This is a genomic window from Streptomyces sp. NPDC107528, assembly GCF_055639295.1.
The window spans coordinates 242,723-297,288 of the sequence record NZ_JBVKAV010000010.1; the positions used below are offsets into that span (position 1 = coordinate 242,723).

Here is a 54,566-nt window from a genome sequence, read left to right on the forward strand (position 1 = left end):
CTGGCCGCATCTGGACCGCCTGCCCGACGGCGGATTCGTCGTCGCTGCGTCTCGCGCCCGTCGGTACGAGGACGGGAACCAGGTCCAGCTCTTCGACGGACTCGGCCAGGAGACCTCGTCCTTCTCCGTCGGAGACGCCATCGAGCACCTGCTCGTGGACGAGGCCGGCCTCATCTGGGTCGGGCACTTCGACGAGAACCCGTCCGGAATCCGCCGCTGGAGCACCACAGGCCACCCCATGTGGGCGTCGGACAGTGCCGACATCCCCGGTCTCTTCGACTGCTACGCCCTGAACGTGTCGGGCACCACCGCCTGGGCCTGCACCTACACGGACTTCCCGCTCGCTGAGATACGCCCCAACCGACGCGAACAGCCCGTGAGGGTCTGGACGAACCAGATACGGGGCGCCAAGGCAGTGGCTGTCCACGGAGATCAGGTGGCCTTCTACGGCGGCTACGGCGAGGAGCAGGACCGACTCGCTCACGGCAAGCTCACCGAATCATCGGTCGAGCCAACGGACGTCGGCCTGCTCACCCTTCCTGATGGCACCGCCCCGGGCCGCCGACGGGTCGTCGGCCGAGGAAGCAGGATCTACGTCCAGGCCGAGCCGTTCACCACGTGGGGCATGCTCGATCTCAGCAGCTGATACCCGGCGCTGGCGGGGCGCATCAGCGAGGGGCAGATGGTCTTCGACCGGTTGATCGAAATCTCCGATGCGCAGGCGCCCGGCGCTCCTGTGCTGCGCTGAGTCCTCGACGCCGCAGCGGGGCCACGGCCGAGGCACCGTTCCGCTGGTCGACACGAGCAGGCGGGTCAGCTCGCGCTCGGCGTTACCGTCGGGCCGAATCTGTGCATCGGAGTTGTCCATCCGGGCCAGGTACAGCGCTCAGTCCACCTCGGTTCCTTGCAGCGAGGGGCCGCACCCCGCGTGTTCGAACTCTAGTTCGCTAACGTGAGGGTGGAGGAGGTGGGTGTGTCATGGGATCGACTCACAGGACGTGCGAGGCATCGACGGTGATGCATGTGCGCTGCCCGGACCGTCTTCCGGAGGAGGCCTACCGGAAGGTCCTGGAGCAGCTCGCGGAGCTGTCCCCAGTCGTGCAGGCCCTGCCGCCGTCCGCGGCCCTGGTGGAGCTGAGGGGCGCACTGCCGTACTACGGCGTGGATGCCCGCCGCCTGGACGAGGTCCTGCGTGTGCGCGCCCTGTCTCGCCTCGGTGTCGACGTACGGGTGGGGATCGGGCCGTCCATCACGGTCGCGGCCACCGCCTCCGCTCAAGTCCCGCCGCCCGGAGGAGTCCTGGCCGTTCCATCCGGAGAGGTCGGCGCCTGGATGAACCCGCTGCCGGTCGACGCCCTGCACGGCATCGGTCCTCGCCAGGCCGCGGTGCTGCGCGACTACGGCATCCACTGCGTGGGCCTGCTGGCTGCCGTCCCGGCCGCTACGGTGCAGCGCCTGCTGGGCGGCCGCGCCGGCCGTACCGCCGCCGACCGGGCTCGCGGCATCGACCCGCGCCCCGTGGTCCCCCGCGACCTTCCCGCCTCCGCAACCGTCGCCTGCCGCTTCGCCCGCCACACCCTGGACGGCGCCGCCGTCCGATCCGCTCTGCTGGACCTGGTCGTCCAGCTCGGGCACCTGCTGCGCCGGCGCCGTCAGGCAGCCCGCGCGCTGACTTTGACTCTGCGCTTCGCCGGCGGCACCTCGTGGGACGCCACCCGCCGGCTGCCGGAGCCGTCCGCACACGACGACGACCTGCGCACGCTCGCCTACCAGCTCATGGACGCCGCCGGCCTCCAGCGCGCCCGCCTGATCGGCCTCACCCTCAAAGGCGGAGACCTCATCGACGCGGACCAGGTCGCCCAGCAGATCAGCCTGGAGGGCGCCCGCGAGGACCGCCTTGTCGCCGAAGCGGACGTCGACCGCATCCGCGCCAAGTTCGGCCCCGCCACGATCGGTCCCGCCGCTACCTTCCGCCGGGCCTCGTGACCCGCCCCACCCGCGGAGGTGAGCCGTGATCTGGACCCGCCCGGACTGAGCCCTGGCGCGGCGCAGCGGCTGCCGCACTGGCCCTACCTCCAGGCCGTCGACGAAGCCCTCACGCGGCGGGGCATCCCGCCGGGCACCGTCCGCGCCGACCGCACCTACCCCCGGTGGGGCGACACGATGTACATCGTGCTCGTGTGGGACATCAGCCGCACCGCCAGCGCGGCCGGTCTCCGGCTCGACTGGAGGGAAGGGACCGGATGGGCCTATGCCCCGCTTGGTGTCGGCCCGTCCATCACGACCCCAACCAGACCGCTCGCCGCGCTGCACCGGATCTTCGCAGCGCCGGACGACGTTGCCCAGGTGGCGGAACACCTCGTGCGCGGCTGGCGTACGCCCGTCGACGACTACGGTGCGGAGTGGGACCAAGCGGAACGAGTGCGGGACACCATCGAGAGTTTCCGCGCCGCTTTGAGGGAGCCAGGCGGGTTTTGGGCGGGCGCCGGCTGAACGGACCCCAGCTCCCCGCGGCATCGCTATGCGGCCGGCCCGCTGCTGCCGTTCTTCTTGAGTGCGTGCTTGAGCTTGCTGCGGGCGTCCGGACGGTCCGGCCCGGCCACCTCACCCCAGAAGGAGTGCGTCACGACCGCCGTCACCAGCTCCCGTTCCCTCTCCGCAGCGCGGCAACGTCCCGCCGCTCCTGCTCCGTCCAGCCTGGCGAGGCGGGAGGCACCGGGGAGGTGGCGAGCCAGTAGCCCTCGGGACGCTGCCAGGCCTCCATCGGTTCGACGGAGTACGGCAGCCGCTCGTAGAGGCTGGTGAGGTCGGCCCGCACCTGGCTGAGGTCATGCTGCGCTGTGAGGAGATCGTCGGGCTAGTCGCACGTTGCCACGGCCCAACAGTAGTTCGATACGGCGGCCGCGCCGCCGACCGACGGCTCAGGCCTGGTCGGGCGGCGTCTCCTGCCAGTACCAGCCGTGCGCGGCCATGCACTCCTTCGTCCACTCCATCAGCAAGTGGGCGCCTTCCTGGACGCGGCTCGTGTCATGGCCGCAGTTGTTCGCGAACCACTGGACGAGAAGGCCGGCCGCCGGGCGGTCGACGACGCCGGTGTCGCAGACCGGGCACAGCTCCAGATGGATGGGACGGCCGTGTTCGTCGTCCTGCGGCGCCACACCGCTCATGATGAGATCGCCCCGGCAGCGTGAACACTGCGGCAGTCGGTCGGAGAACCTGAGCAGTTCCATGGCCAGCCCCCCTTGCTCTGGACGTGGCCCTCCACCCAAACCCCGCTGACCTGCGCCGTCAACTGAGACGGTCGGCGATAGTTGGCAGATGGTCGCCGGTAGTTGGCGTATGACGCTCTGTGCGTCACGGAAGCGGAACTGGAAACTACGCTGGCGTCCCTTCCGTCGGTCCAAGGAGCGGTGTGCCGCCGTCCTTCGTGTACCGGATTACCAAGTACGACCCCGCCGACCGCGACGAGCATGGCCACTACATCGGCGTCGAGGACCCAGTCAGCGACCACGGACCTGTCGAAGCGGCGTATCTGGCGGCGATCGTCGCCTTTGCGGAGGCCTCGGACATCGACCGGTTGGAGATCCGCGAACCTGCGGTCACCGGCTTTGTTCACTTCGGAGTGGAGCCGCCGGTTGAGGGGCACGGCCTCGGCGGGCTTTTCCCGCCCGACCTCACTGGCTACCACGACGGGGCCGAGGTCTCTCTTCCGGTCGCCCTGGAGCTGGTCCGGGCCATGCTCCGCGACCAGGGCGCCTGGTGCCGACTGGAGGCGGGGGACGTGTTCACTGTGCATGTCGGGTGGGACCAGTATGTGTACGTGGGCAGCGATCGGCCCTGCGCGGACGCCGTGGCCCGTACACGGGAACTCGGCCTCTTCCCGGAACCGCTGACGGTCTCGCCCTATGCGGCTGAGATCGACGAAGCGGAAGTTACCGAGCCAGCCGACGAGGACTTCTGGACGCGCGTGCGCACCGTGCTCGCCTCACGGCAGACGTTGCTTCTCGAGGAGACCTACGTCCGCAACGGCGCACGCGGGCACCGCCTCACACAGGAGAATCTCGACACAGTGCGCGCCGGTCTCGGCCCGCGCGCCCTGCTGACCGTCTGGCCTGACCTGACCCCGGACGTCGGCGCGGTCCTGGCCGCGCTGCCCGAGGAAGGATCCGTGGAGTTTGTCTGGAGGCGCAAGACGGGATGATCAGCCACGCGATCGTCGACGACACCGAGTACCAGGAACTCGCCACCCAAGTGGCCGATGCGCGAGCAGCCTGCGCCTTGCCATTGTCCCTCGACGAACGCCACCCGGCTGCTCTGTGCTGTCCTGCCGGACAGTGACGGCGTGCTGCGCGCCCGATGGTGACCCGGTTCGCGCTCAGTCAAAGGCAGACGCGAGGAGCTCCCCGGCCGAGGTGGTTCCGGCGCCTGTCGCTAGATGAATGAGTCCAAAGGGCTCGTAGCCGTAGACCGCTGGCGAACGGTGGCCCATGTCGCTGCCATTGCTGCCCAGCGAGTGCAAGGCGGGCCGGTCGTCCTGGCGGTCAGCGGAAACAACGTGACGCGTGCTCAGCAATTCGGAGGCTCTCTCGGACCGGGGCCCAGCTGGGGAATAGCCTTGAGTCTCCAGTGACTGGAGACAGCAGAGTTGGGGACATGGACGTTACGACCCTCTACTCGATCGGGGAGCTTTCCCGGCGGACCGGCTTGTCCGTGAGGACCATCCGGTTCTACTCCGATGCGGGGGTGGTAGCGCCGACTACCCGAAGTCCCGCCGGTTATCGGCTCTACGACCTCGACGCACTGCTTCGTCTGGAACTTCTGCGCACACTGCGCGAGCTGGGCATGGACCTGGCCACGATTCAACGGGTACTGGACCGCGAGCTCTCGGTGGCGGATGTCGCCGCGGCGCACGCCGACGCCATGGACGTCCAGATCCGGGTGCTGCAACTGCGTCGGAGTGTTCTGCGAGTCGTGGCCGGACGCGGGTCCGATCCCGAGGAGATCAAGCGCATGCACAGGCTCACGCAGTTGTCCGGCGAGGAACGCCGACGTTTGATAGACGATTTCATGGTTGGCACCTTCGGCACAGTGGATGCCGACCCGGCTGCGGTGGCAATGGTTAGCGCTGCCACTCCCGCCCTTCCCGATGATCCGTCCAGTGAGCAGGTCGCCGCGTGGGTGGAGCTCGCTGAGCTGGTCGGCGACGAGGGCTTCCGGGCCCGGATGCGCCGGATGGCCATGTGGCAGGCCGCCGGGCGCCCGCTCGACATCGAGAGCGAAGCGGGCGAGGAACTGATGAAGCTCACCTGTCAGAAGGTGGCCGAGGCCATGGAGTCGGGCATCGACCCGGCTCAGCAACAGGGGCACACTCGTCATCGACGACCTTGTGCACCGCTTCGCCGAGGTGTTCGCACGCACCCCTGACACGGATTCCGGGACTGGATGGCCCAGCAGTTCGAAGAGGCACACGATCCCACGGTGGACCGGTACTGGCGGCTGGTATGGATCGTCAACGGCTGGCAGGTAGTACCGAACCTGATTCCGGTGTACCCCTGGCTCATCCAGGCCCTGCGAAAAGACCGCGACGCATAGTCACCGCAGTGGAGACCGCCCTCGATCCCTGAATGAGTCCACGGGGTGGCCTGCGCACATGGCGCGGGGGCGTCCAAGGTCGGTGTGTGATCACAGACTTGGACACCCTCGCCACGGCACTGTACGCCAGGATCGACGACGCGTTGAAGGCTTCGCCGCATCTGGCACCGTGGCGTCCGGCTGTCGGAATCCCGCCCACGCTCAGTGACGCCGAACTGGTCACTGTCGCGGTGATGTCGGCGCTGCTCGGCTACACCTCGGAGCGGCGGTGGCTGCGGCGCGCCAGCCGGGACTTCCGGCACCTCTTCCCGTACCTGCCTCAGCAGTCCGGCTACAACAAGCGGCTCCGCAACGCATCCGAGCTGGTCACGCATTTGATCAGGATGCTGGCGCAGGACACCTCACTCTGGAGTGACGACGTGTGGGTGGTCGACTCCACCGCGGTCGGATGCGGCTGCTCCCGGGAGACGGCCAAACACTCGGACCTGGCCGGATGGGCCGAGTACGGCTACTGCGCGTCGCGCTCTCGGTACTTCTGGGGCCTGCGCCTGCACCTGGTGTGCACGCTCGGCGGCCTGCCGGTGCTGTTCGCGCTGACCGGAGCCAAAGCCGACGAACGCGAGACGCTGCGCGACATGCTCGACACCGCGCCGGACGTGGTCGCCTGTCACCCGGGCCAGACGATCATCGGGGACAAGAATTACTACGGCCGCGAGTTCGAACACGACCTGACCGAGCGTCGCCTGGTATTGCCGCGACCAGCCCGCAAGGGCGAGCCCGAGCGGGTCGGAGCACACCTGTTCAATGGATGCAGGCTGTCCGTCGGGCTCGGCCGCTGAGGGCTGGTCGTTTCCGGCGGGGAGCTGCCGGCTGTCCATGGCCTACGGATTTCTGATCGGCCCCGAGGGTGCGTTCGGGATCGACGCCTATTGCTGGACGCCCCTGCATGCCAGCACAGACGGATGGGTGGAGTCCTTGGCACTCGCCGCCCATGCCGCTCGGTGGGCCAAGACCGTCACGAGGGTCAAGGGCAAGGCCGTCGAGTCATTGGACCTCGGGGGCTACGAGCTGGTGCCCGAAGTGCAGGGTGTGACAGACACCTGGTGGCGAGGCAAGGACTCGCTCATCGCTCTATACCGAGGCGAGGCCATCGGTCTTGACGCACCTCGATGCCTCGAAGCTCACGTTTATGAAGGCCTCGATGAGTGGGGACTTCACGGCGGCTGACCGCCGACGCTGCAGGATCTGAGCACCTATCTGGCCGGACGGGCCAGCTATCGCGCTCAGTCGCAGTAGTCAGTTTGCGTCGCTTTCGATCATATGCGGAGATCCATGTTCTGCCGGGATGCTGTGGTGGTCTGCTTGACTTCGTGGATACGCAGCCAGTGGCCGTGGTGCGGTCCGATACGTGCGGGCTGGACGATCTCTTCGTTCCGTACGGGATCGAGGAGGCGGTACGGGATCTGCTGACGCTGGGGGAATCCTGGCCCCGGCGCTGGGCGACGACGTGGCGGTTTGCCGGGGGCGAGGTGGTCTGGCCGGTTCGGGATGTGGCTGGGGCGCCGGTGTCTCCTCGGAACCGGTACGACGGTTCACCTGGCGGGCCCGGCAGCGGCACCGGCCGGGAATGCAGTTCATGGTCTCGACAGGCCGGCATCACGGGTTCGAGTCGCTGGAGGAACAGCGGCTGCTGCTCGCGCTGGACTTCGTGCGGGTGACGGAGGTGTTGCCGCAGCCGTTTCGGCTGGTGTTCGAGCACTCTGCGGGACGCGCCGAGCACACGCCAGACTTTCTGGCCGTCATGCCCGACGGTGGCCGGTGGCTGTTCGATGTCCGGCCGCGCCGGCTCATCGAGCACGCGGACGCGGTCAAGTTCGCCGCAACGGCGGAGGTGGCGGCTGCCTGCGGCTGGCGCTACTCGGTGGTGGCGGGTTGGCGGCCGCACGTGATGGGGGTGCTGGATGCGATCTCGGCTCAGCGCCGGGACCGGGACGATCCCCTTGCGCTGCAGGCTCAGCTGCTGCGGGCAGTGGAAGACCGGTCGGTGCCCTTCGGCGACCTGGTCGCGGCGACGGCTTTGCCGGTCGTGTCTCGCGCGCATGCCCTGCACCTGATCTGGCACCGGCGGCTCGGGGCCGACCTGGGCGAGCCCCTGCGGGACGCCTCCGAGGTCTGGCCGGGCGAGGGAGTCCAACGGTGACCGGAGGAGGGCTTCTCGGCGTCTGCTGGATCGTCGAGGCGGTCCTGCCTCAGACCGGTCAGGTCAGGCTGCGGGACCAGGACGGGGAAAGTCGGGAGCGCTCGATCCGGTGGCTGATGCACCACCCGGATGCCCGGCCCGCACAGGTCTCCAAGGCGAGAAGTCCGGACCCTACCGGGCAGCCGGCGGAGGCGGCCGACCTGTCCGCGGACCAGCTGGCGCGAGCCCGGCTGCGGGCGGAGCACGTGCTGGAGGCGGAGACCGGTTACCGGCTGGGCGATGCATCGAGGGCGTTGCCGGGCGAGCCGCGGCCGGCCTACGACCCGTTGACGACGACGGTGACCGAGCGACGGCGGGCGAAGGCCGCGGAGTTGCAGGCACTGGACAGGGACGAGGCCGCGCGGCTGGGCCTAGCCCGCATGAGCGTCCGCACGCTGGAGCGGCTGGCGGCCACGGGTCTCAACGAGATGGTGATGGCTTGCGCTGACGGCCGCTGGACACGCCGCAGCGGAGGACACCCAAGCATCACGGAGGAGATCCGGGAGGCGATTTTCGCGGTCAGGCGGGAGTGCGTGCAGCGTTCGCGGATCAGCATGCGAGCCCGGCATCGTCTGCTCCACCAGTACATCCGCGAGACATTTCCCAAGTTCCCGCCCGAGGAGATCCCCGGCCGCACGACACTAACCACGGTCTGGAGGGAGTGGTTCGGCCCGGACGGAGCCCGGCAGCGATACGTCCGCTCGGCAGAGGCGGCCAAGGACGCGTCCCAGCGAGTGGTGGTGCACCGGCCCGGTCAGGTCGTCGCTCTGGACTCGACTCCGCTGCCGGTGAAGGTCCGCGAAGCGGTCTTCGGTGATCCGGTCTCGGTGATGCTCACCCTCGCGCTGGATCTCTACACGCACTCGATCGTCGCGTTCCGGCTGACCCTGGTCTCGGACACCTCAGTGGACATCGCGATGCTGCTGCGGGACGTGATGATGCCGCTGCCCATGCGGGAGGGCTGGGGCGAGGAGATGGAGTGGCCCTACCCCGGGGTTCCGGCCGCGGTGGTCGCCCAGTTCGCCGGCCACAAGGTGGCGGCTCTGCCGTTCTTCGCGCCGGAGACGGTGACCACCGACCACGGCGGCCCCTACAAGAACCACCACGTCGTGGAGGCTGAGCGGACGCTGGGCTGCAACATCCTGTTCGCCCGCGCTCTGCGGCCGACCGACAAGTTCGCGGTCGAGCGGTGCTTCTCGGCGGTGAAGTCTCTGCTGCTGGAACACCTGCTGGGCTTCACCGGAACGGATGTCGCCGACCGCGGCGCCGACCCGGAGGCCGATGCGGTGCTGTCGCTGGCCCAGATGGAGAGCTTGATCGCGGCCTGGGTCGTCCGCGTCTGGCAGAACCGGATCCTAGGCGAGTACGCGCCGGCCTGGGGCCCGGGTGAGGACCACAGCCCCAACACGCTGTTCGCCGCGGCGATGCAGCAGGGCGGGTTCGCGCTGCAGATCCCGAAGCCCGAGCTCTACTACCGCCTGCTCAAGGCCCACCACGTGATGATCCACCCCGGCCGGGGAGTGAAGATCGGCGGGCTTTGATATCACGACCCGGTGCTGGACGAGGACCGCTTCCGGCAGCCGTCCGCTCGAGGCGGGCGTCACAAGGGCAAGTGGGTCGTCCGCTCCGACCGGCGCGACCGACGAACGGTCTTCCTCCAGGACCCGGCCGCCCACGACCTTTGGCACCCCCTGCGCTGGACCGGGCTTCCGCCTGAAGGCGAGGTGCCGGCCTTCTCCGACAAGACTGCCGAGGCCCTGCTCGGCGAGGTCCGCCGACGCAGGCTGGCTCCCCGCACGGACGCCGGCCTGCTGCCTGTCCTGCTCGAGTTGTTGGGGTCGGCCATCCCGGTTGCGCAGTGGCCGACGCAGATGACCAAGCGTGAGCGCCGGACTCACTCGCGCCGGACCGCCCAGGGCCAGGCCGCCGCTGCCGACCGGGGGCCGACGGAGCTGCCTGCGCAAGAGACGACGCGCCTGCCCGAACAGGCCCGCACCGTCACCGAGGCTGTCGATGCCGACCGGCGCCGTCGTCGTGAGGTAGTGGTCCGGGCAGAGTCCGCCGACCCAGTGCCGCCGCGGCTGGGTGCGTCGTTGCGCAACCGGCGCATGTTCCTGCTGCCTGCCGACGAGGACGAGGTCGCACAGCCGAAGGAGAACGCGTGATGGAGGACCTCGATCCTGCTGTCCGGGCCAAGATGTTCGCCGCCAAGCAGCCACGTCGGAACACCTACGCCGGCTGGCAGCACTACCGCAGGACCCGCGATCTGTTCGTGCCCGCGCCGAAGCTCTCCTTCGCCCAGTGGCGGGCCCTGAGTCCGCACCGCCGGTCGCTGCACGACATGCACCGCTCGGCGACGCATGTGAATCTGCCGCTGCAGGAAATACCGATGTCGTTGAAGGAGTCGAAGCTGGTCAACCGCCGTCTGCGTAACAACGCGCTGAAGAAAAGGGCCTCGACCTGGCCAGGGGTGATGGTGATGCCGATCTCGAATTTTGGCTGTGGCGGATATTTCGTGATGGCGACGTTGGAGCCGGTGGATGTTGGAATCCTCATGGCCGCGTAGGGTCGGCCGGATGGATGACAGGTTCGACGTGGCTGAGGCACTGGCCGGGGGTTGCCCAGACCGAGCGGGGGCGTGGGAGTTCATCAGAGAGTTCGCAGCAGCCTGGGCCACCCCTTTGACCTCGTCTGATGGGTTCGCCGCCGGCGAGGTGCAGCAGGCGGAGGAAAGGCTGGAGCTGGATCTGCCGGTTGCTCTGGCGGAGGCTTACAAGTTGTTCGGCCGACGCAGGGATCTCGTTGCGTGGCAGGATCCCCTCCTTGAGCCCGATGAGCTCCTTCTCGATCCTTCTGGTCATCTCCTGCTCTTCCGCAGCGAAAACCAGGGCGGTGCAGGCTGGGGGGTGCGCCTGACCGACCTGTCACAGGATGACCCGCCTGTAGCTCTGTTCTCCGATCACCTGCCGGAGCTCACGACGTGCCCGTTTTTGGACCGTGTCTCGCTGGCTTGCGTGGAGATGGTTCTGAGCGAGGCCGTTATGGCCAGGTCCGGTGGGACACAAGGGCGTGCGTGTCGAGCATCGAGCGAGGTGGTCGCCTTCGTGGAGGCCGAGTTCGCGCCGGTTCCACTGCCGCCCCACCCTGCATGGTTCGAACCGACGGGATTGCCCGTGCGGTGGTTCTCCTCGCCTGGCCTGCTGCTCCGGCTTGAACCCGGACTCGTGGGCCTCGACCTGGTCGTGATCGGAAGGACTGAGGCAGACCTTCAGCACGCTATCGACATGCTCCCAGGTGAATGGCCCGCCCCGCGTCCGCTGACGGCGCCCACCGACGGTCACGACATCGAACTCCCCTTCTGAAACTTCATGGCGGCTGAGCCAGGACAAGGATCCTCAAGAGACCGAACGAAGCGCGTCCGTATGACCGGCGCTTGATCAGCTTGATTCTTGTGACCTGCCCCTCGACCGCCCCTGAGCTCCAGTTCAGAGTGAGGCCGTTCACGACGGCCGCCCAGTCGTTTTGGAGGAAGGCTGCGAAGCCCTGGACCGGCTGCGGTCCTTCCTCCAGCGCGCGTGTCATCCAGTGGGTGAGGTCGTGTCCTCGGCGTTCGCGGGCGATGACGCTGAACTCGTGGGCGAGGTCGCGGGCGATGGCCAGGTCCGGGCAGGCATCCAGGATTCGGTTGAGCTGCTTGCTCTGGCTGTCGGTGAGGGAGTCGGGGCGACGCATGATCCAGGTGGTGATGCGGCGGGGGCTGGGTATCGGCTGGTGTGGTTCGGGGGCGGCGGTGCCGGCGCGGAGGGTCGCGATGTACTTGGTGACCACGACGCGGCTGCCCCGGTAGCCGCGTTCGCTGATCTCGCGGAAGAGGCTGGCGGCGTTGGTCGCGCCTTCGCGGAAGCGTTGTTGCAGGTAGGGCTTGAACTGGTTGATGTGGCCGTTGGGGCGCCGTTCGCGTGCAGAAGCAAGGATCTGGTCGAGGTCGGTGGTCAGGTAGTGGCGGATGGTCTTTCGGTCCCGGCCCAGATGACGGGCGATGGCGCTGATCGTCCAGCCCCGTTCGCGCAGGCGGTGGATGTCGGAGTGCCACTGACGGACTCGGGCCAAGAGCTGGTTGTCAGGCGGGTCGTCGGGTTCCGGCGGCCCGATCAGCGCCGCCAAGGCCACGGAGGATGGCGGCGCCTGGCGCGGATCGAGATCGTCGGCTTCGGCGTCTTTACGCAGGCAGGCACGATGTTGGTGGGCGGTTTTCTCGACAGCGCGGGCCAGTGAGTGAAGCAGATGCCAGTGGTCTGCGACCTGGATCGCGTCGGGAGCGGCGCGGGCGGCGGCTTGGCTGAAGGTGCTGCACCGGTCTCGGCAGATGACCTTGATGCCAGGGTGTGCGGCGAGCCAAGCGGCCACCGTGTCCGCGGTGCGGTCGGGCAGGAGGTCGATGGGCCGTCTGGTTTCGACATCGATGAGCACGGTGCCGTAGGTAGCGCCCCTGCGGAACGCGAACTCGTCGATCCCCAGGACCGTGACCTGGCCCGACGGCGGGTCCGGGAGCCGTCGGACCTCCCGAACGATCACGTCTCGGCTCGCTCGCACCGGGACGTAGCTGGCGAGTCGGGAGCCGGCCCGGCCGCCCACGGCCAGCCCGATCGCCTGCACCATCCGGGAGGCCGCCAGCGTGCGGCGCCGGTAGGGCGTGGTCAAGGACGGGACCTGCTCCGCCATGGTCCGACGGGAGCACATGTCGTTGTCGCAGAAGAACCGGCGGATCTTCAGGCGCAGCAGCATCCGTCGCCCGCCCAGTGGACGATCGGCCAGTCGCCGCATGTACGTGCTGTGCACGCGCGCCGCCAACATGCCGCACGACGGACACGTGACCGTCTGCTGCCGGGCATGCAAGTCGATCCACACCACACCCCCGACGACTTCCACCCCATCGACGGCCAACCCCTCGACATCAGGCCACACCAGATCCCAGAAACGTTCGTCCCCCACGTACACCATGCTGGACAACGGACATCACGGGATGTGGCGGATGTTTAGGACTGTCCATCACGAAATATCCGCCACAGCCAGATTCAAAGAGCGCCATCAATTCAGGGCAAGACCGAGACCGTCTGCGAAGTCGCCGCCGCCTTCGAGGACGACTGGCTGGCCATGCACAACTACCTCAACCCCACCGCCATCGAGGGAACCCTGGATCTGCACGCTCCGGTGGTCTACATCCAAACGCCGGTCACCGCGAAGCCGAAGAGCACGTGCCAGACGATCCTGAACTTCTTCGACGCACCCACCAAGGGGATGACGCTGCCCCAGCTGATCAACCAGGTCGCATGTTCCCTTGACGATCACGGCGTCAAGGCCCTGATCCTGGACGACGTCACCCGCCTCCGCATGCACCGGGCCGACGACCAGGACACCCTCGATCTGATCCGGGCCTTCATGAGCATAAACGTCACACTCATCCTGGTCGGCGCCGACATCCCCGGCTCAGGTCTCCTGCGCGAGGCGAAGCGCGACGTCCAAAGCGGCCAGTGGCGTTTCCCGCCGACCGACCACACCCGCGTCCACGGTCTGGAAGTCACCCAGACCGAACGTCGCTTCGACCTCGTCGAACTCGACCACTTCCGCTACACCACCCCCGACGACATCACGGCCTTCCACCACCATCTGCGCGGCATCCAGAAGAACTTGCGGCTGCTGGAGGCACCAGCGGACATGCTCACTGCGGGCACGATGCCCGAGTACCTCTTCCGCCGCACCGACGGCGTCATCGGCCTGCTCGAACGGCTCATCGAGGACGGCTGCCAAGAAGCGATGGGCAGCGGCAAAGAACTGCTCGACGAGAACCTGCTCGACGAGATCATCATCAGCCTCGACGATCCCAGCCGCGACCCCCGCGCTGGTGAAGTCCCACCGGTCCCGCAGGCCACTCCGGCGGACAGGCCACAGAAGACCGGCGGCAAGGGCAGGGGCCGCGGCAGGAACACCGTCTTCGACGACCGCGGCCCGAGCGCCGCACCGGCTGCCGGCTGAAACCGTGGATCAGCCCGTTGCACTGCCCCGCAGTCTGCGTCCCCTTCCCAGCGAAAGCCTGCCTGGCCTCCTCCTCAGACTCGGCCACCGGCTGGATCAAGCTCCCGGCGAGATCGCCGTCCGCACTGGCCTGGCCATCAAGGCCGCTGCCCCGATGGTCGGTCCCCTGCTGATGCTCCAGCCCGAGGAAGTCACGTCGTTCGTCTTCGCCACCCGGTTGACGAACGCCGCCGCCAACCGCCTCACCCTGCGTTCGTTCGCCGACCGAAGCCCTGCCGTCGCCGACGCCCTCACCCGCCCAGGCCGGCCGTCGCTGTTTCGCCGCCGAGGGTTCTTTCCTCCCTGGATTCTGGGAGCGAGCACTCGCTACTGCCCCACCTGCCTCGCCGGCGACGAGACCGAGATTCAACGGCGGCACGGAGGCCCCTGGAAGATTGAATGGCGCCTGGCGACCGTTTTCGCCTGTCTCGACCACGGCATGTTCCTGCGCGAGCTATGCCAGGCCTGCCAGCAGCCCGCCCACAGCGGCTACCGCGGCAACAAACAGAAGCTCGTGCCCGCCAGCTCCGCGACCGGACTGCACCCCGCCCAATGCCGAAACACCGCCTCCGGCCTGCCGGGCGCCCCACTCTGCACCACCCGGCTCGACGGCCCCCACGAGACCTACCAGCCCGCCCTCACCCCCGACATCGCCAGACTCCAGCGCTGGATCCTCAACCTCCTCGATGCCGCCCAACCCCCAACCCCGGCTCTCACCGCCCTCACCGATCTGCAGACGATCTCCGCCGTCGTCTGCGCGACCTGGCCCGCAGCAGCCACGGTCACCCCCGAGAGGAATCTGGCCCACGCAACAAAAGCAGACCCCCGCAGCGAGCCTGACCGCGACCGCGAAGAGCTATCGCTGGGCAACTAAGCCTCCGTCCTTCGCCGCCACTGCTGGCCTTCTGGACATCGCCGCGCGGCTGATCGCCCTGCCCCTGGAAGCGCGACATCACGCCATCACCGCGCTGCTGGAGCGAGCACCGGTCCCGGCCACGGCCGGCTGGGGCAAGACCTGGGCCAGGCACAGCACCTCCGGCTCAGCTGCCCTCCAGGCCCACATCCAAGACGGCTTCGCACGACGCCTGTCGCCGAGCGGAGCCCTGCGTCGCAGCAGGGACGCCCCCATCCGTCCGATCCACCCCCGCGGCTACCTTCCCGAACACATTCCGCAGTGGCTCCCGAACGACTGGTTCGCGTTCCTGACCGAGGACACACGGCGCCATTCGATGGGAGTGAGCCGCAGCTTCCGACGCTTCTGCGCACTCCAGCTCGTCCAGATCACCACGGGCATGCCGCGACACCAGGCCGCCCGGTTCCTCGGCATCCCGGACGCCTGGCACCAGAACCAACCACTGGAACTCCCGGACCGGAGGCACGTCTTTCACCGTCTGACACCGTGGCTTGACCACGCGTTCGAAGACCTCACACGACACATCTCGCGCCTGCCGCACCCCACCGACTACCGCAAACGCAGGCAGACCTTCGCCGATTGGACACTGCGCCCCGAGGAATGGGGCATGATCCGCGAGGGCCTCCCACGCACCACAAGGCGCCCTGATGAACAGCTCCGCAGCTGCTCATCCGCCTTCATCTGGACGCTCGTGACCGGTAGCGAATGGCGTCTGGCTCCCAACCTCCGGACCGAAGACCCAAACCGCGAACAGGCGATCACCACACACAGCCCCCAGTACTGGATCATGCAGCAGCTCAGAGGCCCGACGATGCCCTTCTACAAGCTGCTCAGAGAATCCCTCAAGCGATACGCCGGCCAGTTGGCGGAAGCCGACAGCGCCAACCTGTGTCCCTCAGTGACAGGAACGGCGCTGGGCTCGCCAACTATCGTCGACCAAACTCGCCAACTGCGTTCGACCACCCACGCGTCACCTGCGGGATTCCTCCGGCCGTCCGCCAACTATCAGCAGCCGTCACATCAACCCTCCCGCAACGGCGGACCGACGCCGGGACGCCGGAATCTGTCCACAGGGGACTGGCCTGACCCTGGTCCGTATAGATGATCAGAAGACCAACCCGGCGCCGGCCCTGCTCCGGCGCAAGCTCTTCGAGGGCCTCGGACGGGCCGAACGGGCCTTGCTCACCCGTCCCGCGCCGAAACCCCCGCGAGCCCAGATGAAATTCCTTCTCACGCGCGCGAAGGGCTCCACGGCGGCCGTAGCCGAGCGCCTGGGCGTCACCCGGCGCACCGTGGAGCGCTACCGCTCAGGCGCCGTCAAGAGGCCGCAGAAGCGCCTCCAAGCGGCTTTGATGGAGAAGACCGAGGCGCAGTGGCAACCGCAGGTCAGGTCGCAGGCGAGGCAGCGCGCGGCCACGTCTGGAGGGTCGTCATCTCCTGCCGGGCCTTCTTCGGATTCGGCCCGGCGGGCAGCTCGGATGCGGGCCGGATGAGGGACGTCATGACCGCCGTCTCGCCCGCATACGCCGACCGGATCCTGGCCGCGCGAGAGAGCGGAGCGACGGACGATGACGTGCACGAGCTGGTTGCGGAGGCCATCGCCGACGCCCATTTTCGCATGGAAGGCGGCGGGCGCGCGGGCCTGCACGTCGAATTCAAGGACATAGAACGGCTCGATATCTCGTTTTAGCCCCACGAATTCACGGCTGCTATAAGCCTGTCTACGGCTGCCGCGCCCACCCTGCGGCAGCCGGATTCCCCGTCACATGCTCTCGCCGGTGAGTCGGCGGGCCATGAGGTCGGTCACGGCGAGGTGAATCATGGCTTCGGAGCGGGCCGGGAGGGTTTCGTAGTCGCGGGCCAGGCGGCGGTGGAGCATCAGCCAGCCGTAGGCCCGCTCGACCGTCCACCGCTTCGGGATCGGGATGAAGCCCCTGGTCCCAGGGGTGCGTTGGTCATGGATCCTCATTGCGTGGACAGGGTCTGTCAAACGAACGTCTTTCAGTCCCCGGCGGGCCCGCGTGCTCCAGCCGATGTGCCCACAGAGCCCCTGGTGGGCGGTCTGCTTCAGGACGGGCGTTCGGTGGTGAGGGTGATGCGGCCGTCTGTCCAGGCGGGTAGGCGCCGGGCGAGTTTCTTCAGTGACGGGCCCCGTACGTGGTGCAGATGTACCACGAGTCTCGTGCCGAACAGCGTCTGGAAGTGGGCTCCGAGGCCCCGTCCAGTGCCGGTGAACATTTCGTCGGCCGGGACGTCCGGCTGTGGTGGTTCGTTGATCCGGTACACGCACAGGGCCTGTCGGTCCGGGACCGGTCCGGGGAGAACGGCGACCGCTCGGACCGCCGGCCAGCCCAGTTTGATCACGGGGACGTATCCGAATGCCTGGTGGTACGCGACTCCTTCGGGATGGAAACGGACAGCCGGGTCGTCGGGGCGGGCCGGTGTGGGCCCGCCCGTGTACGCGCGGATCGTGGTCAGCAGCGTGCTTCCGGGCCGGTAGAAGAGTGACTGCCGGTAGAGCTCTCGGTAGTGCGATGACTCGTGACCCACCTCGCGACTCCTTCACAGGCTCGTTCGTATGGCTGATAGTCGCATGAGCTGGTCGCTTGGGGTGCGGTGGAACGGGCCGCTTGTGATCGTTGGAGACGGTTCTCTTGGTCGAAAACCCATCAGGCCAACTGCCCAGCCGACGCGGGAGATTGGAAAGGGCACACTGTGCCGACGAATGAGAGGCTCGTGTGAGCACCCCCGCCCGCCGCCTCCGCGCCCCGCGAGCCGGTCGACCAGGCGAAGGTCGGCCGCCGCTCGGTCCGCCGACGCGCCCGCGGCATGGCCCACCCGGAGGCGGCGGCCGCCCTCGAGGAAGCCGAGCTGCAGCAGCACCTGGACCGCGACCGCGAGGACCTGGCCGGCGATGAGCGCAGCCCGGCCGAAGTCGCGGAGTGGACGCGCATCGTGCAGCTGCTCGCCACCACCGGCGGCGCCTACGACCCGGACTCCGACGCCGTGGTCCAGGACGAACTCGCCGCCGACGTCGAACGCGAACGCGAGAAGCAGCTGGAGGACGACAAGCGCCGCCAGGAGGAAGACGCCGAAGCCGCCCGCCGCGCCGCCCTGCTGGACTCCCTCAGCGAGGACGAGCAGGCCGCCGTCAACCGGCTGCCCGACTCCGCCCCCGCGGCCGCGGGGGCGGAGTCGGGCACACACTGCTCGCCCGCGCGTACAAAAGCGGCGCAGCCCAGCACGAGGGGACCGCATTCGAGGCCCGTCCTCAAGCCGGCAGGTAGCGATCCACGTCGAGTTCGGCGCGCAGATGGGAGATCAGCTCTTCACGCGCGCTCTTTTCAGCATCGATAAGACGCTGGTGCACGGGGTCCGAGCTCGTCTCCGGAACGAGGATCCTGTCGAAGGACTGCTCGAAGTGACCGCCCTCGATCGTTGCCGCGTGGAGGACCAGCGCTGCGTCCGTGGCCTTCTTCCAAAGATCACGGGTCTCCGGCGACGCGAACAACGCAACGCGGGCGTTCAGCTGCGTGCGCAACTCGTAGTCCTCCGCAGTCTGCGGTCCGTACCCGACAAGGAACTCGTCGGAATCGGCGGCGAAGGACACGCGACCGCCCAGGTGGGTCAGCAAGTCGAGGTAGAGGCCGGACCGACGATCCCAAAGATCCTTGGCGCGGGCTTCCGCACGTTGGTTCCGCGCCTGCAACCAGACGGCACCGAAACTGCCCGCAAGGGTAAGTCCGCCACCCAACAGGACTCCCAGCAACTGATCCACACTCGCTTTTCTCGCAGCCGTCGGCCGACCCGAAGCCGCTGTCGACCTCGCTGCGTTCCTCACCCGCGCGCCGTGGAGGATCAGAACTGATCTGGCAGAAATGTCAGTGGGCTCTGCAATGGTGCCGGTGTGAATACTGCCTCTCAAGCAGCCATCCTGTGGCTGATGCCGGTCTTGGTTTTAGCGTCTGCGGCGACCGGGTGGGTGCTGGCGACAAGACGGCACGGACGACGGCCTGCCTCCACCACTCCGTGCCAGCGGGTCTGCTGCTCTCCGGCCCGTGTCGATGGACTCGACCATCGTGAGTTCGAGTACCTCATCCGCGATCTCATGATCCGTGACGGCGCGGACGAGGTGAGGAGGGTGGGTGGAGCGGGTGACAACGGAGCCGACGTCGTGGCAGTTGACCCAGCTGGCCAGCGCTGGATTATTCAGTGCAAGCACCGCAAGCAAGGGATCGCAGGGGCCCCGTAGGCGTCCGCGAGTTCCAGATTCTCAACGGTACGGGACGCCCTGTGCACAAAGGTGATGTAGTCGTCTTGGTCACCAACGGTGCGGTCACGAGGACGGCACGCAGTTTCGCCCAGGACCAGAACCTCCACGTCATCGACCGCCACTTGCTGGAAGACTGGGTGCGAATGGCGCGTCCTGTATGGGATCTACTCGGAATCACACGTCGAGCCTGCACAACTAGGGGTTGCCTGGTCGATCATGTGACTGTCGCCTGGTCGGATCGTTGGCTTGTGTATGGGGCGGGGTGAACGCGGTGATCTGTCGGACGCGGAGTGGGCGCGGCTACAGCCGTTCCTGCCGGTGAGCAACGGTCGGTGCGGGCGGTGGCGTGATCACCGGCAGGTGATCGACGGGATTCTGCACCGGGTTCGGACGGGGGTTCACTGGCGCGATCTGCCGGAGCGGTTCGGGCCGTGGAAGACGGTCTACGAGGGCCATCGGCTGTGGTCGGCGGACGGCACCTGGGAACGGCTGCTGCAGCAAGTCCAGGCCGCGGCCGACGCGGCGGACGAGATCGACTGGGACATCTCGGTGGACTCCACCATCGTGCGCGCCCACCAGCACGCGGCTGGCGCCCGCATCGACCCGCCGCCGGCCCTTGCTGGATCAAAGGGGGACGAGCTGGTCGAACACCAGGACGAAACTCCATGGCAGAGCCTCGTCGGCCGGCTGGTGAAGGTGGTGCGGGAGGCGAGGGCCTGGGCCGCTCGCGCGGCGGCTTCACCAGCAAGATCCACCTGAGCGCGGATGGGCACTGCCGCCCGCTGTCCCTGATCGTCACTCCGGGGCAGCGGGCTGACTGTACTCAGTTCGTTCCGGTGTTGGAGAGGATCCGGGTCCCCCGGCTCGGGTTGGGCAGGCCTCGCAAGAAGCCCGACAGTGTCGCGGCCGACAAGACACCCCATGCAGCTATGGGGTCAAGCAGCTGTTGCGAGTGATGGCGGTGCCGGCCGGGCGAAGGCGATCCCTTCGTCGAACTTCTGGCGAGTGGTCAGGCAGTGATGGAGCTGGCCTATTAGGCGGATGAACAGATTGCGGAGTGCAGCGTGGTAGCGGTCGTTGGCTTGTCGTCGGCGGTTGTAGTGAGAATGGGCCCCGAGTGAAGCGGTGAGTGCGGCGAACGCCCAGTGCCGGCCGGCCGCGGCCAGGCGGCTGTTCTTGATCCGGCGGTGGCTGACGCGACGGCTCTTGCCCGATTCCCTCGTCACGGGGGCGCTTCCGGCGTAGGCCTTGAGATCTCGGGCCGTGTCGAACCGGGTGCGGTCGTCACCGACTCCGCGAGTATCCGAGCACCGGTGAGCACGGCAAGTCCGGGGAAGCTCGTGATGATCTCCGCATCGGGGTGCTGCACAAAGAGTTCCTCGGTGTCGTGCGCTAGCTCGTCACATGCCCGGCAGGCCGTCTCGAGCTGGGCCAGCAGTGCGCGTGTTTTGGTGGCCCATCGCCTTCTCGACCAGGGCTGGTTGGCGAAGCCGGGGCTGGTGGAGCACTTCGAGGAGCCGGTCGGTCTCGGCCTCGATCCGGCGCTGGCGGCCGGCCCGTGTGACGGCGGCTCTGAGCCTGCTTCGGGTGAGCCGAGCAGCCTCGGCCGGAGTGGGCGCGATCGCCAGGATCGTGCGGGCTTCACGCGCCAGCAGCCGTTCCCGCTTGTCGGCGAACGCCTCAAGGATCGCCGGGTAGTACTCACGCAGGTGCGACCGGAGCCGGTTGTGGGCCCGGGTCCGGTCCCAGACCGCGTCCTGCTGGGCCCTGGCGAGGACTGCAATCGCCCTGGCCAGGTCAGAGTCGTCCGGCAACGGCCGATGCAGCTCGGCGTCGGTCCGCAAGATGTTCGCCAGGACAACGGCGTCCTGATGGTCGGACTTCTTGCCGGAGACCACGTGCCGGTCGCGGTAGCGTGCGACAGCCATCGGGTTGATCGCATACACCCGGCGGCCAGAGGCCCGCAGACAGGCCACGAGATGTCTCGATTGCTATCGGGATCGGATCGTCCGGATTGTCGCCGTGCTCGGCGAGCAACCGAAGCAGTTCCTGGAAGCCCGCTGCGTCGTCGTCGATCCTGAGCTTGCCGAGCAGCCGAGCGTCCCGGTCGACCAAAGCAACGTCGTGGTGATCCTCTGCCCAGTCGATTCCGCAGGTCACGTCCAACGCGCGCTCCTTTCGGGCTTTCCCTGTCCGTCGGTGTCAGGCCGCGGCAGGACCACCCGGCGACCTAATAGAAGCGCTCGCGGGCGCACCACCCCATCAGCCGTCCGTGGCCCCAGCAGTGTCCAGGGTCCTCGCTCTCGTGAAGAGCTCCACGGCTCCGGCTGATCGGGAGGTGTTCCTGGGAACGGCTCGAACCACGGCACGCTATGGCGACCGAGCTCGAATCGGCAGAGGCCGTGCACGCGTCCCTCTTGTCGAAGCACTCCCAGGCGCTGCATACAGCCCAGACGTCTCGCGCGGCCCCTGCCAGGACTGACAACTGCCAATCCACAGTGCCTATTAGGCCTACAGCAACGGTCCCTGCCGTCAGTATTTGCGGCGCCGCAGCATCCGGCACACGATCCCGGAGAAGGCCGACAGTCAGACCGCCCGCCTGCGCAGGGGATCGCGTGGCGGACGGCCACCAGGCTTTGACAAGGGCCGGTACAAGAAGCGCAACACCGTCGAGAGGACCATCAACAAGCTGAAGAACTCCCGTGCCGTCGCGACCCGTTACGAGAAGCGCGGGTACGTCTTCCTCGGCACCGTCACCGCAGTCACCCTGGTCATCTGGCTCCGCACATGACCACGTGCCACGACGTCAACTCACCGAGGCGCCCGGCGCCAACGCCAGGCCCGCTGCCGCGAGGAAGTCCTCAAGGCCGCTGACACCGCTACTGGTGCCGTCGTCCCATTCGATCAGGAGCCCCGAGCGGCCCTCGTTCCACGACTCCGGACTGTCATCGAACCCAGGGTCGGGATGCCACTCGACGCAGCCCTCGCCATGCCGGTATCGGAGATACAAGTACTGGCCATCTGCCGTCCAGGCATCCCACTGCGACGGGCAGGCAGAACACGTCTGCACAACCCGCACCAGCTTTCGGCCCTCGTCTGTATCCATCCGAGGATGGTCACGCACCAGCGGACCCTTGGCAATCGGCTTCAGGCTGCCGGCACAGGCGCCTCAAGTAGCGGCCAGCCGCACACCGTCAATGATCGGCCGGACAGCTCCTAGTAGGACTTGTCCGGCCGATCATGCGAGTGCGCTTGTCCTGGTCGTTGATGTGAACATGGGGCGGGGCGATCTGGCAGATGCCGCGGGGGAACGGCTGTGGGCGAAGAGAGGGCACACCAGGGCGTGGCGCCGTGGCAGAGCCTGGTCGCCCGTCTGGTGGAGACGGGACGTGGAACTCCCCTTCATGATTCATGACCTGGTGTTCGCTGCCGAGCGACAGTGACGGTTCCAAGGGAGCCGAGGCTGCCGGTGCTGGTCGCTGAACGACAAGCTCAGGCCGACCGAAATCAGGCCGCCGCGGCGCGGAACGTGCTTGGGCTCAGGCCCTTGTGGCGTTTGAACGCGGCACTGAAGCCGAACGCGTCGGCATAGCCGACGGACCTTCCGATCTGGGCGATGCTGAGGTCGGTGTCGGTCAGAAGCGCCCCGGCCTCGTCCATGCGGCATTCCGTGAGGTAGGCGAGGGGCGGGCGGCCCATCAGCTTGGTGAAGCGCTTGGCGAACAGCGCCCGGGAGACGCCGGCTCGGGCGGCCAGCGACGCCACCGTCCACGCCTCGGCGGGCCGGTCGTGGAAGGCCTGCAGGGCGGGGGCGAGGACCGGGTCGGCAAGGCCCCGGTACCAGCTGGGCGCGTCGGCACCGGCCTGTTCGAACCAGCTGCGCAAGGTGCACACCAGGGCCCAGTCCAGGAGCCGGTCCATCAGCGCCTGAGAACCGGCCGAAAGTTGGGCGGCGTCGGCGGCGGCAGTCTCCAGCCAGGCACAGACCTCGACGTCCTCCTTGATCACCAGGACGGGCGGCAGGGCACGCAGGAGCCGCTCGTGACGGTGGCCCGAGGCGCGGTAGGCGCCCACGATCAGCGCGGTCGCCTCCTGCGAGTCGGTGCCCCAGTGGATACCGCCGAGCTCCTGGGCGGTGCACTCGGCGTCCCTGGTGAAGCAGGCGATCTCGTACGCGGCGTGGGAGCTGTGGACCGTGGTGGGATGGTCAGCGAGATGGAACGGTGCGGGGCCGCGCACGATGGCCGTATCGCCCACGCCGACCGCTCGCTCCATGCCGTCGGGCAGCAGCAGGGTGCCCCCGCCGCGCAGCACGCTGATCATGGTGAGCGGTGCCTCGTAGGCGAAGCGGATGGTCCAGGGCGCCGTCAGCACGGCATGGCTGACGACCGAGCCCTCGGCCCGGATGCCACTCAGGAGAGAACTCAGCGGATCCACGAGACACATCGTAGACGATCTCCTATGTTCCGGAGCGTTTCTCCCATGGATCATCTACGGCATCGCGGCTGTACTGGATTCATCGAATCGACCGAGACCAGCCGGGAGACACCGTGACGCAGCACGACAGCCACGCCAGGACCGCCCTCGTGGTCGTCGCTCACCACCGCACCGATTCCCTCACCGCGCACACGGCCCGCCGTGCCGCCGTCCGGCTCGAAGCCGCCGGATACCGCATTGACCTGCTCGACCTGCACGCCGAGGGGTTCGACCCACGGATGAACATGTCGGACCAGCCGGACTGGGGCAACAGGGAAAAGGCGTATTCGGACGAAACGCACGCCCACATGCAGCGCATCCTCGACGCCGATCTCGTGGTCGCCGTCTTTCCGGTGTACTGGCAGAACGTGCCCGCCATCCTCAAGGGCTGGATCGACCGCGTATGGAACTACGGGTTCGCCTACGGCCGCAGCAAGCCCCGCCTCGCCGGCAAGCGCATGCTGTGGCTGGGCCTCGCCGGCGCCACTGCCGACGACCCCGTCGTGGAGGGGATGCAAGCCCTTCTCGAGACCAATCTGAGCGAAGGCATCGCCTACTACTGCGGCTTCTCCCATTCCACCGTCGGCCTGCTCACCGACGCGGAGGAGCGCCCGCAGCGCGTCGACGCCGAAGGCAACCTCCTGATCGGCGAAGCGGTCGCGGGCGCTGAGCGAGAGGCGCAGTACGCCGATCTCGACCGGCGTGCACGGGAGCTCGTGGAGAAGTTCGTCGCCGATGGGCTGTACCCCAGGGTGTCGATGATGCGCCGCATGTGCGTCAGCTGTCCGACGGGTCGTTGAGCCCCTCTTGATCTCGGTAGCCACATGATCCGCCGGACATGGCCCGGGGCGCGCATGCCGGGGTACCGTGCGAACGGGGTCATGGCGTCCCCGGCGGTGTCATGGCGTCCCGCAGCCGTCGCGGGCTCTTCACGACGAGCGCCGACCCCCGCCGGGCCGCCAGCTCGCTGAGGCCCTCGACGGGTGGCAACGGGCGTCGGCTCCGCTCAGCGCACTCGGCGGCGAGGGTCAGCAGCCTGCCCAGGCCGGCCGCTGAGCAGACAGGCCAGCACGATCGCGACGTCGGGATGGGCACCGCCCTGGGCCGCCAGGGTGAGGGACTCGATGACTCTGGAGACCTTCAGACAGCCCGGCCCGGTGAGGAGCGCGCCGAGGTCCCGGCCGAACTGTTCCTCGTCGAGGTCCTGACGCGCGGCGAACATGAGGAAGGCGTCGGCGGCGGCGACGCGTTCGGCGGGACGGTGGGCCCCCAGACGGTGGGCGAGAGCGAGCCGGACCGCCGTACCGGCGGGGCCTTCCGCGTCCGCCAGCGCGGGCAGATGGACGGCCGCGCTGCGGCGCGAGGACTCGGCCCCCTCGGCGAAGGCGGTCAGCGTGCGGGCGGCGACGATCTCCCGGTGCCGGGGCAGGACCATGAGCCACAGCGGCAGCAGACGTGGCCACGCGCCCTCCGACTCGAAGACGCCGCAGTGGTCCCCGTCGGCCAGGTAGGCCCCGGCCAGTTCGCGGAACGGTTCACCGAAGTCGTGGAGCGGTCGGTGAAGTCGGGCACGGCGGCCCTCGCCGCCACGGTTTCTTGCTTCTCCCACCATGTGTCGTGCTGCCATGCCTCCAGCGGCGTGAGGCCGGTGTCGGGCACGGCCAGACCCTGGTCACGGAGCCATCGGGCGAGCCGCAGGGCCTCCGGCGTGCCGAGGGCCTCGGCGGCCGTGGCGGCCCGCCCGGCGTCGTCGTCGTGCCGCACGCGCAGCAATGCCTGCTCCAGGTCGACCCGGCCCGGGCGCGCTTGTGACCGGTGGTAGGCGGCGAGCCGTTCGACGAGGTCACCGGCGGCGATGGTGCCGTTGGACCAGGTGGGGGTGGCCAGCAGGAGAGGGGTCGTGTCATGGTCCCGCAGCCGCCGGATGACCTCAGCCCAACGGGCGTGCAGGACACGGTCGAAGACGGCGTGGCCGCACGGCATCCTGTCGTGGACCCCGACGCCGTTCAGGTCGGCCGGGAACACAGCGGTGTGAGCGGCGACGACCTCGTCGGTGACGCTGACCTGGCCACCCAAATCACCCGGGCCACCCGGGCCACCCGGGCCACCCGGGCCACCCGGACCACCCGGGGCAGCGGGATTACCGGGGCCACCCGGACCACCCGGCCCCCCCGGGACAGCGGGATCACCGGGGCCACCGGCGGCGGGACCGGCAGGGCCAGCGGGACCACTTGGCTCACCGGGGCCGGTGGAGTCACAGGCCATGGCACGACCAACGTCGACGTCAACGCCCCGCTGCGACGCGGGCCCTGCAAGCACGCACCCGCGGTACGCATCGTCCGACGGGCGGTGGCCGTCGGCACCCGGTGAACCCCGACAGGAGGGTGGCCGGGCCGGGTTGCCGTGCCGAGGGCGCATCGAGCGGCAGGACCGGCCGATCGGCGTTGTCAGTGCCTGCCAGTAGGTTCTGTGACATGCCGCCTCGTGCGGCGTCGAACCTCATTCCCCTTGGTGTGCAGAGGAGCTGGTGTGTCGTCAGGCTGGGAGCATTCGAGTACGGCGCGGGTGATATCGCCCGCCCGGCCGCGCAAGCTGGCCAAGGTCCCGTTCGTCGAGCTGGCCGACGGGCGTCTTCAGGGTGTGGTCTCCAGCGGCTCGGACATCGGGCGGGTCTATGTCTCGTCCGTGGCCGCCGCCCGGTTCGCCTTCGCGTGCAGCACCAACAACAACCGGCCCTGCGGAGGCGCCCGGGGCGGGTTCTGCAACCACATCCGCGCCCTGATCGGTGAGGCCGTCCTGCAGTACGGCGGCGCACGCGTCGCCCGCTACCTGCGGGCCGAGACGGAGGACGCCCCGCAGCCCGACGCGCAGGGCATCGAGGCCGTCATGGCCGCCACCGGTCCCGCACAGGCCGACAGTTCCGCCGCGGCGGCGGTCTTCAACCGCTTCCTGCGCCACCTCGCCTACCTGGAGCTCGACGCGGACACCGCGCCCCTGCCGGAGATGCAGTGGTTCCCGCCGACCAGGGTGGTGGCCTGATGCGTGCCGACCTGCTCAGCGAACCCGTCGACGGACTCGACGAAGCCCTCGCCGCGGTCGACGCCTTCGACGGCGCCCTCGTCGCCGGGCTGCTGCGGCCCCAGCCCGCCCAGGCCGCCGGCCTGTCGCAGCTCGCACACGCCGTGGCCGGATCGCCGCTTGCGGCCAAGGTCACCGAAGCCGCCGAGAAGGCCGCGGCGGGCGCCGCCGGCGAGGACCACTTCGTCGCCCTGGCCGCCGGCCGCGCCGCACTCCTCGGCTCCGTCCACGACGCCCTGCTGGCCCGCGCCCAGGAGGCGACGGGCCGCATCCCCGGTGAGGACACCGAGGTGGCACCGGCCGGGCAGCGGGAGGCCAACCTCCAGGCCGCCGCCCGCGCCTGGCTGGCCGACCTGGCCCGCGCCGGGTGGCACGGCATCGACCACGAACTGGTCGCGGGATCCGCGCAGATCGTCGCCGCGATGCTCCCGGACCCCGCCCTGCGCCGCCTGGCGACACTGCTGGACGGCTTCGCCGCCGAGCTCGCCGCGTCCTGCCCGGGAGCCACCCTCGAGCGGGTCCCCGCGCGCCGCTGGGCCGACCTGTGGTCGCGCGGGATGCTCCTCACCCTGCCCGGCGCCGCGAGCGCCCCCGCGACCGGCACGGCCACGGGCCGGCTGCTGCCGCTCGGCGTGGACCTGCACGAACACGCCACCGCCGCCCAGGCCCAGGTCCACGCGGTGCTCGAACCCGCCGACGGGGGCCCGCCGCGCCTGGTGCGTGCGAGCGTCTCGGTGCCGAAGCCGGACACCGTCGTGGCCGCCGGAGTGTGGCAACTGCTGCGCCCCCACATGTCACTGCTGTCGGCCGTCGGCGAGGGGCGTGCCATGGAAGTGACCGACATGCCGGTCACCGGCGAGGGCGATCTGATCTGGAGCGACGAGCGGGCGCGCACCGGCGAGCCCGCCGACGCCTTCGCCACCGCCCGCGTCGCCCTGCCCACCGCGACCCTGCCGGCGACCGCGCCCCTGGACCGCCACCCGGCGCGCATCGCCGTGCCCGTCTTCCTCGACGGCTACACCGCTCAACAGGACGACGAGAGCGTCACGTTCACTTTTGCCTCGGGCACGGTCACCGTCGACACCGACCGTATCCCGGCCGCCGGGCCGCTCACCCCCGGGGCCGTCGCCAAGTCCGGCGCCTGCCTCGGACTGCTGCGCTGGGACGCCGGTTCGTTCCGGGTCCAGCCGCTCGCCGTGGAGACGACGGTGCGCAAGAAGCCCGTCACGGTGCACGCCGGGGGATGGGCCGGAGGTACGACCGACAAGGCCGGCGCGAAGGCGGAGAAGGCCGCCACCGACGCGGTGGCCGTGCTGCGGGAGCGGGCGGGGAGGCTGCTGCGGACATGACGGAACACATTGCGACAGCGGACAGCACCGGCCCGGACGCCGACGCGAACCGCCGGCAGGCCCTGTACTGGAGGCTGCTGGCACGCCTCTTCGACCACGAGGAGCAGCCCACGCTTGAGTCGGCGAGCCTCGCCGTCGTCGAGGACGCCGGCCTGCCCACCGCGCTGCTCGACCCCCGGGCCTCCATCGACTCGATCGTGCAGCGCCACCCCGCTCTGGCCGCCGAGTTCGACGGCCTGATGACGGTGGAGCCGGACCCCGAAGACCCCCAGGGCTTCGAAGATTCCCAGGACCCCCACAGCTCGCGCGACCCCGACAGCTCGCGCGACCCCGGCCGCGACGGCGAGCGTGACCGGTCGGCCGAAGTGCGGCGCGCCGCACTCGTCTCCAAGGTCCTGCTCAACGTGTTCTCCTCTCCCTCCGGCACTGTCACGGCCTCCCAACTGGCCCGCTGGCAGTCGGACGCGGGCTGGCTGGAGCGTGCCCTCGGCTGCGAGCCGGGCGATCTGCGCGGCAGCCGCCGCGGCGGCGGCGCGGGAGCGGGCGTCAGCCCCTTCGGCTCCGGCGGCGGCGGCACCACCCCCGACCTGAGCCGGCTGATCCCGGAGATCGGGCCCGACCTCGGCACCATCGAGGCGGACCTCGTCAACCGGATGCGGCTGCGCGAGGTCCTCGCCGATCCCCAGCTGGCCGCCCAGCTGACGCCGAGCATGTCCCTGATCGAGCAGCTGCTGCGCGACAAGAACAACCTCTCGGGTGTCGCCCTGGCCAACGCGAAGTCACTGATCCGGCGCTTCGTCGACGAGGTCGCCGAAGTGCTGCGCACCCAGGTCGAGAAGGCGACGGTCGGCGCCATCGACCGCTCCATCCCGCCCAAGCGGGTCTTCCGCAACCTCGACCTCGACCGCACGATCTGGAAGAACCTCACCAACTGGGACCCCGAGGAGGAGCGGCTCTACGTCGACCGGCTCTACTACCGGCGCACCGCCCGCAAGACGACACCGCAGCGGCTGATCGTCGTGGTGGACCAGTCGGGCTCGATGGTCGACTCGATGGTCAACTGCACCATCCTCGCCTCCATCTTCGCCGGGCTGCCCAAGGTGGACGTCCACCTCATCGCGTACGACACCAAGGCACTCGACCTCACGCCCTGGGTGCACGACCCGTTCGAGACGCTGCTGCGCACCGACCTCGGCGGCGGCACGGACGGCACGGTCGCCATGGCGCTGGCCCAGCCGAAGATCGCCGAACCGCGCAACACCGTCGTGGTGTGGATCTCCGACTTCTACGAGTGGCAGAGCGAGCCGCTGTTCGAGTCGATGGCCGCCATCCACCGCTCCGGGGCGAAGTTCATCCCGGTCGGATCCGTGACCAGCGCCGGCCGCGGCAGCGTCAACCCCTGGTTCCGGGACCGTTTCAAGGACCTCGGGACACCGGTGCTCTCCGGGCACATCCGCAAACTCGTGCACGAGCTCAAGGCGTTCCTCACCTGAACCCGCCTTCCGTGCCTCCCACACTTCACTTTCGTACCTGAAAGGCCCTGACATGTCCGAACTGCTGCGCGCTCCCGCCGAGATCAAGTACGCCGAGGAGCTGGACTGGCTGGAGTCGATCGACGACGGCCCCAAGCCGTTCTCCTGGCGGCTGTCGCCGAAGATGGTCCGCCTGTTCGTGCTCGGGTCGGAGCGCTCCGACGGCCTGGACCGGGAGATCTCCCAGAAGTGGTTCGGCGACCGCAGCTTCGTGGAGCGTTCCATCGTCACCCTGGCCTCCGACCGGGGTCTGCTGCTGATCGGCGACCCGGGCACCGGCAAGAGCTGGCTGGCGGAGCTGCTGTCCGCCGCGATCTGCCGCAGCTCCACGCTCGTCGTGCAGGGCACGGCCGGCACCACCGAGGACCACATCAAGTACTCGTGGAACGTCTCCATGGTGATCGCCAAGGGGCAGTCCCGTGAGTCGATGATCCCCTCCCCGATCATGACGGCGATGGAGACCGGCGCGATCGGCCGCTTCGAGGAGCTCACCCGCTCCACCAGCGACGTCCAGGACGCCCTGATCTCGATCCTGTCGGAGAAGTACATCTCCGTCCCCGAACTGGACAGCGACAGCATCGTCTTCGCCAAGCCCGGCTTCTCCGTCATCGCCACCGCCAACAGCCGCGACCGCGGGGTCAACGACCTGTCCTCCGCTCTGAAGCGGCGCTTCAACTTCGTACGCATCCCGGTGGTGACGAACAAGAAGAGCGAGGCGGAGATCGTCCGCTTCCGCACGGAGGAACTGCTGCGCCGCCACAGCATCGAGCTGGAGGTGCCGCCGACCCTGCTGGACGTGCTGCTGCAGAGCTTCGCCGATCTGCGCGCCTCCGCCGCCTCGGCGGGCAGCGACGACGAGAAGCTGGAGTCGGCGCTGTCCACGGCCGAGCAGATCGGCGTGCTGGAGGACGCGATCCTGCACAGCAACTTCTTCGGCGAGCGCGCGCTGACCGCCCGCACCCTCGCCTCCTCCCTCGTCGGCTCGCTGGCCCGGCGCGAGCCCGAGGACCTCGCCATCCTCAACAAGTACCTGCACGGCGTGGTCGAGCCGCGCAGCAAGGAAGAGGGCGGCTCCTGGCCGGAGTTCCTCGACGGCGGCCGTGACGCGATCGCGACCCTGTCGTGAGCGGCGCACTTCAGCGGAGCGACCGCGGGCAGGGGACGGCCGACGGCACGTTCTCGGCGCTGCGCACCCAACTCCAGGAGGCCGCCGCGGAGTTCGCCGGCGGTCCCGACGCGCTGGAAGGCATCCTTCTCGGCATCGTCGACGACGTCGACCGGGCCGTGCGCGAGCCGCTGGAGATCTTCCCGGTCTGCCACCACTCCCCGGCGTCCGCGCTGGCCATGGCCCGGCGGCTGCGCGAGAAGCAGCCGAAGGTCGTGTACCTGGAGCTGTGCGAGGACATGGCCCCGCTGCTGACCGAACTGCGCAACTGCCGGCTGCCGGTGGCCGTCCAGGCGTTCGCGAGCGAGGTCGACGGATTCCCCGCCGAATGGTCTCCGCTGTCGGTGGTCGCGCCGGTCACCGAGGCCTCCGCCGAGTACCAGGCGATCGCGTACGCCCTGGACACCCCCGGTGTCGAGCTGGTGCTCGTCGACCGCTCCTCCGACCACGTCTTCCAGTGGGACGCGCGGGCCCGCCGTGCCGCCGAGGCGGCCGGTGCGGACGCGCCGCCCGCCGAGGAGGAGGCCGCGCTGCACGGCGACGCGGTCGGCGTGGAGATCGGCGACCTGCGTCCGCGCTTCGCCGCGCTGGAGGAGCACCTGCTGCGCCACGGGCGGGTGCGGCACTGGTCGGAGTGGTGGCACCAGTACGTCGAACTGCCGCTCGGTGACAGCGACCACGACACCTACCGGCAGGTCATGCTGCTCATCGGCAGCCTCTTCCGGCGCCTCGCCCCCGGTGACGCGCACCGGGTCCGGGTGGACGAGGACCGCGAGCGCTACATGTGGACCCGCATGCGCGCCCATCTCGCGGCGAGCGGCACGGACCCCGAGGACTGCCTGTACGTGTGCGGAGCCTTCCACGCGGCCAGCCGGGTCGCGGAGTTCGGCGTCGACGGCACCGACACCTTCGTGATCGAACCGCGGACCGCCACGACGTGGCAGCACGGACTTATCCCCTCCAGCCATGCGGCGATCGAGGCGCAGTTCGGCCTGGCCGGCGGCTCGGTGTCGATCGCGGCGACCCAGTGGGCGAAGAACCTGAAGCGGACCGGCGTACGGCCCTACCGGCTGGACGGGCAGGCCGGCACCAAGCGGTCGAAGGCCAAGAAGACCGCCGTCCCCGCAGTGCCCGCGCCCACGGCCCCGGCGTCCGACCGGCTGACGGGCTTCCTCCAGCGCCCGCCCGTCCTCGACCACCTGGACGAGGCCGAACTGCTCGGCTGGTCGGTGGACATCGTGCGCGCCGCACGCCGGGGCGGCTACCTCGCCTCCACCGCCGACGCCATCGCCGTCTTCGAGACGTCGATCCTGCTGGCCGGGATGCGCGACCGCGCGCGGCCCACGCCGTACGACTTCCAGGACGCGGCGGTCACCTGCATCGAGAAGGACGTCGTCCCGGGCCGGCGTGACGTGCGCCGGCTCGTCGAGATCATGATGGGCGGCGACCGCGTCGGCCAGGTCGGCTACGACGCCCTCCCACCGCTCGCCCGCGATGTGCACGACCGGCTGGCTCCGCTGAATCTCAAGCTCCAGCAGCGAGGTGTGCAGCGGGCGCTGCTGGACATCGCGGGCCGGCCGGAGCTGGAGGCCTGCTCCGATGTGCTGTGGATCCTGCGGCGGCTCATGCCCCAGGGCGCCGTACGGCCGATCATGGGCGAGCGCACGCTCGGCGAACGGTCGATCCAGGAGTCCTGGGACCTGTCGCTCGGCACCCACCAGCGCACCCTGATCGAGCTCGGCTACGAGGGCGTGAGCATCGAACAGGTCCTGGAGCAGCGCCTGCGCCGCTCCGCGTACGGCCCGCAGGCCACGGCGGCGACGGTGCTGGCGGCGGTGGAGGACGCGACGCTGTATCTGGGCAGCCGTCGTCTCGCCGACGAACTCGGCGGGCACGCCCTGGCGGTCCTGACCACCGAACGCGGGGTCGACGGCGCGCCGGAGGTCCTGCAGCGGGTACGGCGGCTGCTGGCGTACTACCGGACCAGCGAACCGGTGCTGCCGCCGTGGATCGAGTCCTTCGTCAAGGCCGGTTACGCGCACTACTGCACGCTGCTGCCGACCGCGTTCACCGACGAGGACGCGACCGTGCGGCAGGTCGCCGCCATGCTGGGCTTCCTGTTCAGCATGGAGGGCCTGGCCCTGTCGCTGGGGTGCGACCGCACCCAGCTCGAACTGGCGGTCGCGCAGTCGCATCCGCAGGACCCGGAGAAGGTGGCGCTGCTGTGGTCCGCCCAGACCCACCTGGGCACCCTCACCCGCGCGGAACTCGGCCGCCGGTGCGACGCCCTGCTCGGCAACCCCCTGGTCGTGCCCTCCTACCCGCGCTATCTCAGCGGCTTCCTGCACGCCCTGGTCCCGCTGCCGGCGCTCACCGAGTTCGTCGTGGAAGCGGTGTCGAACGCGTTCGCACGGCTGCCGGACCCGGTGCTGCTGCCGTGGCTGCCGAGGCTGATCAGCACGCTGCGCGGCAGCGGCGCCGAACTGGCCCCGCTGCTGATCCGGGAGGCCGGGCGGATCTTCCCGGGCCGCCTCGCCGCGCTGGACGAGTGGGTGCCGCCGTGGCGGATGCGGCAGGGTGCGGAGACCGGGTTCACGCCCCCGCCCGGCGACGGACCGAGCGGCCCCCGGGGTGCGGCGCTGCTCGCCACGCACCCGGCGACATGCGACGCGTTGGCCGCACTGCTGGGTTGCGAGCCCACTTGGCAGCCGGCCTCACCCGGACCACGAGCCACCACCCTCCTGGACCGCCACCCGTCCACGGCGCGAGCACTGGAGGCACTCCTGACCGGCCCGTGACACGCCAGGGCGGCGAGCCCACGGGACGCCCACCTCCTGCGTTCACAACACGAGGGCGCGTAATAAAGGGGACCTCTCGGGCATCGCGTGAGGATGCTCCCGGCATTCACAACAACCCTTCTGCGACCGGTCGTTGCCATGGCGACGCGTGCCACGATGACGATCGCCGGAGGAAACCTGCCGAGGTCGGGACCCGGTCACCGCACGCGAAGGGAAGGACGCCCATGGGGACTAGGAAACGCCGCAACACCAAGGCGGTGATCACGGGCGCGGGAATCCTCGGAGTCGTCTGCGCGGCAGCCTTCACCATCGGTTCGGCCGGTGCCGCGCCCGAGGCGGCACGCAAACACTGCGCCGTCAACGTGGGCAACGAAGAGGAGAAGTGCTTCCGTACGCCGCAGGAGGCCAAGGAGTACGCCGAGGTCAAGATCAAGGACGATGCGCTCGGCGCCCAGACGGGTGTCGAGCAGCCGACGGACGTCGTCATCGGCACCCTCTTCAAGAACCGCCGCTACGGGGGCGACTCGATCACCCTGTGGGGCAGCCGCCCCTGCGGCAAGGTGCGCGAGACCGGCTTCTACTTCAATCTCCCGGACGACTGGAAGGGCAAGGTCTCCTCCGTGCAGGGCTGGGCCGAGTGCGAGGTCACCCTGTACTCGCGGCCCTATCTCGACGGCGTGGCCTCACCCGGGTTCCCGGACCTGACGCCGGCCCTGGAGGGGCAGTGGAACGACTACGCCGAGTCCATCGAGTTCCGGTGAAGCCGATGAAGCCGCACAGCCGTGCCCGCTGGGCGGGCGTTCTCGCCGTGCTGTTCGCGGGGAGCAGTCTGCTGACCGCCCCTGCCGCACGGGGCGAGGAGTCCCGCCCCACCGACGCCGAACTGCTCGCCAAGTGCGAGAACGGCACCAAGAAATGCGTGTTCCACCCCAGCGGCCCGCTCGTCGAGACGGCCGGCGAGCGGCGCAAGGTGGGCGACGAGGCCTACAACTGCACACCGCGCCTGCAGCGTTCGGGCATCACGTGGTCGGACACCGTGGAGGAGACCAACAGCGTCGGCAACTCCGCGACCGTCGGCACCGGTTTCGGAGGACCGCTGTCCCTCAGCGTCTCCACGTCCTTCGAGAGGACGTGGAAGAAGTCCAGGACCGAGAGTGCCACCACGTTCATCGACGTACGGCCGTACCAGGTGGGCTGGCTGGAGCGGACCCCCGATCTGCAGAAGGTCGAGGGGACCTACGAGCTGATCTTCGAGGACCGCTTCGAGGGCAAGCGCTACTGGTACGTCCCCTTCGAAGCCACCGCCCCGCTGGAGACCAGCAGCATGGCGCAGCGCACCCGGCCCATGACCAAGGACGAGAAGGCGAACCACTGTTGAGGACATCGAGGACACACGCGCAGGAAGGAAACCCGCACATGACGCGTGCACACCACCGCGCCCTGTGGACCGGCGCGCTGACCCTGCTGTTCGCCGCCGGCAGCCTCGTGACGGTCCCCGCCGCGCAGGCCGACGAGCGCCCGCCGACCGCTCGTGAACTGCTGGCGAAGTGCGACAACGGCACCAAGAAGTGCGTCTTCCACCCGGAGGGCGCTCTCACGATCGCCCCGGGCAAGGACCACCGGGTCGGCGACTTCGCCTTCAACTGCACCCAGGACGACCAGACCTCCTCGCGTGGGTGGGAGGACACCACGGGGGAGACCAACTCCCTGAGGGTGTCACTGAGGGAAGACGTGGAGGCGAACTTCCTCGGCTTCATCAAGGTCTTCAAGGCGTCCTTCGAGCAGTCCTACACACGCACCTGGTCGTCCTCGCACACGGAGACCCAGACCACGTTCATCAACGTTCCCGCGCAACACGTCGGATGGGTGACCCGGGCGCCCAAGATGCAGCAGGTCAAGGGAACCGTCGAGCTGATCTTCGAGGACCGCTTCGAGGGCAAGCGCTACTGGTACGTGCCCTTCGAGGCCACCGGCCCCGCCGAGGGCGAACCCAGCGTCAAGACCCAGCGCACCCGGCCGATGACGGCGAAGGAACGCTCCACGTACTGCTCGTAGCGCTTCAGGCGGCTGTTCGTCGCGCTCACGCGCCGAGACCGGCGCGAGGGTGCCCGGCCGCCGTCGTGAGGGCCGCGAGCAACTGGGGCAGGCCGGGCGGCGTGGCCAGCATGCTCCACACCGCCGAGAAGCGTCCGAGCGGCGCTTCCTCCAGTTCGAGCGGCACCAGACCCTGCGGAAGGTGCGCCGTTACGGACTCGGGCTGGAGCATCACCGCCTTGGTGGTGGTGAGGCGGGCGTGGGCGAGGCTGAGCCAGGTCTCCGTGAGGTCCGGGGCCGCACCCGTGGCGGCGGCGAGCCGGTGGACCGCCCGCCAGTGCCCCGGGTGACTGGAGCGCGGCCAGCTCAGCCACTCGTGGCCCGCCAGCTCCGCGATGCCCACCCGGCCCCGCTCCGCCAGCGGATGCCGAGCTCCGACCACGGCGCACCACGGTTCGCGCCCCAGCTCCTGGCAGGCCGTCCGACCGCCCCCGAAGGCGAGTTCCAGCCCGACGCCGACATGTACCCGCCCCTCGGCCACGGCGGCCCGCAGACCGAGCTCGGAGTACTGCTCGCTGCGCAACTGGAGCTCCGGCGCGCTACGGCCCAGCAGCCCGGCGGCCCGGGGGAGCAGCCGGTGCGCCGCCGAGGCGGTGTGCCCCACGACCAGGACCGCCCCACCCCGTTGCGCCACTTCGCGGGCGTCGACGATCGCCTCGTCCAGGGCCTCCAGGAGCGGCTGTACGCGCTCCTGGAGGAGATGGCCGGACCGGGTGAGACGGACGCTGCGCGTGGTCCGCCGGAACAACTGCACGCTCAGGCCGGCTTCGAGCCCGCGCACCTGCGACGACACCGCCTGCTGGGTGAGGTAGAGCCGCGCGCCGGCCCGGGTGAAGCTCAGTTCCTGCGCGACCACCATGAAGGTTCTGAGCAGCCGGATGTCGATCAGGTCGGCGTCGGGTCCCGAGTTCCCCATGTGTGCTCCTTCGACCGGCCCCGTGCGCGCCGCACCACCGGCGCGCCTTTCTGTACGGAGCCGTACGAAGGCGGGGTCCGGCACGCTCACGGCCCTCGAGGGCTCCGGGACCGCCGGCGCCATGACCTGCACCGACGCCGAAGAACGCTGAGCACCGGTGAGCATTTCGTGCTGCCCGCCGGGGTGCGTCCGTGGCGGGGTGCATGCCTGCTACCACCCTGCTACCATGTGGGGATGACTTCCGCGAAGAAGCAGACGCAGGTGCGGCTCGAAGAGGACGTGCTCGCGGCCGGCAAGGCCGCCGCAGCCGCCCGCAGGCTGGACTTCAACCGGTACGTGGAGCGGCTCATCATCGAGGACACCACCGGTGCCCGCGCCGCCGGCATGGCGGCGGCCCAGCGGCTCATCGACGAGCACGGCGCCTTCCTCGACGACCTGGAGGAGCAGCTCGACGCTCCGTACGCCGACGCGCAGCGCGGCGCCGCCGCGTGATCCTGCACGTCGACGAATCCTGGATCCTCGAAGTCGCCGAACGGGCCGGGCAGCGCGACCCGGCCGCCGACGACTACGGCGTGCCCATCGCCGCCGTGGCCCGCCACCGCGGCGAACTCCTCGACACCCCCGTCTACGACGGCGCCTACGCCCGGGCCGCCGCCCTCGTGCACAACCTCGGCCGCTGCCGCTGGCTGGAGCGCTCCAACCTCACCGTCGCCTGCGCCGTCGCCGTCATGTATCTCGAGGCCAGCAATATCCCCGTCAACCCCACTCGCGAGCAACTCACCGCCCTTGCACATGAGTTGAACAACCCCCGCTGCACCGCCGCCCGCATCGCCGCCTTCCTGCGCACCTGGAAGCCCTGACCCGGAGCCCCCGGCCGCCTGCGAAGCCCGGCCCGCTCGTCGTCCGCCGCACGGACGACCGCGACGCCGCCGGGGCGGTAATTGCTCATGTCCGGTGAGCGGTGTGGTGCCCCGCGCCGGCCTGTTCGGGCTCCCGGCCACCGCTCGGAGCCGACACCCGCGGCTACTGCCGGGGCTCCCGGGAGAACAGCCGGTGCGCTTTCACCGCGATCCACAGTTCGGCGAGGTCGCGGGAGCCCTTCAGGCTGCGACCCGTGGCCTCCTCTATCTGCTGGAGCCGGTACGCAAGGCTCTGCCGGTGAATGCTCAGCTCCTCGGCCGTCGCCGCCCAGCTGCGCCCGTTCTCCAGGTAGCACTCAAGGGTGCGCAAGAGACGTTCGCCGCGAGCGCCCGGGGCGGCCAGGGGGCCCAGGACCCCTTGCACGATCTCGCGGGCCGTTTCGCCGTCCCGAGGCAGCACCGACCCCCTGAACTCCCCGTACCGTGCTACGGCGCCGGCCTTCTCGGGCGCCGCGGCCAACGCCCACGCCGCTTTGCCGATCGCGTCGTCGAGGCCGGACAGGGTGGCGAAGGGCGGGGACACTCCGACGCCCCGGGCCAGCGGGCCGACCGCGTCGAGGGCCTCCCGCTCCGCCTGCCTGCTGACGCAGACGACCAGCCGGTCGGGCAGACGGTGGGGCAGATGGGCGACTCCGGCCGCGTACAGCATCACCAGGAGGTCGTTGGGCTCGTCCGTGGCGGCGGCGAAGACGACCATCTCCCCCTCGGGCAGCCCGAACTCGCGGCACTGGTCGGCGAGGGCGTCCACCGGCAGACGCCCACCGAGCACCAGGGACACCAGGTGTTCGCCCCGTGCCAGGGTGAGTGTCGCCGTCGCCATGACGTTGTTCACCGCGGCGGTCACCGCCTGCTGGACGTGAGCCAGGGCGAACGAGTCCAGCATGTGGTTGTCGGCCTCTTCGACGAGCAGTACCGCCTTGCGCGCCGCGTGCAGGGGCCAGGACCGCAAAGACCCCGTGGACACGGACAGGCCGCGGGGCTGCGGCTCGGTCTGCGCGTGGGCCAGCCGGCTCACCTCGCGAACGGTCCGCGGCGGTGGGTTCAGCCTCCCCGGGAACAGTACGGCCCCGGTGGCCGCGTCAGCGACCGCCATGCGGATGCCGAAGGTGTTCTCGACGCTGCGCAAGGCCTGTGACGGGCTCGACGGAACCTGGTTGAGCGCCCGGTAGAGACGGCTGATCCGAATGAGCTGCTGTGCCTGGCCGGCCTCGCCGGCGAGGGCCACCGTCCGTCCAAGGACCACGAAGGGCACCTCATGGCTGGTGGAGAGCACGGGGAAGGCGAGCCGGTCGGCCTCTTCCAGCATGGCCGCGGTGAGCGGGGGCGCCATCCCGTCCTCGCCGAGTGTCATGCCGGACAGCTGGGCCCCGGCGAGCCGCCGTACGAAGTCCACCTGATCCCGCTCCGCCGCCGGAAGGCCCAGCCCCACCGTCATGAGCAGCTCGTCGAGGCCGAGCCAGCGCCATGGGTCGGGCATCTCGCAGCTGTGCGCCCACAGCACCACCCGGTCCAGGCCCCGGGCGCCCGCCAGCACCGTCTGCCCCAGCGTCGGCATGGCAGCCAGCTCGGCGAGGGTCAACAAATCGGCCATCGGACTCTCCCGTACTCCAGTACTGACCCGTGCGGCTTTCCCTGACTTCAGCACGGTGGAGGGCTCAGGCAGGACATGACTAGCGTCACACCACATCCGAGACAGGCCCTCCGAGGTGTTCCAGGCGACTGCCGCCCGCCGGGGTCGCCGGCGGCACGAGGAAGGCGGACACATGACGACCGAGACTCCGCACGGCACGGCACCCGCGGCCGACGCGACCGCCGGCCGCGGTGACTCCCGCCGCCCGCGGTCGGCCCCGGCCGAGACCTCCCCGACTCCCGCAGAGAAAGGCCTCGTTGTGTACCAGCAGGACCCACCGCCCCTCTCCGATGCGCCGGAGGCCACCCCGTGACCGTCCGGCGCGGCGCCCGGCGCGTCGCCGTTCTCGGCGCGGGTCTGGCCGGACTCGCCGCGGCGACCCGCCTGCGCGCCGCGGGCCGTGACGTCACGGTCTTCGAGGCCAGACAGCGCGTCGGCGGCCGAGTCTGGTCCCAGACCGTCGACACCGGACACGAGGCACCGGCCGTCATCGAGCGCGGTGCGGAGTTCGTCCTCGACGGCTACGACTCGATGCGCCGGCTGCTGGCCCTCACCGGACTCGACCTGATCGACACCGGCATGAGCTATTACGTCCGGGCCCTGGCCGAGACGCCCTCGATCACCACCGGCGACATCGCCGAGGCGGGCGGACGCGCCGCCGCCCTGGCCCGAGCCCTGCCCGGTACGCCCTCGACCGAGGACGTACTGCGGCGGCTGGACGAAGCGCCCGCGCTGCTGGAGGCGCTGCGGGCACGGGTGGAGATCTCCACGGCGGTGGAAGCGCACCGGGTGACAGCGGCGGCGCTCCACCACGTCGCGTCGTTCGAGCCCCTGCCCAGCCGGCGGGTCGCGGGCGGCAACCAGCGGCTGCCCGACGCCCTGGGCGCCCGGCTGGGCGGGGCGGTACGGCTCGGCGAGGTGGTGCGCCGGGTCAGCCAGGACGAGCGCGGAGTCGTCGTCGCCACCGAGGCCGCGGAAGCCCTCTTCGACGCCGTCGTCGTCGCCCTGCCCCTCGCCGTCGTACGCGACCCCGAGACCCTCGCGCTCGACCTGCCGGGATGGAAGCGGGAGGCCCTCGGCCATGTCGTCCAGGGCCAGGCCGCCAAGCTGCACCTTCCGCTGCGTACGCCGCCCGCGACCAGCGCGCTGATGTCGGTGCGGGGCCGCTTCTGGAACTGGACCGCCCTCGACGCCGCAGGCCGTGTGTCCCCGGTGCTCAACGGCTTCATGGGGTCGCCCTCGGCCATCGGGGCGGCGGCCCTCACCGAGGGACCCGACGCTTGGGTCCGGGCCACCCGGCTGATCCGCCCCGACCTGGACTTCGACCCGGCCCGGCCCGCCACCCTCACGGTGTGGCAGACGGACCCCTTCGCCCGAGGCGCCTACGCGGCGCACAGCCCCCGGACCCCGGCGGACAACGCCGAACTGCTCGAACGCCCAGTGGGCTCCGTCCACTTCGCGGGCGAATACGCGGACCCCGACTGCACCGGCCTGATGGAGGGCGCGATCCGCAGCGGCGAACGCGCCGCCGACCGTGTCATCGGCCGCGGCAGAACACAGGCGATGTTCAGCCGAACAGGCGCCTCCTGTTTCCCAGTTGAGGATGGTGTGCGATGACTACCGCTGGTGACAACGCCTCCGGCGAGATGAGCGACTTCGCCCGGCGGCTCGGCGTCGACCGGGTCGTCCGGCCGGCGGGGAGCCTGCCCCAGGCCGCCGACGCGCTGGACGCCTCCAGGCCCATGGGCCCGTTCGAGTTCGAGGTCGACGTGCAGCGCCTGTGTCTGGACGCGACGTCCTTCCGCAACGTCCGCGAGCACGCGGGCGGCGACCCCACCGCCATGGGCGAACGCATCATGGAGATCGTCGGGGCCCGCGGGAAGATGCACAACCCGGTGACGGACAGCGGCGGAGTGGCGCTCGGTGTCGTGCGGGCCGTGGGCGCACAGGTCACCGACCCGCCGGAGACCGGCACCCGCGTCCTGCCGCTCGCCTCCCTGACCCTCCTGCCGCTGCGGCTCCGTTCAATCGTCCACGTGGACCCGGCTTCGGCCCAGGTGGAGGTCGAGGGCACCGCGTACGTGTGCGACCGCATCCCGTGGGGTCACCTCCCCGACGACATGGACACCGCGCAGGCCGTGGAGCTCTACGACGTCTACGGGGCCGCTTCCCACGTCCGCCGGCTGGCGCCGGACAAGGGCGTCGTCTACGTCCTCGGCTGCGGGCACGCGGGCAGGCTGGCCATGGCGGCGGCACGTGACTCGATGAGCCAGTCCCTGGTGGTGGCCGTCGACGTGGACCCCGAATCGGTCGGCCGGGCCCAGGAGAGCGGGCTGTGCGACATCGGCGTCGTCGCCGATCTCCAGGACCCGGTGGCGGCCCTGGCCGCGGTGCACCAGGCCGGTGCGCCGCCGGCCGACCTGACCGTGGTCGTCGTCAACGCCCCGCGCTGTGAGGCGTTCTCCATCCTGGCGACCAGGGAGGGCGGCACCGTGCTGTTCTTCTCCATGGCCACGAACTTCAGCACGGCGGCGCTGACGGCCGACGGCCTGGGACACGACGTCACCATGCTCGTCGGCAGCGGCTACGGCCCCGACATGGGCCGGTACGCCTTCGACCTGGCCCGCCGCACCCCCGCCCTGCGAGCCCCCGCCCCTGGACGGTGAGCCGCGTGACGACCAGGCCCACCACCCATCAGGTACAGGTCCGCTGGCCGGACTTCGACATCAACGGCCATGTCACCCACAGCACCGTCGTCGCCTACCTCGAGGTAGGCCGCGACGCCGTCCTGTCCGCCCATGGCCTTCCCGGTACGGACTGGGTCGTGCGGCACTGCGCGATCGACTACGTGAAGGAGCTGCGTCCCCGGGGCCCGCACGTGGAGTACCGCTGCGACGGAGTCAGCCCGGGGCGTACCAGCCTGCGGGTCAGCGAACGCCTCATGCAGGACGGTGAGACGGCCGTCTCCGCCGAGTTCGTGCTGGTGCTGTGGAACGGCGCGCGGCAGACGGCACGGGACCTCACCACCGCCGAACGGCACGAACTCGCCGCCCTCACCACACCCGACGACAGGGAGCTCTGACATGCGGGACTGGAACGCGAGGCCCGTGGTCGTCACCGCGGCGATCACCGGCGCGGACGTCACCCGGGACACCAACCCCAACATCCCCTACACCCCGGAGGAGATCGCCGAGTCGAGTCTGCGCTCGGTGGAAGCCGGAGCCGCGATCGTCGCCCTCCATGCCCGGGAGCCCGACGGCACGCCCAGCGGCCGCCCGGAGTTGTTCCAGGAGGCGATCGGGCGGATCCGCGAAAAAGCCCCGCACGCGGTGGTCAACGTGTCCACGGGCGGGGCCGACACGATGAGCACCGAGGAACGCCTCGGCGGCCTCCGGGCGGCGCCGGACATGTGCGGTGTCGAAACCGGGTCGATGAACTTCGGCGACGGCACGTTCATCACCTCCCCCGCCGCCGGGCGGGAGATCATCGCCCGGGCCACCGCCCAGCACACCGCCCTGGAGGTCGAGGCCTTCGAGGTCGGCCATGTCATCAGCGCCGTCCGGCTGCTCGAAGAGGGGCTGCTGCCCAGGCCGTTGCGAGTGAACCTGGTCTTCGGGGTGCCCGGCGGGATCGACGCGAGCCCCGAGGCGCTCGACGCGATGATCCGCCCCCTGCCCGAGGGCACCTTCTGGTCGGTGACCTGCGTGGGCCGCCACCACGACCGCATGCTCGCCCTGGCTCTGCTCCGCGGAGCCGGCGGAGTGCGCACCGGGCTGGAGGACATCGCCTACATCAGCAAGGGCGTCCTCGCCCCGTCCAACGAGGCGCTCGTCGCCAAACTCGCCGGTCTCGCGACCACTCTCGGACGCGAGGTCGCCACCCTCAGCCAGGCCCGAGAGCTGCTGGCGATCGGCTGACCCGGGCGCCCGCCCTCTGATCGGAGGTCTTGCCATGCTCACGCACACGCAGAAAAACACGGACGAGGACACCCCACCGGGAAGAAGCGCGCGTCACGCCCAGCTGAGGATGCTCCCGCTGGTCGGACTCATCTTCTTCAGCGTCTCCGGCGGTCCTTTCGGCCTGGAGAACGCGGTGGGCGGTGCCGGCGTCGGCATGACCCTGGCGATGCTGCTGCTCGTACCGCTGGTCTACGGCATTCCCTGTGCGCTGATGGTGGCGGAACTCGGGACGGCGCTTCCCCTCAAGGGCGGCTTCTACTCCTGGGTGAAGGTCGGCCTGGGGCCGCGCGCCGCCTTCGCGAAGGGCATGTGGGTCTGGATGGCGGCGTGCCTGAGCACATCGCTGTTCCCGATCATCTTCGCCGACTATCTGGCGCAGTGGGTGCCGGCCCTGGCCCGCGGCAACAACGCCTGGCTCACGCTGTTCGGCGGCGCCGTCTCGTTCGACGGGCACTGGGTCGCAGCCCTGTGCTTCATGGTTCCGCTGGCCTGGCTGAACAGCAGGGGCGCCCATGTCGTGGGCCGGGCCACGCTGGTGATGATGGTGTTCGTGCTCGCCCCCTTCGCGGTGATGGCGGTGCTGGCGGCGTTCCGCGTGATGCGGCACCCGCAAGCCGGGGAACTCGCCGGGTTCACGGTGAACGGCGCCGGCGCCCTGGGGTCGGCGGGCGTGGCGCTGGGCGTCATCCTGTGGTGCTACTCGGGCTGGGACGCGCCGAGCCCCGTGCTCAACCAGGTCGCCGATCCGGGGCGGACCCTCCGGCGGGCGCTGCTGTGGTCCGTCCCCCTGATCATCCTGTCCTACGTCGTGCCGGTCGTGGCGGCGCTCGCCAGCGGTCTGCACGCGGGACGGCCCGAGTTGTGGGGCGGCGGCGACTTCGCGGCGGCGGTCGCCCTCCTGGGGGGTTCGTGGCTGAAGAGCCTCGTCACCATCGGCGCCGTCATGTCCACCGTGGGACTGTTCTCCTCCTTGCTGATCCCGGCGTCGCAGACCCCGAGCCTGATGGCGCGGGACGGGTACCTCCCGCAATGGCTCGCCAGGACCAGCCCCAGATTCGGCACTCCCACGCGTTCCATCGTGGTCTGCTGTCTGATCTTTGCGGTCTTCTGCTCCATGGAGTTCACGGTCGTCATCGATGCCGCGGTCCTGATCAGCCTGGGCGGCCTCATGCTGGAATTCGCCTCACTGGTCGTCCTGCGCCGTCGCCACCCCGACCTGCCCCGGCCGTTCCGGGTGCCCGGGGGCACCGCGGGGCTCGTCTTCGTCGTCGCCGGTCCGGCGGTCGTCACCGTCTGGATGATCTGGAGCACCTGGCACCACAAGCCCCTCTCCTTCTGGATCGGTGTCGTCTACCTAGCCGCCGGCGGCGTGCTGTATCCCCTCGCGAAGCGGCTCAGCACACGCGAGCCGGCGCCGGCCGACCTCGGCTCCACGGACCTCGGCCCCGCCGCCGACCGCGTCAAGGCGGCCCTGGCGCGCCGGTGAGGCGTCGCCGTGTTCTGGCTGCGCCGGGAGCCGGCACGGCCCGCGTCCTCGTCCCCCTCCTTGACGAGCCCACCACCGGACGTACCGCCCTCATGATCACCCACGACCTCGACCTCGCCCCGGACGCCGACCGCGTCCTGGTCCCGGACCACGGACGGATGGGCGAGTCAGGAACCCACCAAGAGCCGTTGTCGCGCGGCGGCTTCTACGCCCGCCTGTACGGTTCACAGACCGGCAGCCCCCACACTCCCGTCCGGCCCTGACGCGAGAGATCCCCCTCGTCGCCCGCCGGTCACCGGCGGTTCCGCTCCTGCCGCGCCGGACCCGCCGGCACAGCGCTCATCTTGCCCGCGCACTTCGCCGCCGCGGTACCGGACCATCGATACCGACTGACGCATCGGTCAATAAAAGCCGTGCGCGGCGTTGACAGGGCGCTCCGGCGCGTGCAGGCTTTCGGCCAATCGAGGGCGGTTTCGGCCGGTGCCGGTGGTCCGCCCACAGCGGCGCGACGCTCCCACCGGCACGCCGCCCTCCGCCCGATCCCGTTCCCAGAGGTGCCTCGCTCTCATCCCCTTCGGCAGTTGCACGAGAGGACGGCCATGGCCGGACCGTTGCACATCCCGACCCGACGACTTGTCCTGGCCACCGGTGCGGCCGGTGCGGCAGGCGCCTTCCTCAGCGGCTGCACCGCGGAGGCCCGGCCCGTCCGGTCCGGCCCCCTGGCCGACGTCCCGGAGTGGGCACCCGGCCCGGGCGCCGATCCTCCCGGCGCCCGCCGCATGGGAAAGGTGATCACGGCCTGGGCGACGGAGGCCCAGTCCTACGACCCCGCCATCGGCTGGGACCTGCACAGCTGGGAGGCCATCTCGACCGTTCTGCACTCCCCGCTCTACCACTACCGGGGTCAGTACGACGGGCCCGCCCCGCACGCCGCCGCAGCCATGCCGAAGGTGTCCCGGGACGGCCGCGTGTACACCGTCCCCCTGCGCCGTGACGCGCGCTTCCACAACGGCCGGCCGGTCACCGCGCAGGACTACGTCGACAGCTGGACCCGCATCCTGGACCCCGGCCTCGCCTCCTGGGCCGCGAGCTTCCTGTTCACGATCGAGGGTGCTCAGGCGGTCTACGAGCAGAAGGCCGAGAAGGTCAGCGGACTGAAAGCCCTCGACTCCCACACCCTCCGGATCCGGCTGACCGATCCCGATGTCCTCCTGCTCGCCCTGCTGTGCCAGCCCTACACCGCCGCCCTGCCCGCCGAGGAGATCCGCCGCCTCGGCAGCTCCTTCGGCCGCACCCCGGTCGGCACCGGCCCTTACCGGATCACCCGCTACGACAGCAAACGCCAGCGGGCCACGTTCCGCCGCTTCGAGAAGTACTTCTGGGACGGCACCCCGCTCGTCGACACCGTCGAGTTCCGCTGGGGCATCGACTACTCGATGCAGTCGCTCCAGCTCAACGCCGGCAGTGTCGACATCCTCGGCGAAGGGCTGGTGGCCAGCCAGGCGCCCAAGTTCACCGCCGACCAGGACACCCGCGAGCGGTTCGTCCACCCCGTGCCCGTCCGAGGCAGCCAGTGGCTCGCCCTCAACCTCAAACGTCCGGAACTGCGCGACCGGCGCGTACGGCAGGCCCTGAACTGGGCGGTGGACCGCGAACAGCTCATGCGCGTCACCTTCGGACTGGCCGACCCGTGGGGCTGCCCCTTCCCGGAGAAACTGGACCGGTACCGGCGTACGGCGAAGCCCTACACCTACGACCCGGACCGGGCCCGCGCCCTGTTGCGCGAGGCCGGGGTCGGGCGTCTGCGACTGGACTTCCCGCACGGCAGCCAGGACCCCTGGCCGCTGCTCGCCCAGGTGCTGCAGCAGCAGTTCGCCGAAGTGGGCGTGGACATCGAGCTGCGCGGCATGGGCCAGACGGCCTTCGACCAGATCACGGCCGAGGGGGAAGGAGACATCTACGGACGGCACATGTACATCACGCTGAACAGCGCCCTGGAGAACGTCTCCTCCAACTACACCACCGGCGCCTCGTACAACTACGCCGGCTACGAGAACAAGGTCGTCGACGAGCTCACCGCCAAGGCCCGCACGGCACGCACCCTGGAGGCCTCCAACGCGTTCCTCGCCCAGGTGGAGGAGGAACTCGTCCGGGACGCGGCCGGGGTGTACATCGGGAGCATGCGGTTCCTCGCCGCCCGCAGGCCGGAGGTACGCAACTACCAGATGCGCGGGGAATCCGGCTCCTACTACGACCGGATGTGGCTCGGGGCGGCCTGACGACGACCGGCGTCGTCGTCAGTGGTCCGCGGCCTCGGGCTGTGCCTCGGCCTCGGGTGCGGCCGTCGGCCGGGACGCGGGGGCGACGTAGAAGACGGACCGGCCCTGCTTGGAGCGTTCGGCCTGGCTCTTGGCCACGAGTCCCTCCAGCGTGATGCGCACGACCTTGGGGGAGACGGCGCGCGGGGGGCGGGCCTGGCCGAGGGCGGCGGAGATCTCCGCGGCGGAACGCGGCTCCTTCTGCTCGGTGAGGTGGCGGCGAATGAGCTCGACCAGGGTGGGCTGCGAGGCCTTCGCCGCACCCGTCGCCCCGGAGGCGGACTTCCCGGCCGCCTTCTTGACCGGCGAGCCACCCGACTTGCCCGCCTGGGACTTCGCCCCGGCCGCCGTGGCGTCCGTGTGCTCCTTCGTCGCGGCCGTGGCATCGGCCTTCGGCTTCGTCGCGGCCGATGCGCCCGCCTTCCGCTTCGCTCCGGTCGTGGTGCTCGTCTTCTTCCGCCTCGGCGAGGGCACCTTGGCAGGTGTCTCGGACTGTGTCTCCGGCTTCGCCGACGGGGCGGTGATGCCGAGCGCCTGCTGCATGTTCAGCAGCACGCTGTGGTCGTGCTGGAGGGTGGCGAGCTGCTCCTGCAGGGCGGCGATCTCCGCACTGACGCGTTCCTGCTCCTTGATGTTCGACTCCAGGTCGCCGGACACGCGGGTGATGTACTGCGATGCCAGTTCGGTGGCGGGGGCGGTTGTCTCGGGCATGACGCTGACCTTTCGGCTGGTGAGGCGTACTACGGCAGATGCCGATGCCTTGGTCTACCGATAGTACGGATCAGAGGAGCCAACTGTTCCCCACCGGGGTTGGCAAGAGGTAGTACCCAAACGGCAGTTCGTGTCCGCCGTCGAGACAGGTGCCGGCGCGGGGATCAGTGCTGTCTGTTCGGCTCGTCCCATATCCGCTGGTAGTCGTCCCAGCCCAACTGCGGGGCCGGCAGCCCGGTGTGGACGGCGCGCAGGCCGTCGAGTGTCAGGGTCAGCATCCTGCGGCGTGCGTGGTCGTCCTCGTCGGTGCGGCGGGGGTACCGGCTGAACATCTCGACCACGTGGGTGAGATCGAGCGTGGTGATGTCTTCGCGTACGGTCCCGTCGTCGTGGCCCCGGCGCAGCAGCCGCTCCGCCAGTTCCTTGGCCTCCGCGTTGGCGGCGGTCACCTGCTCGGGCAGCGCGAACGTACCGGCCAGCGCGGCGAACGCGCCCGCCCGGGCCTCGACGGCGGTGGCCATGTACCGTGCCAGGACCTCCCAGCCGGTGCCTTTTGCCTCCAGTGCGGCTCGCAGGTCGCGGATCGTCTGGGCGATGCCGATGGCGCACAGCCGCTGCAGGAGCTGCTCCTTGCTGCCGTAGCGCCGGTAGAGGGTGCCGATCCCGACGCCCGCCCGTTCGGCGATGGCGGAGACAGGTGCGTCGGCACCTTGCTCCGCGAAGACGGCCCGGGCCGCGCTCAGCACCAGGGTGTCGTTGCGTTGTGCCTCCGCCTGGCGGCCGTAACGCCCGCCCGGCCGCAGCCCCTCGGCCTCACTTTCCTTCATGGTGTCCAACCTATTGCCTGTCGGAGCGTTTCGCTCCGATACTCCAGTCGGAGCGAAACGCTCCGATAGGAGGCCTCGATGGAAAACACGTCCCTGCTGGCCCTGTCCGCCCCCCTTTTCGTGCTGCTCATCGTTGTCGAGATGGTCTACTACCGGCTGCACCCCGACGAGAACGCCAGCGGCTACGGAGTCCGCGACACCGCCGCCAGCTTCGCCGTGGGCGCGGGGGCGGCCGTCGTGGACATCGTCTACAAGACGATCGCCCTCGCCGCCTTCGTCGGCCTGTACCAACTCACGCCGCTGCGCGTCGAGGTCACCTGGATGACCTTCCCGCTGATCCTGCTCGCCCAGGACTTCTGCTACTACTGGATGCACCGCGAGCACCACCGGGTGCGGGTGCTGTGGGCCAGCCACGTGGTGCACCACTCCAGCGTCAGGTACAACTTCTCCACGTCGATCCGACAGCCCTGGACCGGCCTGACCTCGCAGATCTTCCACATTCCCCTTGCCCTGGCCGGCGTTCCGCCCTGGGCGATCCTCCTGTGCGGCGGCATCAACATGCTGACGCAGTTCTGGCTGCACACCGACCGCATCGGCAGGCTTCCGCGCGTCATCGAGAGGGTGATCAACACACCCTCCAGCCACCGTGTGCACCACGCCTCGCAAGGGGGCTACCTGGACCGGAACTTCGGCGGCATCCTGATGATCTGGGACCAGCTCTTCGGGACGTGGGCGGTGGAGACGGAACGGCCCTTGTACGGGCTCACCAAGAACATCGACACGCACAATCCGCTGCGCATCGTCTCCCACGAATACGCCGCCCTGGGGCGCGACGTGGCGCGGGCAGGGCGGTGGCGGGACCGTGCCCGTCATGTGCTGGGCCGGCCGGGTTGGCAGCCCGGGCAGCAGGCGGCGCCGGTTGTGCGTGATGACGTCCACTGACTGCGACCCGCTGGACGGGCCCGGGCAGGCGCACGCACGCGCGCGTATCCGGATGCTGCGGGAGTCCGTCGTCGTCGCGGCCCCGCCCGAGGACGTGTTCGCGGCGCTCAGTGACATGCGGCGGATGCCGCAGTGGAGTCCGGAGTGCGTCGGCGTGTGGATGCTCCGGGAGAGAAGGGGCGCCCTCCCCTCCTTCATCGGCCTCAACCGCAACGGCGCCCGCCGGTGGTTCACCTACTGCAAGGTGATCACCGCGGACGCGCCGCGGGAGTTCGCGTTCCGGGTGTCGGTCGCCGGACTGCCCATCGCCGTCTGGGGATTCAGCCTGCGTCCCGCAGGCGGCACCGGCACCGGTGCCCCCGCCACCCGCGTCACCCAGCACTGGCACGACCTGCGCCGGGGGCGCCGGGGAAAGATCGCCGACCTGCTGGGCCGGGTGGCCGCCGGCACCTCGCCGACGGCACGGGTCCACACGAACCGGTCGGGCATGGCCCTCACCCTGCGCCGCTTGAAAGCCGCCGTGGAGGCGGCAGCGAAGCCGGCGGCCGAGGAGGAGTGACGATGGGGGAGTGCCGGCCGGCCGCCGCCGGGATGCGCTCCAGGACACCTCCGGCGAAGACGTCGTACAGCGGCAGCGACTCCAGGTGGACATAGCCGATGTGGCAGTCGCACACCGCCAGCGGGCCGGCGAGCCCCGGGACGGGCGGGGGCCTGGTCCTGGCGCTGGGCGAGGTCACGGGGCACGCCCATGCGGTGCAGGGCCCGGGCCGACTGGTGTGCGAGCGAGGGGGGTCCGGGCCGATGCTGCTGCACCTGCCGCAGGGAGGGCCGGTGGTGCACGAGGAGCACACCGCGATTCCGCTGCCCGAGGGCTGATACCGGGTGATCCGACAGCGGGAGTAAGTGCCGGGATCGGTGGCCCGGTTCGTCGCGGACTGACACACCGTCCCCACAGGGGCGGTCCGGACAGGGCAGTCCGAACGTGCGCTTCGGACAACGCAGTTCAGGCACGGCGGCTCAAGCACACCAGCTCAGGCACACCGGCTCAGTACGCACACATGAGGACACCCCCATGACGACACCGACCACCGAGGCCCTCACCGGCACTCCCTTCGCACCCCAGCCCGCCGGCACCACCGACCCCGTCGGCCCCGGCGCGCCGCCCGTACCGCACACCACGGACGCCTGGCGCGCCGTCGCCGCCGCCTCCGGAGCGGCCGACCGGGCAGCCGCCGAGGCAGGTGTCCGCCTCGCGTACCGGGCCGCCGGACTCGCCGAGCCCCGCCGTGTGCTGTGGGCGGAGTCCCCCCTGGCCGCGGTGCGGCACTTGCGCCGGGCCGATGGATATGGCCGGAGTGTGTTCGAGGAGGTCCGCACCCGCCCCTGGGCTGCCGAACGAGCCCGCGCGGCAGCGGAGTTGGGGCCCGTCGGTTACGCGGCACTGTGGGCGGCGACCGGGGGCCGGCTGTGGGAGCCGACGCGAGCGCTGGCGGACCTGATCCGGGCCGGGATCGTCGAGGAGCTGGACGATGAAGCGGCCGTCCGGCTGCTGCTGCTCGACGCGGTCCTGGGCCAGCACGACGCCCCCTGGCTGGCCGCGCTCGCCGGCCGGGGCCCCGCGCTCGACGGACTCGCCGAGGTGGCCCGGCACGCCGGCTGGTGGTGGCCGTACGAGGAGGCGGTCGTGATCTGCGAGCGCCCGGTGGAACTGCACCGGGACGAGGCGGGCCGGCTCGACCGTGGCGACGGTCCCGCCCTTGCCTTCCCCGACGGATTCGCGCTGTACGCCTGGCGGGGCATGCCCGTGCCGCAGGACTTCCTCGCCGGGCTGTCGGACCTCACCCCGGACCGGATCCGCGCGGAGGAGAACGCCGAACTGCGGCGGGTGATGCTGGAGTTCTACGGCTACGACCGCTATCTCGCCGACTCGGGCGCCGAGCCCGTGCACCGTGACGAGACCGGCGTGCTGTGGCGGATCGCGCTGGACGGCGACGAGGACGTGGTGATGGTGGAGGTGGTGAACTCCACCGCCGAGCCGGACGGCACGTTCAACACGTACTGGCTCCGCGTCCCGCCCACCACCCGGACGGCACGCGAGGGCGTCGCCTGGACCTTCGGGGTCACGGCGCAGGAGTACGCGCCCGTCCGGCAGACCTGACCCGATGGCCGCTTGTCAGTTCCGCCCGGCGGCGACGGTGAAGCCGAGGCCGATCAGGGCGACACCGCCCGCGCCTCCGATCGCCGACAATCGGCGGTCGGAGCCGGCGAGCCAGCCCCGGGCGGCCGAAGCGCTCAGTCCCCAGGCGGTGTCACAGATCAGGCCGATGCCCGCCGGGATCAGGCCGAGGACCATCATCTGCACCGGCACATGGCCGGCGGAGTGGTCCACGAACTGGGGCAGGACGGCGGCGAAGAAGACCAGGCCCTTCGGATTGGTGGCGCCGACGAACAGACCGTCCAGCACCGTGCGCAGATCGCCGCGCCGCTCACCGCCCGCGGCCGCCATGTCGGCCCGCAGCCGGCCGCGGTGACGGAACGCCTGGACACCCAGGTACACGAGGTAGGCGGCGCCCGCGAGCTTCACCGCCGTGAACACCGTGGCGGAGCTCTGCACGAGAGTGCCGAGGCCGAGGGCGACGGCGACGACCAGGACGTAGCTGCCCAGGAGGTTGCCTGCGACCGTGGCGAGCGCGGTGCGCCGGCCGTGGGCGAGGGCGCGCCCCACCACGAACAGCACACTCGGGCCCGGGATCGCGATCACGACGAGGGACATGGCGGCGAAGGCGAGAAGGCTGTCATCGGTCACCATCGGCGGTACTTCCTGATCTGCGCGGGGATCCGGCTCCGGATCCACGGTTGGGATCCGGAACCCTGAGCCTGCTGGAGACGACGAGATCCGATCAACTGATTGTGAAATCCTGCAATCGTGATCACGATGCGCTTCACCGAGACCGCTGAAGAGGACATCGCCTTCTCCGTCTCGCCACTGCTCGAAGCCGTGCACTCCTGGCACGTACTCACCGACCCCGGACACCACGCCCTGCACGTGCCCTGGGTGCGGCGGTGCCGCCGGCTGCCCGCCGCCCTGCGCCGCCGCATCCGTGAGCACGGCTTCGTGGTCGCCGACTACATCCCCGCGTTCTTCGAGAGCCGGGCGGGCGACCACGACGCCGACTTCGCGGACCAGCTCGCCGCCGTGCGGGCCCTGCCGCCCGACCGGCTCGCCGCCGAGCTCGCCCAGAACCTCGTCGCCGACACCACCGGCACCGGATTCGACCTCGTCGCGGACCCCGGCCGGCGGGACGAGGCCGTCGCCGAACTCCGCCGGGCCGACGCGGACAGGGCGGCGCTGCTGAGCGACATCCTCACCGACCCCCGCCCCCTCCTGGACGACGTGCTCAGCACGCTCCAGGACTACTGGGACGCCGCCTTCGCGCACGAGTGGGAGCGCGTCGAACCCGGCCTCTACGAGTCGATCGCGGCGGCGGGCGCCCGGATCGCCCACCAAGGGCTCTTCCCGATGCTCCGCACCCTCGTCCCGCAGATCCGCATCGATCCCGCCAGGCGGACGCTACGGCTGGACCGCCCGCACGACCACGACATCGCCGTCACCCGCCCCCACCCCGTGACCTTCACGGCCAGCCACTACGTGTGGCCCCATGTCAGGGTCACCTGCGAGAACCCCTGGCCGCTGCGCATCACCTACCCCGCCCTGCCCCTCGCGCCCGCCTCGGCGCCCCGCCCCGCCAGCCAGGAGGACACCCTCACCGCCCTGCGGGCCCTGGCCGCCGCGCCCCGGCTGCAGATCATCACCCAGCTCGCCGGGCAGAGCCGCAGCACCCAGGAGCTCGCCACGCTGCTCGGCCTGTCCCCCTCGGTGATCTCCCGCCATCTCCACCAGCTCACCCAGGCAGGGCTCACCACCACCCGGCGCGAGGGCTACTACGTCCTGTACTCCGTCGACCCCGCCCGCCTCGCCCAGATCGCCAGTGGCCTCACCGACCTCGTGCCCGACGCACCCGGCGGCACTCAGTGAGCGACGGTGGCGCCAAGCCGGAACGTGCGACGCGGAGCAGCAATCTTTCGACCGCCTGCTCAACACCGTCTTCACCGGCGCCCGGGGTTACGGCGCCACCGCCCGCAACCCGCTGATCTCGAAGTGGGCTTGAGCGGTGCAGTCACGGGACAGCGGGATGTTGACGACTGCCGAGTCCTCACCCTGCACGTACACGACGGACAGATCGAACTCGGTGTCCGCGGTGTAGGTGAGCGCTCGGTAGATGTCACCCGCGAAGAAGTCACGGCCGGTCTCGAAGGCGACCTGCGTGCGCTCCCACAGGGTGTACGACAGATCATGGCCGACGGTGAAGGTGCCGTCGGACCGGAAGCGGACGAACGAGCTGCGCGAGTCCGACAGGACGTAATAGGAAGCGCTGTACACAGGGCATCTCCTTGTCTGGAACGGCCCGCACCACTCAAGCACCCGGCCTCCGGGGCCTTTGGGGATGCCGAGGCAGAGGAAGGGGCAACCCCGGTGAGGGCCCGGACGGAGCGCGAGCCGCCCGTTCCGCCACCCCATCGGGCAGCACCCGGGCGGAACACCGGCGTTAGCTTCCACCGGGAGGCGTGGTTCACCAGCGTCTCCGGCAGCCGCACCGTCAGGAGAACGCGATGTACGAGATCCCCCACCAGCAGGTCGAGGCCGTACAGGCCTGCGTGGCCTTCGACTGGTCACGATACGAGCCCGCCATCACGGCTCTGTGGCAGCAGTGGGACCAGTGGGCCGCATCGCCCTGGGATCCCGAGGAGTGGGTCGCGCGCCTGTGGCCCGACGCTGCGACCACGGCGGAGAGCTTCCGCGCGTTCGCGGCCGTTCTGACGGAGTTCTGGTCGCCCTACTACGACGCGTCCCTTTTCACCGCCGGGATACGGCAGTTGCTCACCGACATCTACCAACCCGCACCCGCCGTGCCGCAGCCCGAGCCCGTCCTGGACGACGGCGGGGCCGTCGCCATGGGTTCCCTGTTCGACGACTTCGACAAGGACGCCGGTATGGGCTCCCTGTTCGACGACGGCCCCGGAGCGTCAGGGCCGGTAGCGGAACCGGCCGCCGTGGTGACAACCTCGACCGTCCCCGCGCCGACCGTCTTCGGCGGTCGGCCGTTCACCGCGGGGGAGGAGCAACTCATCGCCGCCGCACGCGACTTGGCCCAGACCAGCGCGAAGGCCGCGCTGGAGGACGTCACCAGGTCGGACGGCTTCGAGGGCATGATCGC

Annotated in this window: 55 protein-coding genes and 10 pseudogenes (2 of these 65 running past the window's edge); 47 read left to right on the top strand and 18 right to left on the bottom strand. The window is 70.0% G+C overall.

Annotated elements, in window-relative coordinates:
• The 3 genes from ACZ7L5_RS30420 to ACZ7L5_RS30430 all read left to right on the top strand — a co-directional run.
• Window positions 1-646: the 3' portion of a hypothetical protein gene (locus ACZ7L5_RS30420; RefSeq protein WP_471520560.1), read on the top strand. 221 nt of this gene lie to the left of the window's left edge; 646 of the gene's 867 nt are visible here — the last part of the coding sequence; its start codon lies beyond the left edge, outside the window; it ends in the stop codon at window positions 644-646.
• A gap of 332 nt (window positions 647-978) precedes the next feature.
• Window positions 979-1,986 carry a DNA polymerase Y family protein gene (locus ACZ7L5_RS30425; RefSeq protein WP_471520562.1) on the top strand — a complete coding sequence of 336 codons (1,008 nt, stop codon included), beginning with the start codon at window positions 979-981 and terminating at the stop codon, window positions 1,984-1,986.
• Window positions 1,987-2,004: 18 nt separating this feature from the next.
• Window positions 2,005-2,493, top strand: a complete 489-nt coding sequence (locus ACZ7L5_RS30430) for a DUF6292 family protein (RefSeq protein WP_471520564.1) — start codon at window positions 2,005-2,007, stop codon at window positions 2,491-2,493.
• Between the two features lie 142 nt (window positions 2,494-2,635).
• On the opposite strand, the gene ACZ7L5_RS30435 is transcribed toward ACZ7L5_RS30430, so the two are convergent.
• Window positions 2,636-2,818, bottom strand: coding sequence for a hypothetical protein (locus tag ACZ7L5_RS30435; protein WP_471520566.1), 183 nt, complete (start codon window positions 2,816-2,818; stop codon window positions 2,636-2,638).
• Between the two features lie 103 nt (window positions 2,819-2,921).
• Window positions 2,922-3,230, bottom strand: coding sequence for a DUF6300 family protein (locus ACZ7L5_RS30440; protein ID WP_471520568.1), 309 nt, complete (start codon window positions 3,228-3,230; stop codon window positions 2,922-2,924).
• A gap of 182 nt (window positions 3,231-3,412) precedes the next feature.
• On the opposite strand from ACZ7L5_RS30440, the gene ACZ7L5_RS30445 reads away from it, so the two are divergent.
• From ACZ7L5_RS30445 to ACZ7L5_RS30485, 9 genes and pseudogenes are all read left to right on the top strand, one after another.
• Complete coding sequence (locus ACZ7L5_RS30445) at window positions 3,413-4,201, top strand: RNA-binding protein (RefSeq protein WP_471520570.1); 789 nt, start codon at window positions 3,413-3,415, stop codon at window positions 4,199-4,201.
• A 452-nt stretch (window positions 4,202-4,653) separates the two neighbouring features.
• A pseudogene (locus tag ACZ7L5_RS30450) lies at window positions 4,654-5,592 on the top strand (MerR family transcriptional regulator).
• An 86-nt stretch (window positions 5,593-5,678) separates the two neighbouring features.
• Window positions 5,679-6,407, top strand: a pseudogene (locus tag ACZ7L5_RS30455) (IS982 family transposase); the annotation flags it as partial.
• A 1-nt stretch (window position 6,408) separates the two neighbouring features.
• Window positions 6,409-6,819 (top strand): annotated as a pseudogene (locus tag ACZ7L5_RS30460) (hypothetical protein); the annotation flags it as partial.
• A gap of 400 nt (window positions 6,820-7,219) precedes the next feature.
• Complete coding sequence (locus ACZ7L5_RS30465) at window positions 7,220-7,792, top strand: hypothetical protein (RefSeq protein WP_471520572.1); 573 nt, start codon at window positions 7,220-7,222, stop codon at window positions 7,790-7,792.
• Complete coding sequence (locus ACZ7L5_RS30470; protein WP_471520574.1) at window positions 7,789-9,372, top strand: hypothetical protein; 1,584 nt, start codon at window positions 7,789-7,791, stop codon at window positions 9,370-9,372. The genes ACZ7L5_RS30465 and ACZ7L5_RS30470 overlap by 4 nt, the downstream gene beginning before the upstream one ends.
• A 12-nt stretch (window positions 9,373-9,384) precedes the next feature.
• Entirely contained in the window at window positions 9,385-9,996 is a 612-nt protein-coding gene (locus ACZ7L5_RS30475; protein ID WP_471520576.1) for a hypothetical protein, read from the top strand.
• Window positions 9,993-10,397, top strand: a complete 405-nt coding sequence (locus ACZ7L5_RS30480; RefSeq protein WP_471520578.1) for a hypothetical protein — start codon at window positions 9,993-9,995, stop codon at window positions 10,395-10,397. Before ACZ7L5_RS30475 ends, ACZ7L5_RS30480 begins: the two co-directional genes overlap by 4 nt.
• 10 nt (window positions 10,398-10,407) lie before the next feature.
• Entirely contained in the window at window positions 10,408-11,193 is a 786-nt protein-coding gene (locus ACZ7L5_RS30485) for an SMI1/KNR4 family protein (protein WP_471520580.1), read from the top strand.
• A gap of 4 nt (window positions 11,194-11,197) precedes the next feature.
• Here the strand turns inward: ACZ7L5_RS30485 and ACZ7L5_RS30490 are convergent, their stop codons facing one another.
• Complete coding sequence (locus ACZ7L5_RS30490; RefSeq protein WP_471520582.1) at window positions 11,198-12,832, bottom strand: ISL3 family transposase; 1,635 nt, start codon at window positions 12,830-12,832, stop codon at window positions 11,198-11,200.
• Window positions 12,833-12,922: 90 nt separating this feature from the next.
• Between ACZ7L5_RS30490 and ACZ7L5_RS30495 the strand changes: the two genes are divergently transcribed.
• From ACZ7L5_RS30495 to ACZ7L5_RS30515, 5 genes and pseudogenes are all read left to right on the top strand, one after another.
• Complete coding sequence (locus ACZ7L5_RS30495) at window positions 12,923-13,864, top strand: AAA family ATPase (RefSeq protein ID WP_471520898.1); 942 nt, start codon at window positions 12,923-12,925, stop codon at window positions 13,862-13,864.
• Window positions 13,865-13,868: 4 nt separating this feature from the next.
• Complete coding sequence (locus ACZ7L5_RS30500) at window positions 13,869-14,777, top strand: TniQ family protein (protein WP_471520584.1); 909 nt, start codon at window positions 13,869-13,871, stop codon at window positions 14,775-14,777.
• A 361-nt stretch (window positions 14,778-15,138) separates the two neighbouring features.
• The gene (locus ACZ7L5_RS30505; RefSeq protein ID WP_471520586.1) at window positions 15,139-15,921 is read left to right on the top strand and encodes a hypothetical protein; all 783 of its coding nucleotides are present in this window, start codon (window positions 15,139-15,141) and stop codon (window positions 15,919-15,921) included.
• Window positions 15,922-15,994: 73 nt separating this feature from the next.
• Window positions 15,995-16,183: pseudogene (locus ACZ7L5_RS30510) on the top strand (telomere-protecting terminal protein Tpg); the annotation flags it as partial.
• A 134-nt stretch (window positions 16,184-16,317) separates the two neighbouring features.
• Entirely contained in the window at window positions 16,318-16,506 is a 189-nt protein-coding gene (locus ACZ7L5_RS30515; RefSeq protein WP_471520588.1) for a hypothetical protein, read from the top strand.
• A 72-nt stretch (window positions 16,507-16,578) separates the two neighbouring features.
• Here the strand turns inward: ACZ7L5_RS30515 and ACZ7L5_RS30520 are convergent.
• Both ACZ7L5_RS30520 and ACZ7L5_RS30525 read right to left on the bottom strand, forming a co-directional pair.
• Window positions 16,579-16,767: pseudogene (locus ACZ7L5_RS30520) on the bottom strand (transposase); the annotation flags it as partial.
• 116 nt (window positions 16,768-16,883) lie between these two features.
• On the bottom strand, window positions 16,884-17,366 hold the full coding sequence (locus tag ACZ7L5_RS30525) for a hypothetical protein (protein ID WP_471520590.1): 483 nt from the start codon (window positions 17,364-17,366) through the stop codon (window positions 16,884-16,886).
• A gap of 279 nt (window positions 17,367-17,645) precedes the next feature.
• Between ACZ7L5_RS30525 and ACZ7L5_RS30530 the strand changes: the two genes are divergently transcribed.
• The gene (locus ACZ7L5_RS30530) at window positions 17,646-18,173 is read left to right on the top strand and encodes a hypothetical protein (protein WP_471520592.1); all 528 of its coding nucleotides are present in this window, start codon (window positions 17,646-17,648) and stop codon (window positions 18,171-18,173) included.
• Here the strand turns inward: ACZ7L5_RS30530 and ACZ7L5_RS30535 are convergent.
• Window positions 18,088-18,594, bottom strand: a complete 507-nt coding sequence (locus ACZ7L5_RS30535; protein WP_471520594.1) for a hypothetical protein — start codon at window positions 18,592-18,594, stop codon at window positions 18,088-18,090. The genes ACZ7L5_RS30530 and ACZ7L5_RS30535 overlap by 86 nt on opposite strands.
• A 165-nt stretch (window positions 18,595-18,759) precedes the next feature.
• Here ACZ7L5_RS30535 and ACZ7L5_RS30540 point away from each other — a divergent pair, with 165 nt between their 5' ends.
• The 3 genes and pseudogenes from ACZ7L5_RS30540 to ACZ7L5_RS30550 all read left to right on the top strand — a co-directional run.
• Window positions 18,760-19,068, top strand: a complete 309-nt coding sequence (locus ACZ7L5_RS30540) for a restriction endonuclease (RefSeq protein ID WP_471520900.1) — start codon at window positions 18,760-18,762, stop codon at window positions 19,066-19,068.
• A complete protein-coding gene (locus ACZ7L5_RS30545) occupies window positions 19,029-19,355 on the top strand; it encodes a restriction endonuclease (protein WP_471520596.1) in 327 nt (108 codons plus the stop codon). Before ACZ7L5_RS30540 ends, ACZ7L5_RS30545 begins: the two co-directional genes overlap by 40 nt.
• Window positions 19,342-20,003, top strand: a pseudogene (locus ACZ7L5_RS30550) (IS5 family transposase); the annotation flags it as partial. The gene ACZ7L5_RS30545 and the pseudogene ACZ7L5_RS30550, both read left to right, overlap by 14 nt.
• Window positions 20,004-20,024: 21 nt before the next feature.
• Here the strand turns inward: ACZ7L5_RS30550 and ACZ7L5_RS30555 are convergent.
• Window positions 20,025-21,255, bottom strand: a pseudogene (locus ACZ7L5_RS30555) (IS110 family RNA-guided transposase).
• Between the two features lie 343 nt (window positions 21,256-21,598).
• On the opposite strand from ACZ7L5_RS30555, the pseudogene ACZ7L5_RS30560 reads away from it, so the two are divergent.
• A pseudogene (locus ACZ7L5_RS30560) lies at window positions 21,599-21,880 on the top strand (IS5/IS1182 family transposase); the annotation flags it as partial.
• Window positions 21,881-21,895: 15 nt separating this feature from the next.
• On the opposite strand, the gene ACZ7L5_RS30565 reads toward ACZ7L5_RS30560, so the two are convergent.
• Both ACZ7L5_RS30565 and ACZ7L5_RS30570 read right to left on the bottom strand, forming a co-directional pair.
• Window positions 21,896-22,195 (bottom strand): hypothetical protein, encoded by a 300-nt coding sequence (locus ACZ7L5_RS30565; RefSeq protein WP_471520598.1) that lies wholly within the window; start codon window positions 22,193-22,195, stop codon window positions 21,896-21,898.
• A 401-nt stretch (window positions 22,196-22,596) separates the two neighbouring features.
• Complete coding sequence (locus tag ACZ7L5_RS30570) at window positions 22,597-23,526, bottom strand: AraC family transcriptional regulator (protein WP_471520600.1); 930 nt, start codon at window positions 23,524-23,526, stop codon at window positions 22,597-22,599.
• Between the two features lie 113 nt (window positions 23,527-23,639).
• Here ACZ7L5_RS30570 and ACZ7L5_RS30575 point away from each other — a divergent pair, with 113 nt between their 5' ends.
• Window positions 23,640-24,365, top strand: a complete 726-nt coding sequence (locus tag ACZ7L5_RS30575; protein WP_471520602.1) for an NAD(P)H oxidoreductase — start codon at window positions 23,640-23,642, stop codon at window positions 24,363-24,365.
• 206 nt (window positions 24,366-24,571) lie between these two features.
• On the opposite strand, the gene ACZ7L5_RS30580 is transcribed toward ACZ7L5_RS30575, so the two are convergent.
• Together ACZ7L5_RS30580 and ACZ7L5_RS30585 are read right to left on the bottom strand one after the other, a co-directional pair.
• Window positions 24,572-25,000 (bottom strand): hypothetical protein, encoded by a 429-nt coding sequence (locus tag ACZ7L5_RS30580; RefSeq protein WP_471520603.1) that lies wholly within the window; start codon window positions 24,998-25,000, stop codon window positions 24,572-24,574.
• Window positions 24,955-25,641: a DUF7824 domain-containing protein gene (locus tag ACZ7L5_RS30585; protein ID WP_471520605.1), complete on the bottom strand. Its 687-nt coding sequence runs from the start codon at window positions 25,639-25,641 to the stop codon at window positions 24,955-24,957. The genes ACZ7L5_RS30580 and ACZ7L5_RS30585 overlap by 46 nt, the downstream gene beginning before the upstream one ends.
• Before the next feature lie 453 nt (window positions 25,642-26,094).
• Here ACZ7L5_RS30585 and ACZ7L5_RS30590 point away from each other — a divergent pair, with 453 nt between their 5' ends.
• The 8 genes from ACZ7L5_RS30590 to ACZ7L5_RS30625 all read left to right on the top strand — a co-directional run bounded on the left by ACZ7L5_RS30590 (window position 26,095) and on the right by ACZ7L5_RS30625 (window position 35,542).
• Window positions 26,095-26,604, top strand: coding sequence for a hypothetical protein (locus ACZ7L5_RS30590; protein WP_467482713.1), 510 nt, complete (start codon window positions 26,095-26,097; stop codon window positions 26,602-26,604).
• The gene (locus tag ACZ7L5_RS30595) at window positions 26,604-27,992 is read left to right on the top strand and encodes a hypothetical protein (RefSeq protein WP_471520607.1); all 1,389 of its coding nucleotides are present in this window, start codon (window positions 26,604-26,606) and stop codon (window positions 27,990-27,992) included. The genes ACZ7L5_RS30590 and ACZ7L5_RS30595 overlap by 1 nt, the downstream gene beginning before the upstream one ends.
• On the top strand, window positions 27,989-29,485 hold the full coding sequence (locus tag ACZ7L5_RS30600; protein WP_471520609.1) for a VWA domain-containing protein: 1,497 nt from the start codon (window positions 27,989-27,991) through the stop codon (window positions 29,483-29,485). The genes ACZ7L5_RS30595 and ACZ7L5_RS30600 overlap by 4 nt, the downstream gene beginning before the upstream one ends.
• A 52-nt stretch (window positions 29,486-29,537) precedes the next feature.
• A complete protein-coding gene (locus ACZ7L5_RS30605) occupies window positions 29,538-30,650 on the top strand; it encodes an ATP-binding protein (RefSeq protein WP_467482709.1) in 1,113 nt (370 codons plus the stop codon).
• On the top strand, window positions 30,647-33,487 hold the full coding sequence (locus ACZ7L5_RS30610; RefSeq protein ID WP_471520611.1) for a DUF5682 family protein: 2,841 nt from the start codon (window positions 30,647-30,649) through the stop codon (window positions 33,485-33,487). The genes ACZ7L5_RS30605 and ACZ7L5_RS30610 overlap by 4 nt, the downstream gene beginning before the upstream one ends.
• A gap of 224 nt (window positions 33,488-33,711) precedes the next feature.
• Window positions 33,712-34,248, top strand: a complete 537-nt coding sequence (locus tag ACZ7L5_RS30615) for a hypothetical protein (protein WP_471520613.1) — start codon at window positions 33,712-33,714, stop codon at window positions 34,246-34,248.
• A gap of 5 nt (window positions 34,249-34,253) precedes the next feature.
• On the top strand, window positions 34,254-34,865 hold the full coding sequence (locus ACZ7L5_RS30620) for a hypothetical protein (RefSeq protein ID WP_471520615.1): 612 nt from the start codon (window positions 34,254-34,256) through the stop codon (window positions 34,863-34,865).
• Between the two features lie 38 nt (window positions 34,866-34,903).
• Complete coding sequence (locus ACZ7L5_RS30625; protein ID WP_471520617.1) at window positions 34,904-35,542, top strand: hypothetical protein; 639 nt, start codon at window positions 34,904-34,906, stop codon at window positions 35,540-35,542.
• A 25-nt stretch (window positions 35,543-35,567) separates the two neighbouring features.
• On the opposite strand, the gene ACZ7L5_RS30630 is transcribed toward ACZ7L5_RS30625, so the two are convergent.
• Complete coding sequence (locus ACZ7L5_RS30630) at window positions 35,568-36,497, bottom strand: LysR family transcriptional regulator (protein ID WP_471520619.1); 930 nt, start codon at window positions 36,495-36,497, stop codon at window positions 35,568-35,570.
• Window positions 36,498-36,731: 234 nt separating this feature from the next.
• Here ACZ7L5_RS30630 and ACZ7L5_RS30635 point away from each other — a divergent pair, with 234 nt between their 5' ends.
• Both ACZ7L5_RS30635 and ACZ7L5_RS30640 read left to right on the top strand, forming a co-directional pair.
• The gene (locus ACZ7L5_RS30635; RefSeq protein WP_467482701.1) at window positions 36,732-36,989 is read left to right on the top strand and encodes a hypothetical protein; all 258 of its coding nucleotides are present in this window, start codon (window positions 36,732-36,734) and stop codon (window positions 36,987-36,989) included.
• Complete coding sequence (locus ACZ7L5_RS30640) at window positions 36,986-37,357, top strand: fic family toxin-antitoxin system, toxin component (protein WP_467482700.1); 372 nt, start codon at window positions 36,986-36,988, stop codon at window positions 37,355-37,357. The genes ACZ7L5_RS30635 and ACZ7L5_RS30640 overlap by 4 nt, the downstream gene beginning before the upstream one ends.
• A gap of 163 nt (window positions 37,358-37,520) precedes the next feature.
• Here ACZ7L5_RS30640 and ACZ7L5_RS30645 read toward each other — a convergent pair whose 3' ends face one another.
• Complete coding sequence (locus tag ACZ7L5_RS30645) at window positions 37,521-39,008, bottom strand: PucR family transcriptional regulator (RefSeq protein ID WP_471520621.1); 1,488 nt, start codon at window positions 39,006-39,008, stop codon at window positions 37,521-37,523.
• Between the two features lie 172 nt (window positions 39,009-39,180).
• On the opposite strand from ACZ7L5_RS30645, the gene ACZ7L5_RS30650 reads away from it, so the two are divergent.
• The 8 genes from ACZ7L5_RS30650 (at window position 39,181) to ACZ7L5_RS30685 (ending at window position 46,771) form a co-directional block, all read left to right on the top strand.
• Entirely contained in the window at window positions 39,181-39,360 is a 180-nt protein-coding gene (locus ACZ7L5_RS30650) for a hypothetical protein (RefSeq protein ID WP_471520623.1), read from the top strand.
• A complete protein-coding gene (locus tag ACZ7L5_RS30655) occupies window positions 39,357-40,664 on the top strand; it encodes a flavin monoamine oxidase family protein (protein WP_471520625.1) in 1,308 nt (435 codons plus the stop codon). The genes ACZ7L5_RS30650 and ACZ7L5_RS30655 overlap by 4 nt, the downstream gene beginning before the upstream one ends.
• Complete coding sequence (locus tag ACZ7L5_RS30660) at window positions 40,661-41,713, top strand: MDR/zinc-dependent alcohol dehydrogenase-like family protein (RefSeq protein ID WP_471520627.1); 1,053 nt, start codon at window positions 40,661-40,663, stop codon at window positions 41,711-41,713. The genes ACZ7L5_RS30655 and ACZ7L5_RS30660 overlap by 4 nt, the downstream gene beginning before the upstream one ends.
• A gap of 5 nt (window positions 41,714-41,718) precedes the next feature.
• Window positions 41,719-42,129, top strand: a complete 411-nt coding sequence (locus ACZ7L5_RS30665; RefSeq protein WP_471520629.1) for an acyl-CoA thioesterase — start codon at window positions 41,719-41,721, stop codon at window positions 42,127-42,129.
• Between the two features lies 1 nt (window position 42,130).
• Window positions 42,131-42,964, top strand: a complete 834-nt coding sequence (locus ACZ7L5_RS30670; RefSeq protein ID WP_471520630.1) for a beta-keto acid cleavage family enzyme — start codon at window positions 42,131-42,133, stop codon at window positions 42,962-42,964.
• A 34-nt stretch (window positions 42,965-42,998) separates the two neighbouring features.
• The gene (locus ACZ7L5_RS30675) at window positions 42,999-44,492 is read left to right on the top strand and encodes an APC family permease (RefSeq protein ID WP_471520632.1); all 1,494 of its coding nucleotides are present in this window, start codon (window positions 42,999-43,001) and stop codon (window positions 44,490-44,492) included.
• Complete coding sequence (locus tag ACZ7L5_RS30680) at window positions 44,489-44,755, top strand: hypothetical protein (RefSeq protein ID WP_471520634.1); 267 nt, start codon at window positions 44,489-44,491, stop codon at window positions 44,753-44,755. Before ACZ7L5_RS30675 ends, ACZ7L5_RS30680 begins: the two co-directional genes overlap by 4 nt.
• A 336-nt stretch (window positions 44,756-45,091) precedes the next feature.
• Complete coding sequence (locus ACZ7L5_RS30685) at window positions 45,092-46,771, top strand: ABC transporter substrate-binding protein (RefSeq protein WP_471520637.1); 1,680 nt, start codon at window positions 45,092-45,094, stop codon at window positions 46,769-46,771.
• An 18-nt stretch (window positions 46,772-46,789) separates the two neighbouring features.
• On the opposite strand, the gene ACZ7L5_RS30690 is transcribed toward ACZ7L5_RS30685, so the two are convergent.
• Together ACZ7L5_RS30690 and ACZ7L5_RS30695 are read right to left on the bottom strand one after the other, a co-directional pair.
• Window positions 46,790-47,521: a hypothetical protein gene (locus tag ACZ7L5_RS30690; protein ID WP_471520639.1), complete on the bottom strand. Its 732-nt coding sequence runs from the start codon at window positions 47,519-47,521 to the stop codon at window positions 46,790-46,792.
• A gap of 164 nt (window positions 47,522-47,685) precedes the next feature.
• A complete protein-coding gene (locus ACZ7L5_RS30695; RefSeq protein WP_471520641.1) occupies window positions 47,686-48,348 on the bottom strand; it encodes a TetR/AcrR family transcriptional regulator in 663 nt (220 codons plus the stop codon).
• Window positions 48,349-48,426: 78 nt separating this feature from the next.
• Here ACZ7L5_RS30695 and ACZ7L5_RS30700 point away from each other — a divergent pair, with 78 nt between their 5' ends.
• Together ACZ7L5_RS30700 and ACZ7L5_RS30705 are read left to right on the top strand one after the other, a co-directional pair.
• Window positions 48,427-49,290, top strand: a complete 864-nt coding sequence (locus ACZ7L5_RS30700) for a sterol desaturase family protein (protein ID WP_471520642.1) — start codon at window positions 48,427-48,429, stop codon at window positions 49,288-49,290.
• Window positions 49,277-49,849: an SRPBCC family protein gene (locus ACZ7L5_RS30705; RefSeq protein ID WP_471520644.1), complete on the top strand. Its 573-nt coding sequence runs from the start codon at window positions 49,277-49,279 to the stop codon at window positions 49,847-49,849. Before ACZ7L5_RS30700 ends, ACZ7L5_RS30705 begins: the two co-directional genes overlap by 14 nt.
• Here the strand turns inward: ACZ7L5_RS30705 and ACZ7L5_RS30710 are convergent.
• A pseudogene (locus ACZ7L5_RS30710) lies at window positions 49,785-49,973 on the bottom strand (hypothetical protein); the annotation flags it as partial. The gene ACZ7L5_RS30705 and the pseudogene ACZ7L5_RS30710 sit on opposite strands and share 65 nt — an antisense overlap.
• On the opposite strand from ACZ7L5_RS30710, the pseudogene ACZ7L5_RS30715 reads away from it, so the two are divergent.
• Both ACZ7L5_RS30715 and ACZ7L5_RS30720 read left to right on the top strand, forming a co-directional pair.
• Window positions 49,935-50,193: pseudogene (locus tag ACZ7L5_RS30715) on the top strand (hypothetical protein). The pseudogenes ACZ7L5_RS30710 and ACZ7L5_RS30715 sit on opposite strands and share 39 nt — an antisense overlap.
• A gap of 169 nt (window positions 50,194-50,362) precedes the next feature.
• A complete protein-coding gene (locus ACZ7L5_RS30720) occupies window positions 50,363-51,448 on the top strand; it encodes a DUF6745 domain-containing protein (RefSeq protein WP_471520646.1) in 1,086 nt (361 codons plus the stop codon).
• A 15-nt stretch (window positions 51,449-51,463) separates the two neighbouring features.
• Here the strand turns inward: ACZ7L5_RS30720 and ACZ7L5_RS30725 are convergent, their stop codons facing one another.
• The gene (locus tag ACZ7L5_RS30725; protein WP_471520648.1) at window positions 51,464-52,099 is read right to left on the bottom strand and encodes a LysE family translocator; all 636 of its coding nucleotides are present in this window, start codon (window positions 52,097-52,099) and stop codon (window positions 51,464-51,466) included.
• 126 nt (window positions 52,100-52,225) lie between these two features.
• On the opposite strand from ACZ7L5_RS30725, the gene ACZ7L5_RS30730 reads away from it, so the two are divergent.
• Window positions 52,226-53,326, top strand: coding sequence for an ArsR/SmtB family transcription factor (locus ACZ7L5_RS30730; protein WP_471520902.1), 1,101 nt, complete (start codon window positions 52,226-52,228; stop codon window positions 53,324-53,326).
• 87 nt (window positions 53,327-53,413) lie between these two features.
• Here the strand turns inward: ACZ7L5_RS30730 and ACZ7L5_RS30735 are convergent, their stop codons facing one another.
• Window positions 53,414-53,731 carry a hypothetical protein gene (locus ACZ7L5_RS30735; protein ID WP_471520650.1) on the bottom strand — a complete coding sequence of 106 codons (318 nt, stop codon included), beginning with the start codon at window positions 53,729-53,731 and terminating at the stop codon, window positions 53,414-53,416.
• Between the two features lie 230 nt (window positions 53,732-53,961).
• Here ACZ7L5_RS30735 and ACZ7L5_RS30740 point away from each other — a divergent pair, with 230 nt between their 5' ends.
• On the top strand, window positions 53,962-54,566 hold the 5' portion of the coding sequence (locus ACZ7L5_RS30740; RefSeq protein WP_471520652.1) for a M35 family metalloendopeptidase. Its footprint extends 421 nt past the window's final position; 605 of the gene's 1,026 nt are visible here — the first part of the coding sequence; the start codon lies at window positions 53,962-53,964; the stop codon falls past the right edge of the window.

Excerpts from the sequence above, each read along its gene's own strand:
- ACZ7L5_RS30425 (WP_471520562.1), top strand. The coding sequence starts at position 979 with ATGGGATCGACTCACAGGACGTGCGAGGCATCGACGGTGATGCATGTG.
- ACZ7L5_RS30440 (WP_471520568.1), bottom strand. The coding sequence starts at position 3,230 with ATGGAACTGCTCAGGTTCTCCGACCGACTGCCGCAGTGTTCACGCTGC.
- ACZ7L5_RS30465 (WP_471520572.1), top strand. The coding sequence starts at position 7,220 with ATGCAGTTCATGGTCTCGACAGGCCGGCATCACGGGTTCGAGTCGCTG.
- ACZ7L5_RS30485 (WP_471520580.1), top strand. The coding sequence starts at position 10,408 with ATGGATGACAGGTTCGACGTGGCTGAGGCACTGGCCGGGGGTTGCCCA.
- ACZ7L5_RS30490 (WP_471520582.1), bottom strand. The coding sequence starts at position 12,832 with ATGGTGTACGTGGGGGACGAACGTTTCTGGGATCTGGTGTGGCCTGAT.
- ACZ7L5_RS30515 (WP_471520588.1), top strand. The coding sequence starts at position 16,318 with ATGACCGCCGTCTCGCCCGCATACGCCGACCGGATCCTGGCCGCGCGA.
- ACZ7L5_RS30530 (WP_471520592.1), top strand. The coding sequence starts at position 17,646 with ATGGCCCACCCGGAGGCGGCGGCCGCCCTCGAGGAAGCCGAGCTGCAG.
- ACZ7L5_RS30540 (WP_471520900.1), top strand. The coding sequence starts at position 18,760 with ATGCCGGTCTTGGTTTTAGCGTCTGCGGCGACCGGGTGGGTGCTGGCG.
- ACZ7L5_RS30565 (WP_471520598.1), bottom strand. The coding sequence starts at position 22,195 with ATGGATACAGACGAGGGCCGAAAGCTGGTGCGGGTTGTGCAGACGTGT.
- ACZ7L5_RS30580 (WP_471520603.1), bottom strand. The coding sequence starts at position 25,000 with ATGGTCCTGCCCCGGCACCGGGAGATCGTCGCCGCCCGCACGCTGACC.
- ACZ7L5_RS30595 (WP_471520607.1), top strand. The coding sequence starts at position 26,604 with ATGCGTGCCGACCTGCTCAGCGAACCCGTCGACGGACTCGACGAAGCC.
- ACZ7L5_RS30600 (WP_471520609.1), top strand. The coding sequence starts at position 27,989 with ATGACGGAACACATTGCGACAGCGGACAGCACCGGCCCGGACGCCGAC.
- ACZ7L5_RS30605 (WP_467482709.1), top strand. The coding sequence starts at position 29,538 with ATGTCCGAACTGCTGCGCGCTCCCGCCGAGATCAAGTACGCCGAGGAG.
- ACZ7L5_RS30615 (WP_471520613.1), top strand. The coding sequence starts at position 33,712 with ATGGGGACTAGGAAACGCCGCAACACCAAGGCGGTGATCACGGGCGCG.
- ACZ7L5_RS30620 (WP_471520615.1), top strand. The coding sequence starts at position 34,254 with ATGAAGCCGCACAGCCGTGCCCGCTGGGCGGGCGTTCTCGCCGTGCTG.
- ACZ7L5_RS30625 (WP_471520617.1), top strand. The coding sequence starts at position 34,904 with ATGACGCGTGCACACCACCGCGCCCTGTGGACCGGCGCGCTGACCCTG.
- ACZ7L5_RS30630 (WP_471520619.1), bottom strand. The coding sequence starts at position 36,497 with ATGGGGAACTCGGGACCCGACGCCGACCTGATCGACATCCGGCTGCTC.
- ACZ7L5_RS30635 (WP_467482701.1), top strand. The coding sequence starts at position 36,732 with ATGACTTCCGCGAAGAAGCAGACGCAGGTGCGGCTCGAAGAGGACGTG.
- ACZ7L5_RS30645 (WP_471520621.1), bottom strand. The coding sequence starts at position 39,008 with ATGGCCGATTTGTTGACCCTCGCCGAGCTGGCTGCCATGCCGACGCTG.
- ACZ7L5_RS30650 (WP_471520623.1), top strand. The coding sequence starts at position 39,181 with ATGACGACCGAGACTCCGCACGGCACGGCACCCGCGGCCGACGCGACC.
- ACZ7L5_RS30660 (WP_471520627.1), top strand. The coding sequence starts at position 40,661 with ATGACTACCGCTGGTGACAACGCCTCCGGCGAGATGAGCGACTTCGCC.
- ACZ7L5_RS30670 (WP_471520630.1), top strand. The coding sequence starts at position 42,131 with ATGCGGGACTGGAACGCGAGGCCCGTGGTCGTCACCGCGGCGATCACC.
- ACZ7L5_RS30675 (WP_471520632.1), top strand. The coding sequence starts at position 42,999 with ATGCTCACGCACACGCAGAAAAACACGGACGAGGACACCCCACCGGGA.
- ACZ7L5_RS30685 (WP_471520637.1), top strand. The coding sequence starts at position 45,092 with ATGGCCGGACCGTTGCACATCCCGACCCGACGACTTGTCCTGGCCACC.
- ACZ7L5_RS30690 (WP_471520639.1), bottom strand. The coding sequence starts at position 47,521 with ATGCCCGAGACAACCGCCCCCGCCACCGAACTGGCATCGCAGTACATC.
- ACZ7L5_RS30695 (WP_471520641.1), bottom strand. The coding sequence starts at position 48,348 with ATGAAGGAAAGTGAGGCCGAGGGGCTGCGGCCGGGCGGGCGTTACGGC.
- ACZ7L5_RS30700 (WP_471520642.1), top strand. The coding sequence starts at position 48,427 with ATGGAAAACACGTCCCTGCTGGCCCTGTCCGCCCCCCTTTTCGTGCTG.
- ACZ7L5_RS30705 (WP_471520644.1), top strand. The coding sequence starts at position 49,277 with ATGACGTCCACTGACTGCGACCCGCTGGACGGGCCCGGGCAGGCGCAC.
- ACZ7L5_RS30720 (WP_471520646.1), top strand. The coding sequence starts at position 50,363 with ATGACGACACCGACCACCGAGGCCCTCACCGGCACTCCCTTCGCACCC.
- ACZ7L5_RS30725 (WP_471520648.1), bottom strand. The coding sequence starts at position 52,099 with ATGGTGACCGATGACAGCCTTCTCGCCTTCGCCGCCATGTCCCTCGTC.
- ACZ7L5_RS30730 (WP_471520902.1), top strand. The coding sequence starts at position 52,226 with ATGCGCTTCACCGAGACCGCTGAAGAGGACATCGCCTTCTCCGTCTCG.